Annotated in this window: 51 protein-coding genes, 1 tRNA gene and 2 pseudogenes (1 of these 54 only partly in view); 34 read left to right on the top strand and 20 right to left on the bottom strand. The window is 57.5% G+C overall.

Features of this window, described 5'->3' with window-relative positions; translation table 11 throughout:
* On the bottom strand, positions 1-992 hold the 5' portion of the coding sequence (gene ccmI, locus KMP13_RS16470; RefSeq protein WP_215267074.1) for a c-type cytochrome biogenesis protein CcmI. It extends 238 nt beyond the left edge of the window; only the first 992 of its 1230 coding nucleotides appear in the window; it begins with the start codon at positions 990-992; its stop codon lies beyond the left edge, outside the window.
* Between the two features lie 185 nt (positions 993-1177).
* Between ccmI and KMP13_RS16465 the strand changes: the two genes are divergently transcribed.
* The 7 genes from KMP13_RS16465 (at position 1178) to KMP13_RS16435 (ending at position 8696) form a co-directional block, all read left to right on the top strand.
* Positions 1178-2422: a sarcosine oxidase subunit beta family protein gene (locus KMP13_RS16465; RefSeq protein WP_215267073.1), complete on the top strand. Its 1245-nt coding sequence runs from the start codon at positions 1178-1180 to the stop codon at positions 2420-2422.
* 40 nt (positions 2423-2462) lie between these two features.
* Positions 2463-2831 carry a sarcosine oxidase subunit delta gene (locus KMP13_RS16460; RefSeq protein WP_215267072.1) on the top strand — a complete coding sequence of 123 codons (369 nt, stop codon included), beginning with the start codon at positions 2463-2465 and terminating at the stop codon, positions 2829-2831.
* A 69-nt stretch (positions 2832-2900) separates the two neighbouring features.
* Positions 2901-5921 carry a sarcosine oxidase subunit alpha family protein gene (locus KMP13_RS16455; RefSeq protein ID WP_215267071.1) on the top strand — a complete coding sequence of 1007 codons (3021 nt, stop codon included), beginning with the start codon at positions 2901-2903 and terminating at the stop codon, positions 5919-5921.
* Entirely contained in the window at positions 5914-6480 is a 567-nt protein-coding gene (locus tag KMP13_RS16450; protein WP_215267070.1) for a sarcosine oxidase subunit gamma, read from the top strand. Before KMP13_RS16455 ends, KMP13_RS16450 begins: the two co-directional genes overlap by 8 nt.
* Before the next feature lie 222 nt (positions 6481-6702).
* Positions 6703-6999: a hypothetical protein gene (locus KMP13_RS16445; RefSeq protein ID WP_215267069.1), complete on the top strand. Its 297-nt coding sequence runs from the start codon at positions 6703-6705 to the stop codon at positions 6997-6999.
* A gap of 190 nt (positions 7000-7189) precedes the next feature.
* Positions 7190-7789 (top strand): superoxide dismutase, encoded by a 600-nt coding sequence (locus tag KMP13_RS16440; RefSeq protein ID WP_215267068.1) that lies wholly within the window; start codon positions 7190-7192, stop codon positions 7787-7789.
* A 13-nt stretch (positions 7790-7802) separates the two neighbouring features.
* Positions 7803-8696, top strand: coding sequence for a metallophosphoesterase (locus KMP13_RS16435; protein WP_215267067.1), 894 nt, complete (start codon positions 7803-7805; stop codon positions 8694-8696).
* A 14-nt stretch (positions 8697-8710) separates the two neighbouring features.
* Here KMP13_RS16435 and KMP13_RS16430 read toward each other — a convergent pair whose 3' ends face one another.
* Complete coding sequence (locus KMP13_RS16430) at positions 8711-9250, bottom strand: TIGR00730 family Rossman fold protein (protein WP_215267066.1); 540 nt, start codon at positions 9248-9250, stop codon at positions 8711-8713.
* Positions 9251-9370: 120 nt separating this feature from the next.
* Between KMP13_RS16430 and KMP13_RS16425 the strand changes: the two genes are divergently transcribed.
* The 3 genes from KMP13_RS16425 to KMP13_RS16415 all read left to right on the top strand — a co-directional run bounded on the left by KMP13_RS16425 (position 9371) and on the right by KMP13_RS16415 (position 13658).
* Complete coding sequence (locus KMP13_RS16425; protein WP_215267065.1) at positions 9371-11224, top strand: LysM peptidoglycan-binding domain-containing protein; 1854 nt, start codon at positions 9371-9373, stop codon at positions 11222-11224.
* Between the two features lie 120 nt (positions 11225-11344).
* Positions 11345-13153: an ABCB family ABC transporter ATP-binding protein/permease gene (locus KMP13_RS16420; RefSeq protein ID WP_435370367.1), complete on the top strand. Its 1809-nt coding sequence runs from the start codon at positions 11345-11347 to the stop codon at positions 13151-13153.
* A 256-nt stretch (positions 13154-13409) separates the two neighbouring features.
* Positions 13410-13658: an EF-hand domain-containing protein gene (locus tag KMP13_RS16415; protein WP_215267063.1), complete on the top strand. Its 249-nt coding sequence runs from the start codon at positions 13410-13412 to the stop codon at positions 13656-13658.
* Positions 13659-13779: 121 nt separating this feature from the next.
* Here the strand turns inward: KMP13_RS16415 and KMP13_RS16410 are convergent, their stop codons facing one another.
* Positions 13780-14529, bottom strand: coding sequence for a Stf0 family sulfotransferase (locus KMP13_RS16410; protein WP_215267062.1), 750 nt, complete (start codon positions 14527-14529; stop codon positions 13780-13782).
* 449 nt (positions 14530-14978) lie between these two features.
* On the opposite strand from KMP13_RS16410, the gene thiC reads away from it, so the two are divergent.
* Together thiC and KMP13_RS16400 are read left to right on the top strand one after the other, a co-directional pair.
* Positions 14979-16778, top strand: coding sequence for a phosphomethylpyrimidine synthase ThiC (gene thiC, locus KMP13_RS16405; RefSeq protein WP_215267061.1), 1800 nt, complete (start codon positions 14979-14981; stop codon positions 16776-16778).
* A 67-nt stretch (positions 16779-16845) separates the two neighbouring features.
* Positions 16846-17460, top strand: coding sequence for a LysE family translocator (locus KMP13_RS16400; RefSeq protein ID WP_215267060.1), 615 nt, complete (start codon positions 16846-16848; stop codon positions 17458-17460).
* Between the two features lie 75 nt (positions 17461-17535).
* On the opposite strand, the gene KMP13_RS16395 is transcribed toward KMP13_RS16400, so the two are convergent.
* Positions 17536-21306 (bottom strand): efflux RND transporter permease subunit, encoded by a 3771-nt coding sequence (locus tag KMP13_RS16395; protein ID WP_215267059.1) that lies wholly within the window; start codon positions 21304-21306, stop codon positions 17536-17538.
* 2 nt (positions 21307-21308) lie between these two features.
* Positions 21309-22553 carry an efflux RND transporter periplasmic adaptor subunit gene (locus tag KMP13_RS16390; protein WP_215267058.1) on the bottom strand — a complete coding sequence of 415 codons (1245 nt, stop codon included), beginning with the start codon at positions 22551-22553 and terminating at the stop codon, positions 21309-21311.
* A 272-nt stretch (positions 22554-22825) separates the two neighbouring features.
* Between KMP13_RS16390 and KMP13_RS16385 the strand changes: the two genes are divergently transcribed.
* The 5 genes from KMP13_RS16385 to KMP13_RS16365 all read left to right on the top strand — a co-directional run bounded on the left by KMP13_RS16385 (position 22826) and on the right by KMP13_RS16365 (position 28179).
* Positions 22826-23497: a hypothetical protein gene (locus KMP13_RS16385; protein ID WP_215267057.1), complete on the top strand. Its 672-nt coding sequence runs from the start codon at positions 22826-22828 to the stop codon at positions 23495-23497.
* A 57-nt stretch (positions 23498-23554) separates the two neighbouring features.
* A complete protein-coding gene (locus tag KMP13_RS16380) occupies positions 23555-24877 on the top strand; it encodes a PQQ-like beta-propeller repeat protein (RefSeq protein WP_251363907.1) in 1323 nt (440 codons plus the stop codon).
* Between the two features lie 49 nt (positions 24878-24926).
* Positions 24927-26396 carry a ribosome biogenesis GTPase Der gene (gene der / locus KMP13_RS16375; RefSeq protein WP_215267056.1) on the top strand — a complete coding sequence of 490 codons (1470 nt, stop codon included), beginning with the start codon at positions 24927-24929 and terminating at the stop codon, positions 26394-26396.
* 204 nt (positions 26397-26600) lie between these two features.
* The gene (locus tag KMP13_RS16370; RefSeq protein ID WP_215267055.1) at positions 26601-27560 is read left to right on the top strand and encodes a fatty acid desaturase; all 960 of its coding nucleotides are present in this window, start codon (positions 26601-26603) and stop codon (positions 27558-27560) included.
* A 58-nt stretch (positions 27561-27618) separates the two neighbouring features.
* Positions 27619-28179, top strand: coding sequence for a helix-hairpin-helix domain-containing protein (locus KMP13_RS16365; RefSeq protein WP_215267054.1), 561 nt, complete (start codon positions 27619-27621; stop codon positions 28177-28179).
* 57 nt (positions 28180-28236) lie between these two features.
* Here the strand turns inward: KMP13_RS16365 and serS are convergent, their stop codons facing one another.
* The gene (serS, locus tag KMP13_RS16360; RefSeq protein WP_215267053.1) at positions 28237-29529 is read right to left on the bottom strand and encodes a serine--tRNA ligase; all 1293 of its coding nucleotides are present in this window, start codon (positions 29527-29529) and stop codon (positions 28237-28239) included.
* 231 nt (positions 29530-29760) lie between these two features.
* Here serS and yajC point away from each other — a divergent pair, with 231 nt between their 5' ends.
* From yajC to KMP13_RS16315, 9 genes are all read left to right on the top strand, one after another.
* Positions 29761-30039 carry a preprotein translocase subunit YajC gene (gene yajC, locus KMP13_RS16355; protein WP_215267052.1) on the top strand — a complete coding sequence of 93 codons (279 nt, stop codon included), beginning with the start codon at positions 29761-29763 and terminating at the stop codon, positions 30037-30039.
* A gap of 33 nt (positions 30040-30072) precedes the next feature.
* Positions 30073-31734: a protein translocase subunit SecD gene (gene secD / locus KMP13_RS16350; RefSeq protein ID WP_215267051.1), complete on the top strand. Its 1662-nt coding sequence runs from the start codon at positions 30073-30075 to the stop codon at positions 31732-31734.
* Between the two features lie 2 nt (positions 31735-31736).
* Complete coding sequence (gene secF, locus KMP13_RS16345; RefSeq protein ID WP_215267081.1) at positions 31737-32705, top strand: protein translocase subunit SecF; 969 nt, start codon at positions 31737-31739, stop codon at positions 32703-32705.
* A 201-nt stretch (positions 32706-32906) separates the two neighbouring features.
* On the top strand, positions 32907-33260 hold the full coding sequence (locus KMP13_RS16340; RefSeq protein ID WP_215267050.1) for an Mth938-like domain-containing protein: 354 nt from the start codon (positions 32907-32909) through the stop codon (positions 33258-33260).
* A gap of 70 nt (positions 33261-33330) precedes the next feature.
* Positions 33331-33945 carry a heme ABC exporter ATP-binding protein CcmA gene (ccmA, locus tag KMP13_RS16335; protein ID WP_215267049.1) on the top strand — a complete coding sequence of 205 codons (615 nt, stop codon included), beginning with the start codon at positions 33331-33333 and terminating at the stop codon, positions 33943-33945.
* Positions 33942-34598: a heme exporter protein CcmB gene (ccmB, locus tag KMP13_RS16330; protein WP_215267048.1), complete on the top strand. Its 657-nt coding sequence runs from the start codon at positions 33942-33944 to the stop codon at positions 34596-34598. Before ccmA ends, ccmB begins: the two co-directional genes overlap by 4 nt.
* 38 nt (positions 34599-34636) lie before the next feature.
* Positions 34637-35392 carry a heme ABC transporter permease CcmC gene (gene ccmC, locus KMP13_RS16325; protein WP_215267047.1) on the top strand — a complete coding sequence of 252 codons (756 nt, stop codon included), beginning with the start codon at positions 34637-34639 and terminating at the stop codon, positions 35390-35392.
* Complete coding sequence (ccmD, locus tag KMP13_RS16320; protein WP_215267046.1) at positions 35392-35547, top strand: heme exporter protein CcmD; 156 nt, start codon at positions 35392-35394, stop codon at positions 35545-35547. The genes ccmC and ccmD overlap by 1 nt, the downstream gene beginning before the upstream one ends.
* Complete coding sequence (locus tag KMP13_RS16315) at positions 35540-36073, top strand: DsbE family thiol:disulfide interchange protein (RefSeq protein WP_215267045.1); 534 nt, start codon at positions 35540-35542, stop codon at positions 36071-36073. Before ccmD ends, KMP13_RS16315 begins: the two co-directional genes overlap by 8 nt.
* A gap of 54 nt (positions 36074-36127) precedes the next feature.
* On the opposite strand, the gene KMP13_RS16310 is transcribed toward KMP13_RS16315, so the two are convergent.
* Positions 36128-36412, bottom strand: coding sequence for a putative quinol monooxygenase (locus KMP13_RS16310; protein ID WP_215267044.1), 285 nt, complete (start codon positions 36410-36412; stop codon positions 36128-36130).
* Between the two features lie 384 nt (positions 36413-36796).
* Here KMP13_RS16310 and KMP13_RS16305 point away from each other — a divergent pair, with 384 nt between their 5' ends.
* Positions 36797-37486 (top strand): DUF1223 domain-containing protein, encoded by a 690-nt coding sequence (locus KMP13_RS16305; protein ID WP_251363906.1) that lies wholly within the window; start codon positions 36797-36799, stop codon positions 37484-37486.
* A 9-nt stretch (positions 37487-37495) separates the two neighbouring features.
* On the opposite strand, the gene KMP13_RS16300 is transcribed toward KMP13_RS16305, so the two are convergent.
* From KMP13_RS16300 to KMP13_RS16280, 5 genes are all read right to left on the bottom strand, one after another.
* Positions 37496-38410 carry a lysophospholipid acyltransferase family protein gene (locus tag KMP13_RS16300; protein WP_215267042.1) on the bottom strand — a complete coding sequence of 305 codons (915 nt, stop codon included), beginning with the start codon at positions 38408-38410 and terminating at the stop codon, positions 37496-37498.
* A gap of 120 nt (positions 38411-38530) precedes the next feature.
* The gene (locus tag KMP13_RS16295; RefSeq protein ID WP_215267041.1) at positions 38531-39688 is read right to left on the bottom strand and encodes a flagellar motor switch protein FliG; all 1158 of its coding nucleotides are present in this window, start codon (positions 39686-39688) and stop codon (positions 38531-38533) included.
* 78 nt (positions 39689-39766) lie between these two features.
* On the bottom strand, positions 39767-40300 hold the full coding sequence (locus tag KMP13_RS16290) for a tetratricopeptide repeat protein (RefSeq protein WP_215267040.1): 534 nt from the start codon (positions 40298-40300) through the stop codon (positions 39767-39769).
* A 267-nt stretch (positions 40301-40567) separates the two neighbouring features.
* On the bottom strand, positions 40568-41872 hold the full coding sequence (purB, locus tag KMP13_RS16285) for an adenylosuccinate lyase (RefSeq protein WP_215267039.1): 1305 nt from the start codon (positions 41870-41872) through the stop codon (positions 40568-40570).
* 146 nt (positions 41873-42018) lie between these two features.
* A complete protein-coding gene (locus KMP13_RS16280) occupies positions 42019-43233 on the bottom strand; it encodes a bifunctional alpha/beta hydrolase/OsmC family protein (RefSeq protein ID WP_215267038.1) in 1215 nt (404 codons plus the stop codon).
* Between the two features lie 96 nt (positions 43234-43329).
* Here KMP13_RS16280 and KMP13_RS16275 point away from each other — a divergent pair, with 96 nt between their 5' ends.
* Together KMP13_RS16275 and KMP13_RS16270 are read left to right on the top strand one after the other, a co-directional pair.
* Positions 43330-43878: an NUDIX hydrolase gene (locus KMP13_RS16275; RefSeq protein ID WP_215267037.1), complete on the top strand. Its 549-nt coding sequence runs from the start codon at positions 43330-43332 to the stop codon at positions 43876-43878.
* A 79-nt stretch (positions 43879-43957) separates the two neighbouring features.
* The gene (locus KMP13_RS16270; protein ID WP_251363905.1) at positions 43958-44731 is read left to right on the top strand and encodes a heme-dependent oxidative N-demethylase family protein; all 774 of its coding nucleotides are present in this window, start codon (positions 43958-43960) and stop codon (positions 44729-44731) included.
* Here the strand turns inward: KMP13_RS16270 and KMP13_RS16265 are convergent.
* The 4 genes from KMP13_RS16265 to KMP13_RS16250 all read right to left on the bottom strand — a co-directional run bounded on the left by KMP13_RS16265 (position 44715) and on the right by KMP13_RS16250 (position 48875).
* Positions 44715-45704, bottom strand: a complete 990-nt coding sequence (locus tag KMP13_RS16265; protein WP_215267036.1) for a hypothetical protein — start codon at positions 45702-45704, stop codon at positions 44715-44717. The two genes, KMP13_RS16270 and KMP13_RS16265, sit on opposite strands and share 17 nt — an antisense overlap.
* 268 nt (positions 45705-45972) lie before the next feature.
* A complete protein-coding gene (locus KMP13_RS16260) occupies positions 45973-46776 on the bottom strand; it encodes a lytic murein transglycosylase (RefSeq protein WP_215267035.1) in 804 nt (267 codons plus the stop codon).
* Positions 46777-46859: 83 nt separating this feature from the next.
* Positions 46860-48101, bottom strand: a complete 1242-nt coding sequence (locus KMP13_RS16255) for an Hsp70 family protein (protein ID WP_215267034.1) — start codon at positions 48099-48101, stop codon at positions 46860-46862.
* Positions 48102-48455: 354 nt separating this feature from the next.
* On the bottom strand, positions 48456-48875 hold the full coding sequence (locus tag KMP13_RS16250; protein WP_215267033.1) for a winged helix-turn-helix transcriptional regulator: 420 nt from the start codon (positions 48873-48875) through the stop codon (positions 48456-48458).
* Positions 48876-48965: 90 nt separating this feature from the next.
* Between KMP13_RS16250 and KMP13_RS16245 the strand changes: the two genes are divergently transcribed.
* The gene (locus KMP13_RS16245; RefSeq protein WP_215267032.1) at positions 48966-49709 is read left to right on the top strand and encodes a YdhR family protein; all 744 of its coding nucleotides are present in this window, start codon (positions 48966-48968) and stop codon (positions 49707-49709) included.
* Between the two features lie 223 nt (positions 49710-49932).
* Here the strand turns inward: KMP13_RS16245 and glnA are convergent, their stop codons facing one another.
* Together glnA and KMP13_RS16235 are read right to left on the bottom strand one after the other, a co-directional pair.
* Entirely contained in the window at positions 49933-51339 is a 1407-nt protein-coding gene (gene glnA, locus KMP13_RS16240; protein WP_215267031.1) for a type I glutamate--ammonia ligase, read from the bottom strand.
* 37 nt (positions 51340-51376) lie between these two features.
* The gene (locus KMP13_RS16235; protein WP_215267030.1) at positions 51377-51715 is read right to left on the bottom strand and encodes a P-II family nitrogen regulator; all 339 of its coding nucleotides are present in this window, start codon (positions 51713-51715) and stop codon (positions 51377-51379) included.
* A 172-nt stretch (positions 51716-51887) separates the two neighbouring features.
* Here KMP13_RS16235 and KMP13_RS16230 point away from each other — a divergent pair, with 172 nt between their 5' ends.
* From KMP13_RS16230 to KMP13_RS16220, 3 genes are all read left to right on the top strand, one after another.
* Positions 51888-53579, top strand: a complete 1692-nt coding sequence (locus tag KMP13_RS16230; RefSeq protein WP_215267029.1) for an NAD(P)H-hydrate dehydratase — start codon at positions 51888-51890, stop codon at positions 53577-53579.
* Positions 53580-53742: 163 nt separating this feature from the next.
* Complete coding sequence (locus KMP13_RS16225) at positions 53743-54654, top strand: hypothetical protein (protein ID WP_215267028.1); 912 nt, start codon at positions 53743-53745, stop codon at positions 54652-54654.
* Between the two features lie 133 nt (positions 54655-54787).
* Positions 54788-54871: transfer RNA gene (locus tag KMP13_RS16220), tRNA-Leu, on the top strand.
* Here KMP13_RS16220 and KMP13_RS16215 read toward each other — a convergent pair.
* A complete protein-coding gene (locus KMP13_RS16215; protein ID WP_251363904.1) occupies positions 54835-55827 on the bottom strand; it encodes a recombinase zinc beta ribbon domain-containing protein in 993 nt (330 codons plus the stop codon). The genes KMP13_RS16220 and KMP13_RS16215 overlap by 37 nt on opposite strands.
* Positions 55793-56431, bottom strand: a pseudogene (gene istA, locus KMP13_RS16210) (IS21 family transposase); the annotation flags it as partial. The gene KMP13_RS16215 and the pseudogene istA, both read right to left, overlap by 35 nt.
* A gap of 117 nt (positions 56432-56548) precedes the next feature.
* Between istA and KMP13_RS16205 the strand changes: the two are divergent.
* Positions 56549-56808, top strand: a pseudogene (locus KMP13_RS16205) (IS3 family transposase); the annotation flags it as partial.

The raw sequence follows: 56808 nt of genomic DNA, 5'->3' as shown, positions 1-56808 counted from the left end.
GACATTTCACTTGCGGCCTGCATCTGTTCGGCGGTGGGGCCGGGTTGGTTGGTCTGCAACAACGCCGGATCAATCTCTTGCCCCGCGCGGAATGCCATATCTGCTATCTGGGCCCGGATCGCCTCGATCCACGGCGCGCCTTCCGGACCGTTGATCAGAGTTTCACGCCAGATCCCAAAGGCAATGTCGGGACGACCGGTTTGCCCCATCATCAGACCCCAGTAATAACGCGCGGTGCCATTGCCCGGGTTCAGCGTCAGCGCTTGTTTCAACGCGTCTTCCGCTTCGGGTGAGACCAGTCCACCAGCGGCCAGGATCATCAGTTCGGCCTGTTCGGCGTGGTCCTCGGGGTTCACGTCACCGTTGGACAATTCAATGAACTTGGCCTTGGCCATATAGGCTTGGACAAAATTGCCAAGGCGCGCTTCGTGTTGTGCCAGCAAGGCCTGCCCGCGCGGATCCGTGGGTCGGCTTTGCGCGGCTTGGCGCAGACGGTCAACCAATTCCACATAGTTCGGCTGCGGGGTGGGCATTTCAAAAGGTTCTGCAGTCGCCTCCATCTCCGTCTGGGAGGGACGGTTTGCGGCCTGATCTGCGGCCAGCGCCAACCGGTAGTCCAACGCTAGATCGCCATAACCCGGCGCACCAAGGTTGACGTACAAGATAAAAGCACCCCCAACCAGCCCCGCAGCCGTGACACCTGCCGCAATCAGCGAGGGCACTTTGGGTTGCACGTCACCATCTTGATGCTTCTTTATCGCGGCATCGGCGGCCAGAATACGGCGCGAGACCTCGGTGCGGATCCGTTCGGCGTCGCTGTCCTGGATCACACCACGGGCCAGATCGCGGTCCACTTCCTTCAGCTGCTGACGGTACAGGCGCAGGTCATAGGCCGCCGCAGGTTCACCCGAACTGCGCGCCCGCAGGATGACCAGAAAAAACAAAACGCCGACAGACAGCGAGATAAAGGCGGTCACGATCCAAAAAGTCATAAGCTCTCCGATATTTGTGCACTGTCTACAGGGGCGCGGGCGCAGAAAAAACCCCTATGACCTGCGGCGCGCTGTCCTGCGCCGATCCGAATGTCGCAAAGGTGCATAAATAGGACGAATAACGGCACAACTTTCGTCCAAAGCAACGTCATACAAAGTTCAGACACGAACCACTGGATTCGCTTATGAAACGCTATTCTGCTTTCGCAGTGGCGCGGGAGGCCCTGCGCTATCACTCTGGTTGGGAACGCGCCTGGGCGTCTCCTGAACCAAAACGTCACTACGATGTGATTATTGTGGGCGCCGGCGGGCACGGCCTGGCAACTGCCTATTATCTAGGCAAAAACTTTGGCATCACCAATGTTGCGGTGATCGAAAAGGGCTGGCTGGGCGGTGGTAACACCGGTCGCAACACGACGATCATCCGCTCAAACTACCTGCAGGACCCGTCTGCGGCGATCTACGAGAAAGCACGCTCCCTCTATGAGGATATAAGCCAGGACCTGAACTACAACGTCATGTTCAGCCCGCGCGGCGTGATTATGCTGGCGCAAACCGAGCATGAGGTGCGCGGCTACAAACGCACCGCCCACGCCAATATGTTGCAAGGCGTGACCACCGAATGGATCAATCCGCAACGCGTCAAAGAGCTGGTGCCGATCATCAACCTCGAAGGGCCGCGTTATCCGGTTCTGGGCGGTCTTTGGCAGGCCCGCGGCGGCACCGCGCGCCACGATGCTGTGGCCTGGGGCTATGCACGGGCCTGTTCTGCGATGGGCATGGACATCATCCAGAAATGCGAAGTCACCGGCGTGCGCACCGAGGCGGGTCGCGTTGTGGGCGTCGACACCACCAAAGGCGCGATTGACTGTGACAAGCTGGGCATGGTGGTCGCGGGCAATTGTTCGGACCTGTCAAATATGGCCGGCTTCCGTCTGCCGGTCGAAAGCGTCGCCCTGCAAGCCCTGGTGTCCGAGCCGATCAAACCCTGCATGGATGTGGTTGTGATGGCCAACACAGTGCACGGCTACATGTCGCAATCCGACAAAGGCGAGATGGTGATTGGAGGCGGCACCGACGGGTTCAACAATTACACGCAGCGCGGATCCTTCCACCATATCGAGGAAACCGTGCGCGCCCTGAATGAAACCTTCCCGATGGTGTCCCGCCTCAAGATGTTGCGCCAATGGGGCGGCATCGTCGATGTCACCGGCGACCGCTCACCCATCATCTCGTCCACACCGGTCAAAAACTGCTTTGTGAACTGCGGCTGGGGCACCGGCGGGTTCAAGGCCATTCCGGGCTCTGGCTGGGCGATGGCGCAGCTGATGGCGACGGGACATTCCTACCTCGCGGAAGAGTTCACCATGACCCGCTTCAAAGAAGGCAAATTCATCGACGAATCCGTCGCTGCCGGGGTGGCGCACTGATGATGATCTTCGCAAATTATACGACGACGGAGCAGAGCCAATGCTGATCCTTGAATGCCCATATTGCGGTGTCCACGCCGAAGAAACCGAACTTCAGGCGGGTGGCGAAGCGCATCTGAAACGCTTTGGCCCCGGCTCATCCGATGAAGACTTCCACGACTATCTCTTCATGCGCGAAAACCCAAAAGGCGTGCATTTTGAACGCTGGCGCCACGTCAATGGCTGCGGCAAGTGGTTTCACGCCGCTCGCTGCACCGTCACGCTTGAGGTATTCGGCACATACACAGCGCAAACTGGGACCCCGCCACAGGCACTCTTGGACGAAATCTCCACGAAACGTCCCGGCTGGACATGGCGCGAATTCACCGATGCTTCCGCACCGCACGCCGGGGCCGAGGACGCCAGCTGATGGTTCATCTTTTCAAAAATACTTCCGCCGGAGGCTCCCGTGCTTTCGGTCTGCGAAAGGTCCGCTGATATGAGCACTCGCCTCGCAAAACAGGGTCGCCTGATCGACCGCACCAAACAGATCGTCTTTACCTTCAACGGGCGCAGTATGCTGGGCTATCCCGGTGATACGCTGGCCTCGGCTCTTCTGGCCAATGACCAGATGCTGGTGGGCCGGTCGTTCAAATACCACCGCCCGCGCGGTCTCGTGGCCTCAGGCTCCGAGGAACCAAACGCGCTGGTGGGTTTGGGCGCAGGAGAGCGGTTCGAGCCGAACCAGCGCGCCACCACCACCGAATTGTTCGAAGGTCTTGCAGCCCAGTCACAAAACCACTGGCCCAGCCTGGAGTTTGACGTCGGCATCTTGAACAGCAAACTGTTCTCCCGCGTGCTGACGGCCGGCTTTTATTACAAGATGTTCATCCATCCAAAGCCGTTCTGGAAACACGTCTACGAGCCTTTCATTCGCCAATCCGCGGGTCTCGGCAAAGCGCCGGATAAAGAGCTGAAAGACGCGGACACCTACGAACATTTCTACTTCTTCGCTGATGTTGTGATTGTCGGCGGCGGTGTGGCGGGTCTGCAGGCGGCAAAAACTGCGGCTGCTTCCGGTGCCAAAGTTCTGCTGATGGAACAAAACGCCCATTGGGGTGGGCGCGCGCCAGTGGACGGCGGCACCATCGACGGGATGGAGGCCGAGGCTTGGGTCACCAAAACCCTGGATGAGTTGCGCGCGATGGAGAATGTCACCCTGCGCGATCGGATGATGGGGGCAGGGGTCTATGACCACGGCTATTTGCTGGGCTATGAGCGCCTGACGGATCATGACCCGTCCAAAGGCGGCCCACGCCACCGTTTGTGGCGTATTCGCACCAAACAGATCATCACCGCCTGTGGCGCCATCGAGCGCCCCTTGTCCTTTGCGGGCAATGATGTGCCCGGCGTGATGCTGGCATCGGCCATGCGTGACTATGTGGTGAACTGGGGCGTGACCCCCGGCAAACGTGTCGTGGTTGCCACCAACAATGACGACGCCTATCGCACCGCCTTGATTCTGCAAAAGGCGGGCGTCGAAATCGCCTGCATTCTGGACGCTCGTCGTCTGGGGGGCGGAGCCCTCGCGGCAGAAGCACGTGCGGCGGGTATCCGTGTCGAGGACGGCCGCGCCATTGCCAAAGTCGCCGACGGTAAACGTGTCACCAAGGTCGCGATCTGTCTGCAGGACGGTGATGGCCAATCCATTGAGGAGATCGCAGCCGATGCGGTTGCCATGTCCGGCGGCTGGTCGCCCGTGGTGCACCTGTGGTCCCACTGTGGCGGCAAGCTGACTTGGGACGACACACAGGCCCATTTCCGCCCTGACCCAACCCGTGCTCCGATCTCTCACGACGGCAAAGCCTTTGTGGTCACGGCTGGCACGTCTTCGGGTCCATTGGAGCTGAGCGCGGTTCTGACGGATGCGGCCCAGGCCGGTGCCACAGCCGCACAAGGCGCGGGCTTCCCGGCCCAAACCGCAGATCCAGCATCGGCGGAGACCATGCCCGAGACCCCGATGGAGCCGGTCTGGCTGATGCCTGCAAATGCCGACATCCAGCATCGGATGAAATCCTGGCTGGACTATCAAAACGACGTCAAAGTATCCGACGTGCAACTGGCGGCGCGCGAAGGGTTCGAAAGCGTCGAACACACCAAACGCTACACCACCCTTGGCATGGCAACCGATCAGGGTAAGCTGAGCAATATCAACGGCCTTGCGATCCTTGCGGATACGTTGGGATCTGAGATCCCACAGGTCGGCACCACAACGTTCCGCCCGCCCTATCACCCGATTTCCATGGGCGCGATTGGTGGTGAGGCACGCGGTGACGTCTTCCAACCGCTGCGCAAGACCCCGATGTATGACTGGCACGACACCAACGGAGCCGATTGGGAACCCGTGGGCCACTGGCGTCGCCCCTTCACCTTTCTGCGGGACGGCGAAACCGTGCAAGAGGCCGTGAACCGCGAGGTCAAGAACACCCGCGAAAACCTTGGCCTGTTAGATGCGTCCACCCTGGGCAAGCTGGTGGTCAAAGGGCCGGATGCAGGCAAGTTCCTCGACATGATGTACACCAACATGATGTCGAACCTGAAGATCGGCAAATGCCGCTATGGGTTGATGTGTTCCGAGAACGGCTTCCTGATGGATGACGGCGTTGTTGCCCGCGTGGATGACGACACCTGGCTGTGCCACACCACCACCGGCGGGGCGGATCGGATCCATGCCCATATGGAGGAATGGCTGCAGACCGAATGGTGGGACATGCAGGTTTATGTCGCCAATGTGACCGAGCAATTTGCCCAAATCGCCGTGGTCGGCCCCAACGCCCGCAAGGTTCTGGAAAAGCTAGGTGGCATGGATGTCTCCAAAGAAGCGCTGCCGTTTATGGAATGGCGAGACGGGGACATCGGTGGTTTCAAGGCGCGCGCCTATCGGATCTCATTCTCGGGTGAGCTGTCCTATGAAATCGCGGTTGCGGCCTCTGAAGGGCAGGCGTTTTGGGATGCGCTGATGGAAGCGGGTAAAGAGTTCGGCGTCATGCCCTATGGCACCGAAGGTCTGCACATTCTGCGCGCCGAGAAGGGCTTTATCATGATCGGGGATGAGACGGACGGCACCGTCATTCCGCAGGATTTGGGCCTGAACTGGGCCTTGTCCAAGAAAAAGGACGACTATCTCGGCAAACGCGCTCATTTGCGCTCTCACATGGCCGATCCGGACCGGTGGAAACTGGTCGGGCTTGAGACGGTCGATGGATCGGTTCTGCCGGACGGCGCCTATGCGGTGGGCAATGGGGTAAACGGCAATGGCCAGAAGAACACCATTGGCCGCGTCACCTCGACCTATTTCTCATCAAACCTCAACCGTGGGATCGCGATGGGTCTGGTCAAACAAGGCCCCAAACGCATGGGAGAGGTGATCTCTTTCCCCGGCACTGATGGGAAGATTTACGAGGCCAAGATCGTTGATCCGGTTTTCTACGACAAAGACGGGGAGAAGCAGAATGTCTAACGCAGTGAGTGTTTTGAACGGAGCCTCCTTCACTGGTCTGGCTGAGGTCAAGGACGCAGGTCTGGTCGGCATGATCACCCTGCGCGGGGATCTGGCGTCGAAATCCCTGGCCAAAGCGGTCAAGGAGTGCACTGGCTGTGCCATCCCTGGCATCCGCAAAGTCACGCAGGCCGACGGGACAACTGTCGTATGGATGTCTCCGGACGAGCTGTTGATCGTCACCGCCTATCAAGACGTCGACGCCAAGGTGGACGCATTGTCGACGGCGCTGACGGGCGCGCATGCACTGGTGGTCAACGTCTCTGACGCGCGTGCGATGTTTACGGTGTCTGGTTCCGGTGCACGTGAGGTGCTGGCCAAGGTCGCGCCCGTGGATTTTGCCGCCGATCAGTTTGTCCCTGGTGGTTTCCGCCGCACACGACTGGCGCAGGTCGCAGGTGCCTTTTGGCTGGACACAGACGCATGTTTCAACATCGTATGCTTCCGGTCGGTTGGTCAGTATGTCTTTGACCTGCTCACGACCTCGGCCGATGCCAATGCGGAAGTTGGTGTCTATTAACCACACTTCAAAAATGTTCCGGAGTACTTTCGCTTCTGCAAACGCGCCCTCTTTTGGGGCGCGTTTTTCTCTGGATATCAGCTTTGGGTTGAATTTCGGAGTTTTACGGTGACCTATTTAGTCAAAACAGTTTCCGCAGCTATCCTTGTTCTGTCGTCCACAGCCCTTTCTGCACAGGCTGAAACCTATCTTTGTAAATTCAAAGATCACGGCAGGAATAACGTGATCCCAAAACAAGTGCTGGTGAACGTCCAATCGGCAGGCACGGCCGAGATCATTGATCCCTTTCTGATCCATATGAAGCAGCCACCGAAAAAGGCCGACTTTGTCAGCGATACATCCAAACTGTTGCGCGCCCGCTGGACCATTGACCGGATGGAGTTTTCTGGCGGCTCGCGTCTGGATTTGAAGATTTCCCTGGTCCACCGAAAGGCGCGCAACAAAGCCTTTGTTACTATTCAGGTGGTGGGTGCAGACAACACCGATCAAGGGACCGGTTCCTGCGGGTTACAGAGTTAGAGCCAATTTGTGCAGACCAATGGCGCTTGTCGCGAGACAAGAGTCGCAAAGGGGGCGTGACAGATTTGCCGGTTTGCCGATGCCAAGAGCGCTGAAAGCTGCAATTCGTGTCACCACGGACTTGACCTGAGAGCGGGCTGCGATCATCTATCGTCCCAGAAACGCAACTTTTTCGACAGGGGGCCTCACTATGGCATTCGAACTTCCCGATCTTCCTTACGCACACGACGCGCTGGCTGACAAAGGCATGTCCGCAGAGACATTGGAATTCCACCACGATCTGCACCACAAAGCTTATGTGGACAACGGCAACAAGCTGATCGCGGGTACTGAGTGGGATGGCAAAACCCTCGAAGAGATCATCGTCGGCACCTACGACAAATCCGCTGTTGCGCAAAACGGCATCTTCAACAACATCTCCCAGCTGTGGAACCACAACCAGTTCTGGGAAATGATGGGTCCAAACGGCGCGGCAATGCCGGGTGAGCTGGAAAAAGCAATCGTTGAAAGCTTTGGCTCGGTTGACGAATTCAAGTCTCAGTTCTCTGCTGCGGGCGCTGGTCAGTTCGGCTCTGGCTGGGCCTGGCTGGTCAAAGACACCGATGGTGGCCTGAAAGTGACCAAGACCGAAAACGGTGTGAACCCGCTGTGCTTTGGTCAGACCGCGCTGCTGGGCTGTGATGTTTGGGAACACTCCTACTACATCGACTTCCGCAACAAGCGTCCGGTTTACCTGTCCAACTTCCTGGACAACCTGGTGAACTGGGAAAACGTGGCATCGCGCCTGTAATCGGAGCGCACGCGTGATTTCGCGACGCACTGTTCTAAAAGGCCTGCTGGGAACCATCCTGGCAGGCTTTTTTGCGGCGACTTATGGCTTCTTTATCGAACCTGCGCTGCGCTTGCGGGTCAAACGCTGGCGGGTCGCGCGCCAAGACTGGACCCGCAAACCTCTCAAGATCGCGATCATCACCGATATCCACCTCGGCGAGCCTTATGTGGGCCTGCGCCGATTGAAACAGATCGTGCGCCGCACCAATGCGGTGAATGCGGATCTGGTTGTGCTGCTGGGGGATTTTGCGCCCGGTCATAAATATATATCCAAACCGGTTGAGATCGAAGACGCAGCCCCAATCCTTGCCGAGCTTCAGGCGCCGCAGGGGGTGTATTCCGTGCTGGGCAATCACGACTGGTGGGACGACCGCGCCGCCCAACGCCGTGGTGGTGGGCCAAGCCGATACGGCGGCGCGCTTGAGGCGGTTGGCATTCCAGTGCTCTCCAACCAAGCACTCAAGAAAGACGGCTATTGGCTGGCGGGGCTTGAGGATCAGATCGCATTGCGGCGACGCACCGCCAATGGTCGACGGTTTCAGGGATTGGATGATTTGCCCGCAACCATGGCGCAGGTCGACGATGACGGCGCGCCTTGTATCCTGCTGGCCCATGAACCCTATGTTGTTCAGCGCGTGCCAGAGCGTGTGTCGCTGACACTATCGGGTCATACACATGGCGGGCAGGTGCAGATCTTTGGCTGGGCCCCGGCCGTGTCGCGCCGCTTTGGCAGCCGCTACCGCTATGGTCATATCCAGGAAAACGGGCGTGATCTGATCGTCTCAGGCGGCATCGGCTGTTCGATCCTGCCGATCCGACTTGGCGTGGTGCCGGAAATCACCGTGGTGGAAATCGCAGGCGTCTAACGCCTGTGGATGCGCTAGGCCAGCTTGGCCAGAACCTCATCAACCGTGTCAACCCAGGTGAGCGTGTCATCCACATCCGCCCCGGCAAAGCCCTGATCGATCACATGGTCGATCAGGCTGCGCAACGGCTCCCAATAGCCATCGATATTCAAGATAAAGATCGGCTTGTCGTGAAGCCCCAATTGACGCCAGGTGATGGCCTCAAACAGCTCATCCAATGACCCCATGCCGCCGGGCAGGACCACGACGGCGTCGGCGTTATACAGCATGACTTTCTTGCGCTCATGCATGGTTTCGGTCACGACAAAGGTCGTCAGATCGGATTTGCCAACTTCGCGTTTGACCAGATGTTCCGGAATGATGCCAAAGACTTCGCCGCCAGCTCCCATCGCGGCCCGCGCAACGGTGCCCATCAGCCCCACATCGCCCGCCCCATAGACCAAGCGCATTCTTTGAGCGGCCAGACCACGGCCCAAAGCCGCTGCGGCTGATTCGAAGCTTTTGCTTGCCCCAAAACGGGAGCCACAATACACACATACGGAACTAATTGTCATTCGGCGGATCTTTGCTGTTGCTGCGTAATGAAATACGGCTGGCTTAGATCACTGATAACGAGTCCCGGTCTGCGGCTCAACAAGAAGCGGGGTGACAGCCCGTGTGAAGGAAGGAATACCATGGCGGAAACATCCGGCTCAGGAGGCGTGGGGGCGCTTTCGATCGCGGGGATCGCAACTGTTGTTGTGATCGTTGGAGGCGTTGTGCTGACGCAATTCGGCGTCTTTGACGGCTCAGAGGACGTGGCAGAAACACCTGTGGTCGCGGAACAACCCAGCGCAGAGGTGCCGGTTGAGCCAGCGCCAACTGTGACGCCACCCGTCGCGCCACCCGAAGCTGTACCATCGGAACCTGTACAGGTTGAGCCGGAAACAACCGCAGTGGAACTGCCGGTTGCGCCAGCGCCCGCACCAACTGTTGAGACAGTCGACAATGCCGAGGCAGAGGAAACCGAAACCACCGCCGTCGAGGCCACACCGGCTGAACCCGACACTGAACTCGAGCAAACCACAACTGAGGTGAGCCCAGTTACACCAACGGTTACAGCGCCTGAAGTGACCGCGGAACCCGCACCCGAAGTAACAGCCGAAGCAGATACGGTCGGTCCTGACGACGTCGCGGATGAAATCGCAACGCCGGCTGCGCCCCCCGCTGGCGAACCCGCTGCTGAGCCCACCGCCGCACTACAAGCGCCCGAGATTGATGTGATCCGCTTTGACCCAGATGGCGCAGGTCTGATCGCTGGGCGCGCGCTGGCAGGATCACGCGTTATGATCCTGTTGGATGGCACAGTGATCGAAGAGGTTGCGGCATCTGGCAGCGGCGAATTCGTGGCGTTCCCGGTTGTGGAACCCGCCACCCAGCCGCGTGTGGTGACCATCGCCGCAGGAGCGGGGGAAGAGATTGCCAACTCGGACGTCAGCTTCATTCTGGCCCCTGTGACACCGGTTGCCGTGGCCGAGGCCGACGTGACGCCAGCCCCCGTCGAAACACCCGCGGAGCCTGCACCGGTTGCGGACCAACCCGCCGAGGTCGCTGCGCCCGAGGTTGCGCAGGCTGAAGCCGAGCCAGAGCAAGTCGCAGAGGCCGCAGAGGCCGAGCCAGCCACCGCGCCGCAAGTCGAACCGATCGTGGCAGATGAGCCCCAGCACGTCGCCGAGGTTGAACCGCCCGTTCAACCCGTGGTGCCCGTTGCGCCGGAGATCGGTAATGAAGCGGTGACAGAACTGGCCCCGGCAAACGTTCCGACCCAAACTGAGACAACAGCGGAAGAGCAGGCCGGTGACAGCCCACAAACCCTGGCGCTGTTGCAAACCCAAAACACCACAGAGACACCTGCAGCTCCGAAACCGACGACACAGAGCGCAAATCAACCGATTGCCGCGCAGGAACAGGAAGCGCCCAAACCGCAATCCGCCGCGATTGCCGTCCTGCGCACCGGCCCCGAAGGGGTGGAGGTTGTGCAGCCCGTGGCTCCGTCGACGCCGGAGCTGGCGGATAAAGTGGCGCTGGATGCGATCAGCTATACGCCGACCGGTGATGTGTTGCTGACGGGGCGTGCACGTCCTGCCGCCTTGGTCCGTGTCTATATCGACAACGTTCCTGTGGTGGATGTGCGCACGAATGTCAGCGGTCGCTGGCGAACCGGGCTCGATGGTGTTGCACCCGGCATCTACACCCTGCGTCTGGATGAGATTGACCCTCTCGAAGGCAAGGTGCTGAGCCGCCTTGAGACGCCCTTCAAACGCGAAGCGCCCGAGGTCCTGGTGCAGCCAGCCCCAGAACCCGGCGCGCCCGCAGTTGGGACCACCGTGCGGGCCGTCACAGTGCAAAAAGGGGACACACTCTGGGCGATTTCGCAGGCGCGTTATGGCGACGGATTCCTGTTTGTACGGGTGTTTGAAGCAAACAAAGAGGCGATCCGGAACCCGGATCTGATCTATCCTGGTCAGATCTTTAACTTGCCTGAATAACACAAATGCTTAGATAGAACTGTGGCGCGCCCTTTGGGGCGCGTTTTACTTGTTCCATCCGCAGCCAAGACCTAAGCCTGACAGGCCATTTGGGTCCAGTCAGGATAATGTATGCGTAGCATGAGCTCGAAACAGCCGCCCTCGTCGTATGAAATGCGACAATCCGGGTGGCGTACCATCCGGCGCGTAACGCCCTATATCTGGCCCAAAGATCCCAAATGGGTGCGGATCCGTGTCTGTCTGGCGATGGCGGCTCTGGTCCTGTCCAAGATCATCGCGGTCTATACGCCGGTTCTGTACAAAGGCGCGGTGGATCATCTAGCAGGCGAAGGCGTGTCGACACTGGCGCTTGGTGCGATTGGCCTCACGGTTGCCTATGGGCTCGCACGGGTGGCGACCATTGGCATGCAGCAACTGCGCGATGCGATCTTTGCGCCGGTTGCGCAACGGGCGCTGCGGCAACTGGCACTCGAGACATTTACCCATATCCACCGCCTCTCCATGCGCTATCACATCACCCGTAAAACCGGTGGTCTGTCGCGGATCATTGAACGCGGCGTCAAAGGGGTCGAGTTCCTGTTGCGGTTCTTGATCTTCTCGATCGGGCCGTTGTTTCTTGAGCTGTTTATGGTGGCGGTCATCCTCGCCGTGCTGTTCGACGTTTCGTATCTGGTCGTGGTGGTGGGCACGATTGCGGCCTATGTGCTGTTTACCTTCACCGTCACGGAATGGCGCGTAAAACTGCGCCGCAAGATGAATGAACAGGACACAGACGCAAATCAGAAGGCCATCGACAGCCTGCTGAACTATGAAACAGTCAAGTATTTCGTCGCCGAAGACCGTGAGGCCGCACGTTACGACGTGGCGATGAAGGGCTATGCGCAAGCTGCGCTCAAAACAGCGTATTCCCTGGCGTTCCTGAACTTTGGCCAAAGCCTGATCATCACGTCGGGCCTGGTGGGGGTGATGGTGCTGGCTGCGATTGGCGTGCAGAACGGTGCCCTGACCGTCGGCGATTTTGTCATGGTCAACGCCTATATGATCCAGATCACCGTGCCGTTGAACTTCCTCGGTTCGGTCTACCGCGAGATCCGCCAAAGCCTGGTCGACATGGGTGAGATGTTTGACCTCTTGGAACAGCCAGCAGATGTCACTGACAAAGCGGATGCAAAGGACCTGAAAGTGTCCGAAGGCGCTATCTCGCTTGAGAACCTGCGGTTTTCCTATGAACCTGCGCGTGAGATTTTGAAAGGCGTGTCGATGGACGTGCCCGGTGGCCAGACGGTGGCCATTGTTGGCTCAACCGGGTCGGGGAAATCGACCATCGGGCGTTTGTTGTTCCGCTTTTATGATGTCACCGGTGGTGCGTTGAAAATCGACGGACAGGACCTGCGCGACGTCACCCAAAAAAGCCTGCACCACGCTATCGGTGTGGTGCCGCAGGACACTGTGCTGTTCAATGACACCATCCGCTACAACATCGCCTATGGCCGCGATGGGGCGACGCAGGAACAGGTGGAACAGGCGGCGCGTGATGCGCAGATCCATGACTTCATCGTGGGACTGCCTGATGGTTATGACACGCAGGTGGGCGAACGCGGGCTCAAGCTGTCGGGAGGCGAGAAACAGCGCGTCGGCATTGCCCGCACCCTGTTGAAGAACCCACCGATCCTGCTGCTGGATGAGGCGACATCAGCGCTGGATACCGACACCGAGCAGGAGATCAAAGAAGCGCTGTCGCGCGCCGGGCAGGGGCGCACCGTGATCACCATTGCGCACCGCCTGTCGACGGTGGCTGAAGCGGACAAGATCGTGGTGCTGGAACAGGGTGAGATCGCCGAAGTTGGCACCCATTACGCGCTTTTGGAACAGAACGGTCGCTATGCGCATCTGTGGCACCGTCAGCAATCCGAACAGGACGCCGCCTAACGACAACAGGCGGCGATTGGGCCATTCTTGGCTGAAATCGCACAGAACGGTCGGCAAGTGTCAGCGCGTCGTCCGGGCCAAGGTTTGGACCTGCGTTTTGCCGCCGATCTGACACCGCCTTTCACGCGTGCACACGCCGGAAATCGCCGTCGCGCCGAGCAAGGGTAGTGGCGGTAAACTGGCGTGGCCTAAGGTCTCCACAGCTTCGAGGGCAATGCCTCGGAGCAGACAAACTCTCAATCTTGTGGAGAACCCCATGACACGCAATTTTTCATACGCTCTTCTGGCCAGCACTTTGATCGCAGCCCCTGCGTTTGCGGACAGCATCCCCGTTGAAATGGATGTCGATGGCAATGGGTCGCTGTCCTTGGAAGAGATGCAGGTCGCCTTTCCGACCATCACGCCCGAGACCTTTGGGCTGATCGACGTGAATGGCGACGGGGAGGCCGACGAGTCTGAAGTCACCGCCGCGGTGGACGCAGGCTATCTGGTGTTCAGCGGATAAAACCCTTGTGGCGCGTAGTCTCCTCCCCACCTGCGCCCACTGTCATGATCAGACTCCCCCCAAGGTCTTTTTGTCATGACCCAGGCCCTGCAGCAGTGCAGGGCCATTGGCGGTTGGACGGTCAGCAGCGTGTGAAACGTGCGATCCAGTCCTGGTTCACGTCATCCGCCAGACGCGCGACAGGGGGCTGCACGGTTTGGGCGGCACGCGGGTCCAGACCCAGCTTGTCCAATAGATCCCCCAGCGCGTCCTGCGGAGCGACCGACAGATCGTCGTATTGGATGGCATGGGGCGAAATCTCTTCCGCGCGAAACCAGGCCAACCAGTCACGATCGTAACTTTCCATCGTGTCGATCTGGCGGGCAATTGCGGTGCGGTCAAAGCGAGGTTGCGCAGGCGGTGCCAGACGTTCCAGTTCACGCCCATCCGCATGGCGATGCCACAATCCCGTTTGCTCGGCTTTGATGTAGGACACGCTTTGCGCCAGCTTGTCGCGCCGGGTCAGATGTACAAAAAGCGTCCGACCAAACAGGTGTTGGATCCGTTCAGCGGTGGTCCGGTGCTCAGGACAACACAGCGCCAACTGATCTATGAAATAGTTGAAACTATGCCGCTGCAGACGAAATCCTGCGATCGATATGCCGTTTTTCGCGCGCTCTCGGGCCGTGGCGAACAGTCGTGTCAACTGTTCTTGGTCAGACACTTCCGGTGTTTCGGGAAGGTTCAAATACTGCGCCCATGCGCTGCGAGACGGGCGGTGGAAATAAGATTTTGGATGACCGGCAATCCCTGTCTCACTCAGCATTTTACACAGCAACGTGCTGCCGCTGCGAGGGGCGGTGCAGATGAAATAGCTTTGATACCGGGGCATCGCGTCCCTCTTTTGCCCGAGATTTTGCGCGGCTTTGATTGCCTTATGGTATGTTAACTTAGCGCTATAAGGTAATGAATTTGCGACAAATGCTGCCGTGCCAAAGCGGTTAATTCCAACAGGTGTGCCCCCCAAATTCCCGCTGGCACTCATTATTGCGGTTGACCACCAAAGGTTTTGCTTGCTACCCAAAGCACACGCAGGGGAGTCCCGCCGAGGGGACTGAGAGGCAGACAGATGGGGCGACCCACCGGTGACGCGACCCTTTGAACCTGACCCAGTTGAGACTGGCGTAGGAAGCAAAAAGGGATCGCTGGAGAGGATTGTACAGCCTCTCTATGTGCATTCTTTGACACCTTGGGACCCGTACATCCCAAGCTGCCTCCCACCCAAAATCGCTGGTGACCTTTATGAGCCGTATTGCGCGGCCCTGCCTTAAGGAGCACCACATGAACGTCCCCAATCCGAAAATCACCACGGGCGGACTACCTGCCTCGCGCAAGATCTATGTCGCGGGCGAATTGCACCCCGACATCCGCGTCCCGATGCGTGAAATCGCCACCCACCCCACCGCCGCAGAGCCGCCGTTGCCGGTCTATGACAGCTCCGGTCCTTACACGGATCCGGAGGTACAGACTGATATTCGCGACGGGCTGAAACCCCTGCGCGCTGACTGGATCTGGGCACGCGCTGATGTTGAGAGCTACCAGGGCCGCGCCGTAAAACCTGCGGACAACGGCTTTGTTGAAGGGGACCGGCTGGTGGCGGAGTTTCCGACAGTGGCCGACCCGCTGCGCGCCACCAACGGGCTGGCGCCAACACAGCTCGCCTATGCTCGCGCCGGGATCATCACGCCCGAGATGGAGTTCGTGGCGATCCGCGAAAATCAACTGCGCGAGACCTCGCCCTGTCACCGTGATGGCAATGACTTTGGTGCCAATATCCCCGACTATGTTACGCCCGAATTTGTCCGATCCGAGATTGCTGCGGGCCGCGCGATCATCCCTGCCAATATCAACCACCCCGAGTTGGAACCGATGATCATCGGGCGCAATTTCCTGGTGAAGATCAATGCCAATATGGGCACGTCCGCCGTGACATCGTCGATGGAGGAAGAGGTCGACAAACTGGTCTGGGCGATCCGCTGGGGCGCGGACACGGTGATGGATCTGTCGACCGGTCGCAACATCCACAACACGCGCGAATGGATCATTCGCAATAGCCCGGTGCCCATCGGAACGGTGCCGATCTATCAGGCCCTGGAAAAGGTGAATGGCATCGCCGAGGACCTGACGTGGGAGGTCTTTCGCGACACGCTGATCGAACAGGCAGAGCAGGGGGTGGACTATTTCACCATCCACGCCGGCGTGCGCCTGCACATGGTCCCGATGACGGCTGAGCGAGTGACAGGTATCGTCTCGCGCGGCGGCTCGATCATGGCCAAATGGTGCCTGCACCACCACAAGGAGTCGTTCCTATACGAGCATTTCGAAGAGATCTGCGACATCTGCCGCCAATATGATGTGAGCTTTTCGCTTGGTGACGGTCTGCGCCCCGGCTCCATCGCGGATGCAAATGACCAAGCCCAGTTTGCCGAGCTGGAGACCCTGGGTGAGTTAACCAAAATCGCCTGGGCCAAGGACTGTCAGGTGATGATCGAAGGGCCGGGCCATGTGGCCATGCACAAGATCAAAGAGAATATGGACAAGCAATTGGAGTGCTGCCACGAAGCACCGTTCTACACGCTTGGGCCTCTCACCACGGATATCGCACCGGGCTATGATCACATCACGTCTGGCATTGGTGCGGCGATGATCGGCTGGTTTGGCTGTGCGATGCTGTGTTACGTGACGCCCAAGGAACACTTGGGTTTGCCGGACCGTGATGATGTGAAAACCGGGGTGATCACCTATAAAATCGCGGCCCATGCGGCGGATCTGGCAAAAGGGTTGCCGGGCGCACAACGCCGCGATGACGCGCTGTCGCGTGCGCGTTTTGAGTTCCGGTGGGAGGACCAGTTCAACCTCTCCCTAGACCCGGATACGGCGCGGGAATTTCATGATCAGACCTTGCCCAAGGAGGCCCATAAGGTGGCGCATTTCTGCTCCATGTGTGGGCCCAAGTTCTGCTCCATGCGGATCAGCCACGACATCCGCGCCGAGGCCCAGAAAGAGGGGATGGAGGCGATGGCTGCAAAATTCCGCGAAGGCGGTGCGCTTTATGTTCCGCTCGACCCCAAAGAGACCTAGGGTCATCTGAACCCCTGACCCGGACGTACAAATCACGTCCGGGCACATTTGCTAAGAAAGGACGCGCATGTCGTTTGACGTATGGCTGGCCTATGTGGTGGCAACGGCCGTGATCTCCCTTTTACCGGGGCCCAGCGTGATGATGGTTGTCGGGCAATCCCTGGCCAAGGGACGCAAAGCCGCGCTGTTATGTGTGGCAGGCGATGTCTTTGGCGGTGTCTTTGTGATGACCGCGTCTTATGTGGGGTTAGGGGCGATCCTGGCGACCTCGGCGATGGGTTTTGCCCTCGTGAAATGGGCAGGCGTCGCCTATATGGCCTACCTCGGCCTGCAACAATTACGCGCGGCGAGGCGGGTGGAGGAAACCGCTTTGGCCCCCAAACAATCCGGAGCCGCCAGTTGGCGCGCCGGTTTCTTTACCGGTATTTTGAACCCCAAGGCGATCATGTTCTATATGGCGTTCCTGGCCCAGTTCATCAATCCAAACGTCGCCGCCTTGCCGCAATTCCTGATCCTCATGGTCACGTCCAGTGTGGTTGTGGCGGTCATTCTGGGCGGATACGGGCTGGCAGCCTCCTGGGTCAGCACGCGACTGCAGTCCAAACGCGCCCAACGGCGCATGCATGTGGGCGGCGGTCTGACGTTGCTTGGCGGCAGCGCGGTCATGGCCATACAACGCTGAGCCCCATTACTGGACAAAGAAAAAGCCCCGCCGGATCGCTCTGGCGGGGCTTTTTAGATCAGGGCGTTGGTATCCTTATTCGGCTGCACGCAACGAGCCGGAAGGGGCGTCGTCTTTTGTAGCTTTCTTTTCGGGTTTTGCCGGCGTTTCTTCCCACTGGATCTCGGTCGAAGTCAGCGCGCCCGCGTCACGTGTAAGACGGCGGTCTTGGGCTGCAGCGCTGTCAGAGCCGCCAGAGACCCGTGCCAACAGACGACCAAGTGCCGCCGCATAGGTGGTCACCCAGACCCGGATCGCCAACAGCGACGGGGTCACAACCAAGGTCAGAACGGTGGCAATCCCCAGGCCAAAGACCACGGCGGTCGCCAGCTGTTTCCACCACAGGGCGGTTGGGCTGTCGATCGTATAGCCGCCACCGATGAAATCGAGGCTGAGGCCAAACATCATCGGCGCCAGACCTGCCATCGTGGTGATGGTGGTCAACAAAACCGGGCGTATCCGTTGTTGGGCGGTGCGGATGATCGCCTCGATCCGGGGCATTTGCTGGCTGTATTCCTGATAGGTATCGATCAGAACAATGTTGTTGTTCACCACAATCCCCGCCAAGGCCACGATGCCTGTCCCGGTCATAATGATCGAGAACGGCTGCTGCATCACCATCATCCCGATCAAAACCCCGGTGGTGGACAAGATCACCGCCAACAGAACCAGAACCGAGTTATAGAAACTGTTGAACTGCGCCAGAAGGATCACGAACATCAGTGCCAGAGCGCCGGCAAAGGCCTTGGACAGGAAAGCACCAGACTCTTCCTGCTCTTCCTGATCGCCGGTCCATTCCCAGGCGATGGATTTGTCAAAGGGCTCGGTCTCTAGCCACGCGGTCAGCGCGGCAATGCGTTCGTTTGCATTGACCTGAACCAGACGTCCGTCACCGGCCAGCGCCTCTTCGACCTCTTGGGCGTCTGCCGCACCGGTCAGCGCCGAGATAGCGAAGCGGTTGCCATTGGGCGCTGTCAAACCCGCGTCCTGGCCATCATCGACCGATTTCAACAAGGCAAGCTCAATGGCTTCTTCGCCTTCGCCGATCATCAGCGCGCTTAGGCCGGGTTCGAAATCGGCCTTCACATCATAGAAACGCTGTTGGTCGACCCGGTCGATTTGGGCCAGTTTGGGGACCGGGTGGCGGGTGGTAAAGTTCGCCAAAGGAACCGGGCCGCCTGCGGTAGGCACTTTGATCGTGTCCAACGTCGACAGCACCCGGTCTTTTTCCGGCAGGCGCACGCGGATTTCGCTTTCCTCATCGGAATTGTTGATCCGCATTTCACCCAAAAGGATGCCGCGTGTGACCAGCTGCACCATGGCGCCCACGGTTGCCACATCGGCGCCATAACGGCCCGCGCGCGCCACATCCACGTCGATTTCCCAATCGATGCCGGGCAGGGGCAGGCTGTCTTCTTGCTGGATCAGGCCGGGCATCTCGTCAAACTTTGCGCGCGCCAGATTGGTTGCTTCACGCAAGGGGCCCCAGTCATCGCCGCGGATCCGCAGGTGCACCGGTTTGCCCGCTGCTGGACCATCCGCCAGGGCGCGCAGTTCGACCACGAACCCGGGAATGTCGGCGACCATCCGGTTCAGCTCATCCATGACGAAATCGCCATCAAATTCCGGCGCGGTCACTTCGCGGGTGAACCAGCCGTCGAACAGCTCTTCTTTCTTCTTGGGACGGTCGTCCCATGGGATGATCTCAAACTGGACCTGTCCTACGGTGTCCGGCGGAAGCGACGCGCCCGAGCTGTCGGTGTTCAACCCACCGTCACCGGCGAACGAGAATACGTTGATGACCGCCGGGTGTTCGCTGATCACCTCTTCGGCGATGCGGACCATGTCGTCTTTTTCATTCAGCGACAGGTTACCCCGTGCCCGCACATACGCCGTGGCCTGTTCGGGCTCTGTGGCGACAAAGAATTCAACGCCATAGTTGTTTTCGCCGAACGTTTTGAAGACGGTCGAAATGCCAATCCCGACAACCACGAGCGTCACAATCGGCATCACCGGATTGCCCGCGATCAGCTTGATACACCAGCCAAAGGCGTTCAGGCGGAAGCCAGTTTGCGGTTCCTGTTCCGGTGCCTGACGTTCAACCGCAGACAGGGTGACAGAGGCCGCAAAAGCCGTCAGCGCGAAGAGGATTCCACCCACCAACAGGGCGACAGCGCCGGGCGCGCCTTCGGGCATGATGTAGACCGGGTTCAGCATCTGCATGGCGCCGGTGAACATGCCCCACATCGACAGGGGCACCAGAGCCGCACGGACAACCCACGGCAGGCGCGCGCGCAGGATATCGGCCAGAACGCCAAAACTACGGCTCATCCGGCCCGAGACACCGCCCATCACAGGCAGGTAAATCAGCGCCACAATCAGCGACGCGGACAGAACAAATATCAACGTTACCGGCAACATGCCCATGAACTCACCCGGAACGCCGGGCCAGAACAACATTGGCAAGAAGGCACAGAGCGTCGTCGCGGTCGAAGACACAATGGGCCAGAACATCCGCTGGGCCGCTTCCACATAGGCATGCATCGGGCCGACGCCCGCTTTGATGCGCTTGTCGGCGTATTCCACCACCACAATCGCGCCATCAACCAACATGCCCACGGCCAGGATCAGACCAAACATCACGATGTTTGAGATGCTGATGCCCATTACCGCCAGGAAGGCAAAACACAAAAGGAAGGACGTTGGGATCGCAAACCCAACCAGCAATGCCGCACGGCTGCCCAGAGCGGACAGAACCACGATCATGACCAGCGCAATCGCCGTCAGGACCGACCCCTCCAGCTGGCTCACCATGGAGCCGACTTTGTAGCTTTGGTCGTTCGACGTGCCGACGGTGATCGCGGTCTGCAACTCATCCGGCCAGCGCGATTGGGAGACGGCGATGGTCTCTTTCACCAAGGCGACGGTGTCGATCAGGTTGAAGCCCTTCCGTTTAACAACCTGCAAGGCAATCGTGTTCTCGCCATCAAAACGGGCGGTGCCTTCGCGGTCTTCAAAGGTAAAGTTGATCTCGGCCAGCTCTCCCAATGTCACCACACGGTCGCCATTGGTCTTGATCGGCAGCTCATAGATGTCTTGCACCTCGTCAAAGGTCGACGGGATTTTTACCGCAAAGGACCCTTGCTCGCTGTCGACTTCACCGGCTGCAATCAGCTGGTTATTGTTCTGCACAACTTCGATCAGTTCAAGCGCTGTGACGTTATAGGCTTCCAGACGCAGGGGATCGATGATCACCTCGACCATCTCTTCGCGTTTGCCTGCGATACCCGCTTCAAGCACCGCATCCAGCGATTCCAGATCGTCCTGCAGATTGTTGGCAACCCGCGTCATGGTCCGTTCCGGCACGTCTCCAGTCAGGTTGACGATCACAATCGGGAACTCAGAGAAGTTGATCTCGGTGATCGAATATTTCTCAGACCCTTCGGGGAACTCTGCCTCGGCCGTGTCCATCGCGTCGCGAATGTCGGCAATGATGGCCGTCTTGTCCCAGCCGAAATCAAATTCCAGCGCGACACCGGCATAACCTTCGGAGGCGGTGGCGGTCATCTTGTCGAGACCATCCAGATCCGACAGTTCCGTCTCCATCACTTTGACCAGCAAAGTTTCGGCGTCTTCGGCTGAAATGCCGGGGAAGGGGACAGAGATAAAGATCGCCGGGATTTCAATATCCGGCTCACCCTCTTTGGGCAGGGCGGAATAGGCAAATCCTCCCACCAAGAGCGAGATCACGATAAAGGCGATCACCATGCGGGCGCGGCTGGCGGCCCAGTCTACAATGCCGGTCATCTTCAGAACGCCTCTTTATATGTGGCAGCCACTGGGACGCCGTGGGTCACGAAATCCTGGCCAACAATAATCACATCCGCCTGATCGGGCAGGCCGGTCAGCCAGACACCATCGACCGTGTCCCGCAACAGGGTGATCGGGACAAACTCGACTTTGCTTTCAGCGCCGACAATGCGAACGCCCAAACGGCCTTCTTTGTTCAAGGTCAGTGAGGATTGCGGCAGTTTATGTGCCTGGGCGCCATCTGCGGAAATCACGATATCAGCGGTTTGCCCGTCGCGGATTTTCAGGTCTGCGTTGGGCACAACGATATCGATCTCGAACGTGCGGGTTTCCGGATCAGCGGAGCGGCTGACAAATGTCACCCGCCCCTGAACATCAGCGCCGGTTGCCAGCTTGGCATTGGCAAGCGCGCCGATTTCTACGCGGTCTACTTCGGCCTCGGGCACAAAACCTACCAGTTTGATCTCATCCAGTTGGATCACCGTGGCACACAGCGATCCCGCCTGCATCAAGGAACCCAGCTCCGCCGTGTCGCTTTCCAGCAGACCATCAAAGGGCGCGAGGATCGTCAGGCGCTCCATCTCTTTCTCGGCCTCACCCACGGTTGCGGCGGCGGCTTCGATATCGGCGCTGGTGGATTCCAGACCCGCTTCGGCGCTGGCGATGGCGGCAATGGCTGTGCGTTCTGACGCCTCGGCGCCGGCCAATGTGGTTTCAGAGGCAAAGCCCCCTTTTGACAGTTTCTGCGAGGCGGTCAGGTTGATCTGCGCTTCTTTCAGCAAGGCATGCGCCTCTTCCAGACGCGCCTGAGCTTCGGGTTGTTTCGCTTTGGCTTCAGCTAGACGTGCGCGTGCCTGCGCCAGCTGCGCGGGGCGGGTGCCTGGGTCCAACTCACACAGCGCTTCGCCGGCCTGAACCTGGATCCCCTTGCGCAGCGGCGCGTTGATCACGGTGGCGGTTGTCTCGGCGCGCACTTCAACTTGGCGTTTGGCTTGGGTACGGCCCCGCAAAATTACGGCGCTGTCGATCACACGTGCAGAACTGCGCAGGGCGACAACGCGGACCTTGCTGTTATCCGTATCCTCGCTGGGTTCGGCTGTGGCGTCCAACTCAGCGGTTGCGGTGTCCTGCGGGGTGTCTTCTTCGGCCCCGCGCGCAAACGCCAAAAGCGAATCTCGCTCGATCACCAGCATGTAAAGGAACGCGGTGACGATGATTGCGGTCAAAATAGGTATCAGACGCATAGTAGTGAGCCCTGCAAATGGTGGATAACGCAACTGGGTAAGAAGCGGGCGATCCAAAAGGAAGTTTGGCGCGAAGCAAAGATTCGGCATACCACATATACGCGTAGCCTCATCTAAACTAAGTGGTTTAGATCACATTTGTAGGCCAATGATGCATTTTTCTTTGTATGGAATACACATTGGGCCACTTGGCTTGTAGATACGGGCAGGGTAAGACGGGCCAAAGCTTGCAGACCTGCCGCAATAGGCCTGCGATCCGAAGGGGGTTTCATATGAGCGATACCGACAGTTTCATTGACGAGGTGACCGAAGAGGTCCGCCGCGACCGGCTGTTCAAAGTGCTGCGCCGTTATGGCTGGATTGGGGCAGTTGCCGTTGTGCTTGTCGTGGGTGGGACCGCCCTTCGCGAATATAATCGCGCCAATGAAGAAGCCGCAGCGCAGACCTTGGGTGATGCGCTGATCAGCGCTGTGGAGCCCAGCGAAGCTGCCGATCGTGCGCAGAACCTCGCCTCGGTTCAGACAGGTGGCGCCGATGCCGCGATGCTGGTTGATATGGCTCGCGCCGGTGCATTGGTCGAAGCGGGTGAGATTGACACAGCGGTGCCGCTCTATCAATCCATTGCCTCCAACGGTGAAATCCCGGTGATCTATCGTCACATCGCCTCGTTCAAAGCGCTGGCTCTGCAAAGCGATACGCTCAGCATTGATGAGCGCCGCCTGCAGCTGAACGCCCTGGCCGCGCCCGGCGCGCCGCTGGCGCATCTGGCGGCCGAACAACTGGCGCTGCTGGAAATCGAATCTGGCAATACCGCCGGCGCGCTGGCGCTTCTTCAATCTCTCGTGGATGACGCGACGGTATCTGTTGACGTTCAGGACCGTGCAAATCAGTTGATTGTGGCACTTGGTGGGCTTCCAGAGGGCGCATCTGCACAGGATGGTTGATTAACCGCCTCACTTTGTGTGAAAAAACCGCTGACGTTCGAAGACAAAGGGCCAGTAATGAAACAGGCGTTCTCGATTTCTCGTATGGGCCGCATCATGTGCGGCACTGCATTTGCGCTGATCATTGTGGCTTGCACCGAAAAAGAGCCGGTCCTACAAGGCATCCGTGAACCGATCCGCCCGGAAGAGGCGACAAAGGTCGAAAACCAAAGCCGCGCTATCAGCCTGGCCAAACAGACCAACAACAAATCCTGGCCGCAGTCCCATGGCACGTCGCAGTTCCGCACTGCGCATCCGGCCCTGTCTGCGGCTCCCAGCGAAGCCTGGTCGATCTCCATCGGAACCGGAGATGAGCGCCGTCAGCGGATTACTGCGCAACCCGTTGTGGGCGACGGCCGTGTCTATACACTGGACAGTGGCGGCAAAGTCTCCGCTGTCTCGCCCGCAGGTCAACTGCTGTGGCAAAGCGATATCGTCCCGGCCAATGACGACGAAGGTCAGGCCACCGGCGGCGGCGTCGCGTTTGACAATGGCGTGGTCTACGTCTCGTCCGGTTTTGGTGTCCTGACCGCGCTGCAGGCCAGCTCCGGCGACGAACTATGGCAACAAGAGCTTGACGCAACAGGATCTGGCCAGCCGCTGGTGCGCGATGGTCTGGTCTATCTGGTGGCCGGCGATGATACCGGCTGGGCGGTGCGCGCCAAAGACGGCCGTATCGCATGGCAGATCAAGGCAAGCCCCAGCCCAGCAAACGTTTTGGGCGCACCGGCACCGGTGATCGCCAATGATCTGGCGGTCTTTGCCTTTGGTTCTGGTGACTTGACCGCGACCTTCCGCAAAGGGGGCTTCCAACGCTGGGCGGCCTCGATTGGCGGTGAACGGGTTGGCAGCACCGTTGGCACGATTAATGACGTGACCGGTGGTCCGGTTGTGGATGGCCGTCGCATCTATGTGGGCAACCACGGTGGTCGCACCGCGGCCTTTGAATCCGACAGTGGCCTGCGGATCTGGACCGCACGCCAAGGTGCGCTGGGTCCGGTCTGGCCCGCCGGTGGCAGCCTGTTTCAGGTGAGCGACACCAATCGTCTGTTGCGACTGGACGCCGACACTGGTGAGGTGATCTGGACTGTGCGTCTGCCGGGCTTTGTCAAAGACAAGCCGCGCAAACGGGCGGAAATCGTCGCAAATTACGGTCCGATCCTTGCGGGCGGGCAGGTCATCGTGGCATCAAACGACGGCTACCTGCGCTTTTATGATCCGACCGATGGCAGCCTGACACGACAGGTCGAAATCGACGGCGGTGCCACAACAGCACCGGTTGTTGCAGGCCAAACCCTTTATGTTGTGTCGACCAAAGGCGAACTCCACGCTTTCCGTTGACGCAAAGATGCGCTATGGGGCGCGTCTGAACCGCTGAAAGTGTGAAACCATGTCTTTTACCCTGGCCATCGTGGGCCGCCCAAACGTGGGCAAATCGACCTTGTTCAATCGCCTTGTGGGCAAGAAACTGGCGTTGGTTGACGACCAGCCTGGGGTGACGCGTGATCTGCGCGAAGGTGAGGGCAAACTGGGCGATCTTCGGTTCACCGTGATCGACACCGCCGGTCTGGAAGATGCCACCGACAACAGCCTCGAAGGGCGGATGCGCCGCTTGACGGAACGTGCGGTTGATATGGCTGACATCTGCCTGTTCATGATCGACGCGCGTACCGGTGTGACCCCCACGGATGAGGTGTTTGCCGACATCCTGCGTCGCAAATCCGCGCATGTGATCCTTGCCGCCAACAAAGCCGAAGGCAACGCAGCCGAGGCCGGCGTGCTGGAAGCTTATGGTTTGGGACTGGGCGAACCGTTGCGCTTGTCCGGTGAACACGGCGAAGGGATGCCGGATCTCTATTCGATCCTGATGCCTCTGGCCGAAAAATTCGATGCCCAGGCAGTCGACAACAATCCGGTTGTGGATGTGGATCTGGACGACGAAGACGACTGGGACGAAGAAACCGAATACGAAGTTCCAATGCCCACGGTCGACAAACCGATGCAGGTTGCGGTGATCGGACGGCCCAATGCAGGTAAATCGACTCTGATCAACAAGATCCTGGGCGAGGAACGCCTGCTAACCGGCCCCGAGGCCGGGATCACTCGCGATGCGATTTCGCTGCGGATGGAATGGAACGACATTCCAATGCGGATCTTTGACACGGCCGGCATGCGTAAAAAGGCCAAGGTTCAGGAAAAGCTGGAAAAACTCTCCGTCTCGGACGGTCTGCGCGCGGTGAAATTTGCTGAAGTTGTGGTGGTCCTGCTCGACGCTGCAATCCCCTTTGAACAGCAAGACCTGCGCATTGCCGATCTGGCCGAACGCGAAGGGCGCGCGGTGGTGGTCGCGGTCAACAAGTGGGACATCGAAGACGAGAAACAAGACAAGCTCAAAGCGCTGAAAGAAAGCTTTGACCGGCTCTTGCCACAGTTGCGTGGTGCGCCGCTGATCACGGTCTCTGCCAAGACCGGTCGCGGGTTAGACCGTCTAAACGATGCGATCATCCGCGCCTATACGGTCTGGAACCGCCGGATCCCAACAGCTGCGTTGAACCGCTGGCTGACCGGCATGTTGGAGCAGCACCCGCCGCCAGCGCCACAGGGCAAGCGGATCAAGATGCGCTATATGACACAGGCCAAAACCCGCCCGCCGGGATTTGTAGTCATGTGTTCGCACCCCGACAAAGTTCCCGCAGCCTATTCCCGCTATTTGGTCAACGGGCTGCGCAAGGATTTCGACATGCCGGGCACGCCGATTCGCATCACGCTGCGCGGACAGGGGGACAAGAATCCCTATAAGGGACGCAAAAAAGCGCCACCGTCAAAACTTCGCAAACACCTTGAAGGGCGCAGGGATTAACGCCAGATTTTTATCACCTGTAACGTGCGGGCGCTCCTTTGGGGCGCCCGTTTTAGTTCGTTTGCGTTTGATATCAATTGTTTTTCAAAAATTTAAATGCTTGCCATGATCGGTTTTCATGATCAAAATTAAGGCAGAAGGTTAACGACAGGACGGATTGCCGTCCTGAATTTTGATGACTTTTTATCTTGAGTAGGTGCCACAATGGATTTGCGCGCACATACACGGAAGTTTTGCGCCAAGGACAACAGGCTGGCGGCGGCCACCTATTTCGGGACGTTTGCCGTCTATTTCCTGTCCCTATACGTCTCAATCACGCAGATCGATCGCTGGTACATCATAGTGCCGGCCGGTGTGATCTTTGCCTTTGCGGCGGTGCGTCTTTACGTGTTGCAACATGACACCGGCCATCATTCGCTGTTTGAAACCCGCTGGCAGAATGAGGTCGCAGGCCACGTGCTGTCGCCCTTCACCTTTGCCCCGTTTGAAGTGATGAAACAGAACCACAATCTGCATCACGCCAATATTGGCAATCTGGAACACCGCGAAACAGGTGAGATCCACACGATGACGGTCGCCGAATGGAACGCTGGTGATTGGCGCGATCGCCTGTCCTATCGTCTGTACCGAAACCCATTGGTGCTGGTCCCGGTGGGCGCAGCATTCACCTATTTCGTCCGGTATCGCTGGCCGAAAAACACCTGGAAGTTCGGCGTAACGGGAGTGGTGTTGCACAACCTCGTCATCATCGCCTTCCTCTACACGCTTTACCGTCTGTCCGGGACACCCGGCGTTCTAATCTGGCTGGCGTTTTCATTCCTGGGCGGGATGATCGGCGTGTTCCTCGTCTATCTTCAACATAATTTCGAGGACACCTATTGGGACAGACGCCCGGATCTGAACCCGGTGGAGGCCGCACTTGTGGGCTCTTCCTGTCTGGATTTCGGCTGGTTCTTTGACATGGCCGTAGCCAATATCACCCTGCATGACATCCACCATTTCAACGCCCGCATCCCGTCGTACCGATTGCGACGCTGCCATTACGCGCTGCCTGCCGAAATGGCGCCACGGCGGATAAAATTCAGCGAAGCCATACGCGCGATGAGCCTTAAACTATGGGATGAAGAGAAAAAACGCCTTGTACCCTTTCCAAATGGCGCGTGATTTGTGATATTATGACGTCATTGCGTCACGGTAAAAGTAAAACTGGAAGGAACGGGAAATGACAGCGCTTTTGAAGATCGCAGGTGTTGGGCCAGCCTTGGCCAAGGCCTTGATGGCGGGGAAACTCACATCGGCAGAGGCGATCGCGAACCTCAGCGTTGGGGAATTGGCCGAAATTTCAGGTATCGGTCTGCGCCGCGCGCCCAAGTTAAAAGCCGCCGCTGCTGCGATGGTAAAGGCCAACGGCGCCGCAACCCCTGTAAAACCCGCAGCCAAACGCACGGTCCGCAAAGTGGTGAAACCCGCGCCCAAATCAGTTGCGGCACCTGCGCCCAAAGCGCCCGCGCTGGACGATGCATTGGCCGCCGCCGAAGCCGCACGTATCGCCGCCGAAGTACGCGCTGAGAAGGCAGAGCTGAAAGCCCGCAAGGCCAAGAAGAAAGCCGCAGCCCTGGCCGCTGAATTTGCCGTTGCCAAGGAAAACGCCAAAAATAAAGCCAAAAAGACCAAAGGCAAAGCAAAGAAAGCGATTGCCAAGGAAAAGGCCAAGGGCAAATCGATCATGGCGGCCAAAAGCGGCGCTGGATCCTCAAAACCCAAAAAGACCAAAAAGGCATAAAAAAACCGGCCCCCATAAAGGAGCCGGTTTGAAATGTAACTGCTGGTTCGTCTGTCCTCAGACCAGCTGGCCGTCTGCGGTCAGGGTCAGTTTGCCACCCAGGTAAGGGGCGAGCACGTCTGGCAGTTTGATAGAGCCGTCCTCTTGCTGGCCGTTTTCCAGCACCGCAATCAAACACCGTCCCACGGCCAGACCGGAGCCGTTCAATGTGTGAACGAATTCAGGTTTGCCACCCTCAGCCGGTTTGAACCGTGCGTTCATCCGGCGGGCCTGGAATGCACCCGTGGTGGAGACAGACGAAATCTCACGATAGGCGTTTTGACCGGGCAACCAGGCCTCGATGTCAAAGGTGCGCCGCGCGCCGAATCCCATATCACCGGTGCACAGAACAACGGTGCGGAAGGGGACGCCCAGTTTTTCCAACAGACCTTCGGCGCAGCCCAGCATGCGCTTTTGTTCGTCGTCGGAGGTGTCGGGATGCACGATTGAGACCATCTCGACCTTTTCAAACTGGTGCTGACGGAGCATGCCGGATGTGTCGCGACCGGCACTGCCCGCTTCTGAACGGAAACACAGGGTATGCGCGGTATAGCGTTGCGGCAGGGCGCTTTCTTCCAGCATTTCATCGGCAACCGTATAGGTCAGCGGCACCTCGGAGGTGGGAACCAACCACCAGCCATTGGTGGTCTGATAGCTGTCTTCGCCGAACTTTGGCAGCTTGTCTGTGCCATACATCGCCTCGTCACGCACCAGAACCGGGGTGTTAACCTCGGTCAACTCGTTCTCATCCACATGGGTGTTGACCATGAACTGCGCCAAAGCACGGTGGATACGGGCAACGGCCCCTTTCAGAAGAACAAACCGCGCGCCAGAGATTTTGGCGGCGGTTTCGAAATCCATAGCAGCCGCAACGCCTGCGATTTCAAAATGCTCTTTAGGGGCAAAGGCAAACTCCGCCGGGGTGCCCCAGCGGTTGACCTCGACATTGTCATCTTCATCAGCGCCATCTGGCACATCATCCGCAGGGATGTTGGGAATGCGCGCCAGCATGTCGGTGAGTTTGGCATCCAGCTCTTTGGCCTCGGTCTGCATGGCCGCAACTTCGGCCTTCTTCTCAGACACGGCAGCACGCAGGCGCTGGAACTCTTCCTCATCACCCTTGGCCTTGGCGGCACCGATGGCTTTGGCGGCTTTGTTCTGCTCGGCCTGGGCCGCTTCGGCGGCTTGGATCTTGGAGCGGCGCTCTTCGTCGAGGGCCAGAATATCAGACGAGATCGACGCATCCCCACGCCGCGCCAAAGCGGCGTCAAAGGCGGTCGGATTTTCGCGGATTGCGCGAATGTCGTGCATGGTCTTACTCCTGGCTAATTTGAATCAGTGCCTCATCCTATGCCGCAGTGATGGACAAAGGAAAAGGGGCGAGCGGCGCAAACCAGTGCGTTGCTGCATTTGCGCCAAATCAGATGTTTCCAACTTAGCGCAAGTCTGACTGCATCTGCCTTGCAAAGCCACCGGTCAACGCATAGGTTCCCGTCAAAATAAAGAGCGCACCCGTTGCGTAAATTACAGAAGGAAAGCCCGATGGAAGCCATTGCGCAGTTTGTCCCCCTAATTCTGATCTTCGGCATCATGTACTTCCTGCTGATCCGTCCGCAGCAGAAGAAGATGAAAGATCATCAGAAAATGGTCGAAGCGCTTCGTCGTGGGGACCAAGTCGTAACCCAAGGTGGATTGATCGGCAAAGTCTCCAAAGTCAAAGAAGACGGCGAACTGGAAGTGGAACTGGCAGAAGGCGTCAAAGTACGCGTTGTGCAATCCACCATCGCGCAGGTTCTGAACAAAACCGAACCGGCAGCGTAAGCTTCCTGTCTAACAAACTGAAAAGGCAGAGCTATGCTGCAAATTGATCTTTGGAAAAGGGTCATGATCGCGCTGGTTTGCGCGGTGGGCCTTTTGCTGGCTCTGCCAAATGCGTTTTATACGCAGGTAGAACAGTCAAATGACGCAGAGGCGGCAATTGTTGCGGCCGACGAAACACCTGAACGGTTGGAAGTGGCAGGCCAGTGGCCGTCGTTCCTGCCGTCGGGTCTGGTAAATCTGGGGCTGGATCTGCGCGGTGGCGCGCATCTGTTGGCCGAGGTTCAGGTATCGGACGTCTACGAGGCGCGCATGACCGCCTTTTGGCCGGAAGTGCGCATCGCGCTGCGTGACGTACGCGGTGAAGTCGGAACCTTCCGTCGCCAGCCAAGTCCTGCGGATGAGATTCGCGTCAAACTGTCCAACCCCGATGGTCTGGACACCGCATTGCGGATTTTGCGCGCATTGGCGACACCCGTTGTGACGCTGACCGGTGCAGGCGCAAATGACATCGAAGTCTCGGGGCAGGGTGATATCGTTACCATCAACCTGTCGGATGCGGAAAAAGTCGCAAGCGATGACCGCACCGTCCGCCAGGCGCTGGAAATCGTGCGTCGCCGGATCGACGAGGTTGGCACCCGTGAACCGACGATCCAACGTCAGGGCGCAGACCGTATTCTGATCCAGGTCCCAGGCATCGGATCCGCATCAGAGCTGAAAGACATCATCGGCACCACCGCCCAGCTGACCTTCAGCCCGGTTGTCCGCCAGGGCACCGATGCAAATGCATCCCCCGGCGTCGGCAACAAACTGGTCCCGTCGTTGGACGAAGAAGGCCTTTATTACACTGTTGAGTCTGCGCCGGTTGTCACCGGTGAAGAGCTGGTCGATGCGCAGCCGTCCTTTGACCAGAACGGCCGCCCCGCGGTGAGCTTCCGGTTTAACCCGGCAGGTGCGCGCAAGTTTGGCGACTATACGGCCGAAAACATCGGCTCGCCCTTTGCGATTGTCTTGGATGATGAGGTCGTATCTGCCCCCGTGATCCAATCGCATATTCCAGGCGGCAGCGGCATCATCACGGGTAACTTCTCCATCGAGGAAAGCACCAATCTGGCCGTCTTGCTACGTGCCGGTGCTTTGCCAGCCGAGCTGACCTTCCTTGAAGAACGCACCATTGGCCCGGAACTGGGTCAGGATAGTATTGATGCGGGTAAGATCGCAACCATCGTGGCCTTTGTCGCGGTGCTGGTCTTTATGGCGCTCAGCTACGGTCTGTTTGGGATCTTTGCGAACATCGCGTTGCTGGTCAACGTCGGCATGATCTTTGGCGCGCTGAGCCTAATTGGTGGCACGCTGACGCTGCCGGGTATTGCAGGGATCGTTTTGACCGTTGGTATGGCGGTGGATGCCAATGTGCTGATCTTTGAACGTATCCGCGAAGAGCTGAAATCGGGCCGTGGACCTGCGCGCTCGATTGACGAGGGCTACTCCAAAGCGCTGTCGGCGATTGTGGATGCCAACGTCACAACATTCATCACCGCTGTGATCCTGTTTGTCATGGGCTCCGGCCCCGTACGTGGCTTTGCCATCACGCTGGGCCTTGGCATTCTTACGTCGGTCTTCACCGCGATCTTTGTGACCCGCCTGTTGGTGGTCATCTGGTTCGAGCGTCGCCGTCCCAAAACGATTGAGGTGTAATGATGCGACTAAGACTTGTACCGAAAGAGACATCCTTTGACTTCTTTGGCCGCGCTAAATTGTGGCTGGGTATTTCGGCGCTGTTGATCCTGGTGGGGCTTGTGTCCTTTGGTCTGCAAGGGCTGAACTTTGGCATCGATTTCCGGGGCGGGACAACCGTGCGGACCGACGCGACCGAGACCGTGGATGTGGGTGCCTACCGCGACGCAATCGCGCCTTTGGGCCTTGGTGATGTCTCCATCACCGAAGTGTTCGACCCGTCCTTTGCCGAGGACCAGCATGTGGCGATGATCCGCATTCAGGCTCAAGAGGGCGGTGAAGCGATTTCAGGTCCGCAGATCGAAGCCTTGAACGCGGCTCTGGACACGGTTGCTCCGGGGATCAAATTTGTCTCTGTCGAAAGCGTCGGCCCCAAGGTTTCGGGTGAGCTGATCTGGACCGCCGCATTGGCCGTGGGCCTCGCGATTGCCGCAGTTCTGGTCTACATCTGGCTGCGGTTTGAATGGCAGTTTGCGCTGGGTGCGGTTGCTGCATTGGTGCATGACGTGGTGCTGACCATCGGCGTGTTCTCGGAACTGCAGATTAAATTCGACCTTGCGATTATCGCGGCGCTGCTGACCATCGTCGGCTACTCGCTCAACGATACTGTGGTTGTGTTTGACCGGGTGCGTGAGAACCTGCGTCGGTACAAAAGCAAAGGTCTGGCTGAGGTTTTGAACATCTCGATCAACGAAACGCTAAGCCGGACGGTGATGACCTCGGTCACCACATTGATCGCGCTGATCTCGCTCTTTGTGCTGGGTGGCGATGTGATCCGTGGCTTTGTCTTTGCGATGATCTGGGGCGTTTTGGTCGGGACCTATTCCTCGATCTTTGTGGCCTCCACCATTCTGCTGCGCCTTGGGGTCAAGCGGGACTGGAACAAACCATCCGCGCCAAGCGGCAACCAGTTTGCCAATATCGACGCTTAACCGCGCCGTTGATTTTTAAAACAGCTTTGAAGCCGTGGGTACGCGCCTGCGGCTTCTTGCGTTCTGGGGCGGGCTTGCGTGCTTCCTGGGCACCGCTCATGCGGCAAAAGTTACCAATGGCGGCGATCGACAGGCTTCCTATTCCGTGCCCGCGCGGGCTGTGGTAACCAATCGGCAGGAATGCGACTGAAAGGAAGACCGATGCGCCTGAACGAGGTGAGCTACTCTGACGCTGAACCAATTGACGGTTATGGGCCTGGGTTCTTTCGCATTGGTGGCAAGGTGCATCACGGCGCGGTCATCACGTCGCCCAATGGCACCGTGGCCTGGGAGGGCTATGAGGACAGCGAGAAACTGTTGGCTCTGGCCGGAGAGATTGACGTGTTGTTTGTCGGAACCGGGGCCGAGATTGCCCATCTGCCAACCGCTTTGCGCAACGCGCTGGAAGGCGCGGGCGTGGGCGTTGAAACCATGAATTCCCCCGCCGCTTGTCGCACCTATAATGTCCTGTTGTCCGAAGGTCGCCGTATTGCGATGGCCGCTTTGCCAGTATGAATTGATCTGCCGCAAGGCATGTGCAGATCAGGTCTGCTTTGAGCGGGGACGAAGAAATTAAAGGCAGGGCATGACCTTAACCGTATCAGATCTCAGCGTTGCGCGTGGCGGTTTGCCTGTGCTCGAGGGGCTGTCATTTGACCTGCCCCCCGGCGTGGCGGTGATCCTGCGGGGCCCCAATGGGATTGGCAAAACGACGCTGCTGCGCACTATCGCAGGCCTGCAACCCCCGCTGAAGGGCACGGTGACAGGTGCCGAGGATCAGGTCGCCTATGCCGCCCACGCGGATGGGATCAAGCTGACATTGACCGTGGCAGAGAACCTTGCGTTTTGGACCCGCGTATTTGACCACACCGGGATTGACGACGCGATCGAAAGCTTCAATCTGACAGCGCTACGCGACCGTCCTGCGGGGGCATTGTCCGCCGGGCAAAAACGTCGTCTGGGTCTTGCGCGGATGCTGGTCACTGGGCGCCCGATCTGGATCCTGGATGAGCCGACCGTTAGCCTAGACTCCGATCATGTGCGCCAATTTTCCGATGTGGTGCGTCGCCATTTGGAAGGCGGCGGCAGCGCCTTGATCGCCACCCATATCGATCTCGGCCTTGAAGGCACTGTTTTGAACGTCGGTCCCTTTAAGGCCGCACCGCCACCGATTGATGACTTCGATGGAGGCTTCCTGTGATTGCGCTGTTGCTGCGAGACCTGAATCTGGCGATGCGCGCCGGTGGCGGCTTTGGCCTGGGGCTGTCGTTTTTTTTGATCGTCACCGTGATGGTGCCGTTTGCCGTTGGTCCCGAAACCGAATTGCTGTCTCGCATTGCGCCGGGTGTGTTGTGGATCGGTGCGCTCTTGGCCTGTCTGTTGTCACTGGATCGTATCCTGGCGCTGGACTGGGAGGACGGCTCGTTGGATCTGCTGGCCACCGCACCCTTGCCGCTGGAAGCCATTGTCACAATCAAATCGCTGGCCCATTGGATCACAACCGGCCTGCCGCTGGTGTTGATTGCGCCGGTGCTTGGGGTGTTGTTGCACCTGCCTGCCAACGCTTATCTGTGGATCTTTGTCTCGCTTCTTTTGGGCACGCCCGCGCTGTCGGTCATCGGCACATTTGGCGCGGCCCTGACCGTTGGTCTCAAACGTGGCGGGCTGTTGCTGTCCCTGCTGGTTCTGCCGCTCTACGTGCCCACGTTGATTTTCGGAGCCGAGATGGCGCGGCGCGGTGCCTCGGGTTTGAGCACCGAGACCCCGATGTTGTTGTTGGCAGGGATCTCTGCCGCCTCTGTGGCGCTGCTGCCCTTTGTCAGCGCCGCTGTTTTACGTATCAATCTGCGCTAAGCTCCGGGACACCAGGACTAGGAAAGGCGAATATACCGATGTCGATCTGGGAATATGCGAACCCAAAGAAATTTCTGGCCACATCTGAAAAGGTGATGCCCGCCCTCTGGGTGCTGTCCATCGCGCTCACGGTGGGTGGCCTGATCTGGGGCTTTTTCCTGACGCCGGATGACTATCGCCAAGGCTCCACGGTCAAGATCATCTTTATCCACGTGCCGGCAGCGCTGATGGCAATCAACGCCTGGTTCATGATGCTGGTGGCCTCGCTGATCTGGGTGATCCGACGCCACCATGTCAGCGCGCTTGCGGCCAAGGCTGCAGCACCGATCGGCGTGGTCATGACATTGATTGCCTTGATCACTGGCGCGCTTTGGGGGCAGCCGATGTGGGGTACCTGGTGGGCCTGGGATCCGCGGCTCACATCCTTTTTGGTGCTGTTTCTGTTCTACCTCGGCTACATTGCCCTGTGGGAAGCAATCGAAGACCCGGACACGGCTGCGGATCTGACCGCGATCCTGTGTCTGGTGGGTTCGGTCTTTGCGGTGCTCAGCCGTTATGCGGTTTTGTTCTGGAACCAGGGTTTGCATCAGGGCGCGTCTGTGATGCGGGCAGGGGCGGTGGCGGGCGACACCGAAGAGCGGGTCAGCAATGTTTTTGCCACACCTTTGTTTGTCTGCATGGGCGGTTTTGCCCTGCTGTTTCTAGTGCTGGTTCTCTATCGTACTGGCACCGAAATACGCGCCCGCCGGATCAAGGCCTTGTTGGCGCGTGAACGTTTGGAGGCTGAAGCTTGATGATTGATCTTGGAAGATATGCAGGCGCGGTTTTGTCGGCCTATGGCGTGTCGCTTGCCATGTTGGTCGCCTTGGTTCTCCTGTCACTGCGACGCGGTCGTAAAGTGCGCGCGGACATGGAAATGATCGAAGAGAGAGGACGCGCCAATGGTTAAAGTCTCTCCGTTGATGGCGGTGCCTGTGCTGGTGTTTGGCGCTTTTGCGACCCTCGCCTTTGTCGGCCTGCACCGCGAAGACCCCGATGGGTTGCCGTCCGTTTTTGTGGGCAAACCGGCGCCTGCGGTGACCTCCGCGCCGTTGTTGGACCACCCGGAATTCACCTCAGCCCAGCTTCAGGACAGCGGCATCAAACTGGTCAATTTCTGGGCCAGCTGGTGCGCCCCGTGTCGCGCCGAACATCCCAATTTGATGGAGCTGGCCAAGGAGTATCCGATCTATGGGATTAACCAGGACTATGGTCAAAAAGAAGCGCAGGGCTTTCTTGACGAGCTGGGGAACCCGTACTCTGGTCTCTTGTATGATGGCAAGAAGCGCCAATCGATCGATTGGGGCGTCTACGGTCTGCCTGAAACATTTGTGATTGATGGTGAGGGAAAGATCTTGTTACGGATCGCAGGCCCGCTGACGCAACGTGTGATCGAAGAGAGCCTGAAGCCAGTGCTACGAGATCCAAACAGCTGATACTTAGAACAACCCGCCAGACTTTGGCGGGTTTTTTTGTTTGACGCGCGCAGGCTATAGCGCGTGAAAAGGCTTGTGGATCGGTTCTTCGGCGACCAGATCCGCGATCTTGTCAAAAATACCTTGCTCCACCCGCCAGTTCAAATAGTCGTCATGGGCTTCGCTGTCTTGCCACATCTGAACCAGCACAATTTCGTTGTGGGGTTTGCTGTGACAGACATGTGCCATGCTGCAGCCGTCAAAGGCGCGGGTTTCTTCAAGAATCGATCCCAAAAGAGCCAACAGTTCGTCAAAACAGGCGACTTCCGGGACAAGCGTAACAATAATAGCTTCGGTCATGCGTGGCTCTTAATATTTGAAAACGTAAAATTTATGTCAATTAGTATACGGTAAAACTGGCTGGGGCTTTGTGCTTTTCCCTCACGATGATTTCACCTTTTTGTTATAGCATGGCAAAATTTTGGATTCCGTGAGGTCAATATGGGACGTTTTAGGTACAGTATAGGCTGTTAAGTTACCGTAACTTAACGTTAAACTCAACGGGGTAACGTTTGGCAACTTCGAAAAATATAAATTCAGGACCCGGTTTCGCGCTCGCTTAACCCTCAAGAATGATTGATTGGTCAGGTGATCAGCCAAAGGTTAACTGTTGCTTACGATTATTTGGGGTTTATCTTTATGCGAATACTGTCCGTCGCTGCCACATGTCTTGGACTAGTTTGCATGCCCATCTTGGCTAAGGCTCAGGATACGGGTGTCACACGAGAGGTGCATAACGCACCGGTGGTTGTTGAACTATTTACGTCTCAGGGCTGCTCGTCCTGCCCGCCGGCAGATGAATTGTTGATGCTTCTGGCACAACAAGACGACGTTCTGGCGCTGGCACTACACGTGGATTATTGGGACTACATCGGGTGGAAGGATCAATTCGCTTCGCCGGCCCATACCAAGCGCCAAAAAGGCTATGCGCATGAAGGTGCGCGTCGCATGATATATACGCCTCAGATGGTTATCATGGGGTATGAGGATGTGGTGGGGGCCAATGCCGCTGCCGTCTCCGAGGCCATCTCCAAATATCGCAAAACACCGCAACGAGTTGCGCTACGCGCGCGTCAGACCGGGACCGAGGTGACGCTGTCTGCCCTCGCGGTGCAGGATGTGCAGGGTTCAGAACCTTTGTTGGTTCATGTGGCGCGGTATGAACCGATGCAAACGGTTGAAATCACACGCGGAGAGTTGCGCGGCCACACATTGGATTATGCCAATGTGGTCGAACATCTGGAAGTGATTGGCCAATGGGACGGAACCGGCGAGTTTTCGGTGACCGTTCCTGTAGAGGGCGCAGAAAAGACAGCTTTCTTTATTCAACAAGGCAGCCACGGCCCGGTCCTGGGCGCACTCAGACTAGACTAATCTGATTGATCAACCCGCAGGTGGTGCGGGTTGGTCGTGATACGGCTTCCAGCGTCGATGGATCCAGAACCATTGACCCATATGCGTGCGTACGAGTTCTTCCAGATCTTTGGTCACCGCGGTCGTCATCGTCAGCGCATCAGTATGTGGTATGGGTTCTTTCATGATGATTTGGAAATCCAAACCGTTTTCCTGGCGAATGGCATAGACCGGGATCATCATAGCATTGTATTTCAAGGCCAGTTCGGCGGTGACAAGTGAAGTCTTCGCAGGCTTGCCGAAGAAATCGATTTCTGCACCGCCAATGGCATGCAGATCGGTGACTACCGCCAGCGTACCACCCTGCTTTAGATAGCGCACCATTTCGACCATACCGCGTTTGCCTTGTTCGAACATTGGCTTGCCGGTGGCCTGGATCGTTTCCACGTAGTGTTTATTGAAATAGGGGTTGGCCATGCGTCGATACAGCGACCCCATCGCAAAACCCATATCGATCAGCTTAACCCGTGCGGCCTCGTAATTTCCGAAATGTGCTGTCACTAGGATAACCGGGCGCCCTTCTGCTTTGGCTGTGGACAGAGCGTCCAAACCATGTCCCGAAATCTCTGCAGCTTGGGCACGTTTCCAGAACGGCTCCCCCGCGTAAAGCTCTGCCAGGGTGCGGCCGGCGTTATCCGCAACTTCGCCGCATGTCCGTGCAACGTCGCGGTCCGGCATCTCAGGGCTGATATACGAGAGGTTGCGTTTGATGCGTTTGGAAATCCCCAGCACAGGTGCCAATGTGCGCACCAGGCCGCCCATCATCCGCACGCGCATCCCATAGGGCAGCGTGCCCATCAAATTGATCACGCCACGCAGCACAAGGTTGCTTGCAAAATACTGCGCCTTTTGCACGCAGTTCAGTTCAGATAAGGGTTTGGGCATAGAATTTCTTGGGCTGCGGGGCTGCGGGGCTGGGACGGCTCGGATGAGCACGTTACATCTCAGCCGCCGCAGGTACAAGCAACCCGTGACAGAAGGGGACAGACGGGTGCCTGTTGGGTTCTATTCTCCTTCTTCATCTTCTTCTGTTGATTTCAGCTCAATCTCACCATTCACAATCATTTCGCGCAGAGCGCTAATGATGTTGGACATGGCAGCTTCACCTTGTTTGCGGTTGACTTTACTGCGCTCTGCAACTTCCTCGCGGATGTTGGTGGCCATACGTGTGGACATGTTGGCCAACAGGAATTCGCTGGATTCGGTGTCTTCGTCGTTTGAGGCAAAGGCAATCGCGGTGACCAGGTCTTGTTGTGGAACCACCCGTGTGATCTTTGGCACATCTGTGGGACTCAAACGCGTGCCGATCAGGGCGTAAGTATAGAGCGACTTACGGACATCGGTTGCGAATTCTTCGTCTTCCTCATCCAATGCGTCCATAACTTCTTCGCGTTTGGCTGCGGGCGATTCGGTCAGGATTGCGCCAACGCGTTCGCCTGGGCTATCTGCAAATGCCATTTCCGGACGTGCATCCACTTGAGCTGCGAGAGACAGGCCAATACGGTCAACAGTTTCCGGGCTAACGGAGCCAGTCTGACGCACAGCATATGTGATGCGACGTGCGAGCGGACCGGGCAAGCAGGCCAGCATCGCTGCTGCCTTGCCGGTGTCCAACATGGACAGCAATACAGCTGCGACCTCGATGCTTTCGGCTTCGGCCAGGGTGGCCAAGTCTTCGGCAGGCAGTTGTTTCAAACGGTCCCAGGGATTGCCGAATTGGCGCACGCCGGCCTCTTTGCGCAGGCGGCTATATGTGTGGCGGCTAATCTTGCCTTCCATCGCGGACAATGCGCCTGCAAGCCCATTTGGGAAGGACAGGCCGACGTTATCCAGCAAATCGGCGAACTCACCCGCGACTGCGTTCAACGTATTGCGATCTACCAGGCTCATTTTGCCCATTTGACGGGTCAGTTCGGTCTGGAGATCTTCGGGCAATTCCTCGATTGGAATGTCGGCGCCTTCGTTCAACAAAAGGCGCACGACAATTGCCGCTTTGGCCTTTCCGCTCAATTCGACCTTGGGGCCGGGAGTAGAAAGGGCAGGTGTGTCGGCCATCGGCGGGGGTGCGGGGGCCATGCCGCCCATTGGTGCGAGGGCTGGAAAGTCACCAAATTCGTCCCCCATTCCCATTGCGGGGAGCGCCAGTGCTGTGTCTTGTTCCATTCTTGAGCCTCAACCAGAAAGATTCTTCTTCTGCTACAGGCTCAAGATATAGGGAGAACGGTAAAAAAAGCCTTAGCCTCAATAACTAAAGCTGCGCCCATCCTCCAAAGAAGCCCGCAACGATACTTCGGCCCAAGTTTCAGCGCCGCCGCGTGTCCGGATTTCCTTCCACTGGGCAAAAGCCTCACCAAGGCGCCCTTCTTGTACCAGACCCTGACCGTAGTAGGAGCGGGCCAAAAGGTTATCGGGATCTGTCTTTAGTGCAGCTTGGTAAAATTGCGTCGCAAGATCAAAATCGCCCTGCTTGCGGTGGGTAAAGCCCCAATAGGTCAACACCCGGCTTTCGTTCTGATCCGACATCGCGGCAAGTGCAGCCTGCGCAGCGTCCAGGCGACCAGCATAGGCCAGCGCGCGCACATCATCATAGAGCTGTTCGTCGTTGAGCGAGGATTCCTCGGGCTTCACACAGCGCCCTTTGTCGGCGTCATACACGCGCTTGCCCCAACATTCTTTGACAGTGTCGGTCGGTTTGGGCGGTGTAGAGTTGTCTTCGCCAGCCGCATAAACGCTGACGGGTAGAACCAGAAGGGTGGCAAGAACTGAAAGGCGCATTTGAGTGTCTCCAAATAACTGTGCGGTAAAACGCGACGATTTAACTGTACTATAAAATAGAGGTTAGCGTGCGTCGGCTCGCAGTTATGTGAAGAAACTCTCACTCAGTGAGATAAATTAAGCGGCTTCACGCGAACGTTTTGGCGGAGGTACGCACGCTTTTCGCGTTGCGCAGAGCACGACAGGCGATACTCAACCTTAGATCAACAAAAAAAGCCCCGCCCGGAGTGCGGGCAGGGCTTCGTTCATGGGGTAAGGGTTTGGGCCTTACTCACCAAAGACACGTTTGAAAATCGTGTCGACGTGTTTGGTGTGGTATTCCATGTTGAATTTTTCGTTGATGCCGTCTGTGGTCAGGGCTGCAACGACATCCGCATCGGCCAAGAGCTCTTCACGGAAGTCGGTGCGGAATTCCCAGACTTTCAACGCGTTGCGCTGCACCATGACATAGGCGTCCTCGCGGTTCACGCCGGCTTGGGTCAATGCCAGCAACACACGTTGCGACATCACGAGACCTGGGAATTTGTTCATGTTGTCCAGCATGTTTTCGGGGAAGATCAACATCTTGTCGATCACACCGGTCAGACGGGCCAGAGCAAAGTCCAGGGTCACACAGGCATCGGGGGCAATCGCGCGCTCAACAGACGAGTGCGAGATATCACGCTCGTGCCACAAGGCGACGTTTTCCATTGCCGGGATCACGGCGGCGCGCACCAGACGGGCCAGACCAGTCAGGTTCTCGGTCAGCACCGGGTTCTTTTTGTGCGGCATCGCAGAGGAGCCCTTTTGGCCCATCGAGAAGAACTCGGCGCCTTCGAGAACCTCGGTGCGCTGCATGTGGCGGATTTCAATCGCGACGTTTTCGATCGAGGAGGCGATCACACCCAGAACGGCAAAGAACATCGCGTGGCGGTCGCGCGGGATCACTTGGGTCGAGATCGGCTCGGGGATGAGACCAAGCTTGTCGCAGACATGTTGTTCAACCGCCGGGTCGATATTGGCAAATGTGCCAACCGCGCCGGAAATCGCACCGGTGGCAATTTCTTCACGTGCCAGTTTCAGACGCGCCAGGTTGCGGTCCATCTCGGCGTAGAAACGGGCAAATGTCAGACCCATGGTGGTGGGTTCGGCGTGGATCCCGTGCGAGCGGCCAACACGTACGGTGTCTTTATGCTCGATCGCGCGTTTCTTCAGCGCGGCCAGCAGACCTTCCATGTCTTTGATCAGAATATCAGCAGAGCGCACCAGCTGTACGTTCAGGCAGGTGTCCAAAACATCCGACGAGGTCATGCCCTGATGCACAAAACGTGCCTCTTCGGAACCAACATGTTCGGCAAGGTGGGTCAGGAAGGCGATGACGTCGTGTTTGGTCACGGCTTCGATTTCGTCGATGCGCGCCACGTCGAATTCCACGTCCTTGGCTCTCCACACGGCGTCGGCGTTTTCGCGCGGGATAACCCCCAGATCGGCCTGCGCGTCGCAAGCATGGGCTTCGATCTCGTACCAGATACGGAACTTGGTCTCGGGCGACCAGATGGACACCATTTCGGGGCGGGAATAGCGGGGGATCATGGGCGAAGGCACCTCTATCAGAATTCGGCAGCAGATGGGCGCGGTTTAGAGGAGGTAGCCCAAAACAGCAAGAGCAGCCACCACAGCGCAGCGGGCCGTGGTGACATTTGGTCCTGCGTATTTCGCCCGCGCGGGCAAGTGGGAAGTCACTCAGACAGGCGCGTGATCACTTTGGCGCTGTTTTCCAGCGTCCGGTGCACCGGGCATTTGTCGGCGATCTCCATCAGCTTGGCGCGTTGCTCGCCGTCCAGATCGCCGCTCAGATGGACGATGCGGGTGAATTGGTCGATCTTGGCCGCAGCACCGGGAAAGGCATCTTGCGCGTGGACCTTGTCGTGGCAGACCTCAACACTGACGCTGTCGAGCGGCCATTCCTTGCGGCGGGCATACATGCGGATCGTCATGGAGGTACAGGCACCAAGCCCGGCCGCCACAAACCCATAGGGCGACATGCCCCGGTTGGTGCCGCCATAGGCCTTGGGCTCATCGGCCAAGACGTGGTGATGGGGGCCAGATTGGATGTCTTGCAAGAAACCTTCGGGGTCTGCTTCGCTCACCCGCAGGACACCTTCGGGGGCACCGGGGGGTGGTGCAGGCGGGGACAGGTCCACATAGCGCCCGGCCCATGCGGCAATCACTTGGGCTGCATATTCCGCATCACGGGCGCGGGAAATCAGGTGGTCGGAATCATCAAGCGTGACAAAGCTTTTGGGATGTTTTGCGGCGCGAAAAATCTCAGCCGCGTTGTCGACACTGACGGTGCTGTCCGTGGGCGCATGCATCACCAAAAGTGCCGCGTCGAGCTCGGCAATCGCGACATCCATCTGGGCCTGGCGAATGTCGTCGACAAAGCGTTTGCCGATCACAAACGGCCGCCCGCCCAGCGAAACCTCGGCTGATCCGGTCTCTTCAATCTCGGGCAAGGCGTCCTGGAAATGGAGCGCCACATGCGCCGGATCAAAGGGCGCGCCAAGCGTAACCACACCTTTGACCGAGGGAATGCCGGCCCGCGCGCGCAACACGGCTGCACCGCCCAGCGAGTGGCCAATCAGCAGGTCGGGCGCCATATCGCGTTGGGTCAGATGCGCCGCCGCGGAAATCAGATCTTCGACGTTGGAGGAGAAATCCGTGTTCTCAAACTCGCCCTCGGAATGGCCAAGACCCGTGAAGTCGAACCGCAAAACGGCAATCCCCATGCCCGACAGCCGCGCCGCAATCCGACGGGCGGCGGGAATGTCCTTGGAACAGGTAAAGCAATGTGCAAAGAGCGCGGTCGCCAGAACCGGCCCTTCGGGCAGGTCCAAGCGCGCGGCAAGCGGCGTTCCGGCATGGCCGGAGAATGTGATCCGTTTGGTGGGCATGAAGTTTGGCTTTTCTGGCTGAGTCGCCCTAGGGTGGAGCGTTGCGTCAACAGGGGCAAGACGCGGCTGGGAGTTGTCACAAAGAGGTGAAAGAAGATGAGCCAAAAAACGCTCGACGGGGTTGGATGTTACACGCCTGTCTCAGACCGTGATCACGCTATGTGGGAGGAATTACGGAGCTTTTGCGCCCATGAGCCCAAGGCGTTTGGGCGCGACCCGGAAACGGGCCATGTGACAGGCTCGGCCTTTGTTCTTTCACCGGATCACAGTGAGGTTTTGCTGACCCATCACGCAAAGCTGGATCGTTGGTTGCAGCTGGGCGGGCATTGCGATGGCATCGCGGATGCGGGGTTTGTGGCCCAGAAGGAAGCCTATGAGGAAGGTGGGTTGCGTCGGATTGAGCGGGTTGAGCGGGAGGTCTTTGATGTGGATATTCACGAAATTCCGGCGCGAGGGGACGCGCCTGCGCATCTGCATTACGACGTGCGGTTCCTGTTTGTGGCTGTGGACAAGGATATCCGCGTCAGCGACGAGTCGCACGCATTGGCCTGGGTGCCGGTTGCGGATCTGGAAGACTATACTGACACGCTGTCGGTTTTGATCCTGCAGCACAAACTTGACCGGTTCTTAAGCGGAGGCGCCTGACGGCGCCACAGGTTTAGCCTGAAGGCCCCAGGACTGGGCCTTTCAGGCGATTTGGCTCTTTTGCGGCTGGGAAATTCATATGACGACGGACAGCATGATACTTCAAACCACTTTGCCTTATGATCCATTCGCCCCCAAGCCATTGCCGAGGATTGCGCCACTTGATCCCGCAGATTGGCTGATGCGCGATGAATGCGCGGCGGCGCAGATTGGATTGCGGCGTCAATTGATGGCAGAGCACGGCGACAAGGTCGTCAGATGTGCACCGAGTGCTGCGGAAGCTGCCGGGGAACTGCTGGAGGCGGTTCGTGAACGGCTTTATCCGGGACAGGGGGATGAGGTTGAGTTACCCGACGGGGAGCGGTTTTATGTGGATGCCGCAGACCCGATGCGCAGTCTGGGTGCCTTGGCACAGCAGGATTTTTGCGTTTTGCAAAAGCCGGAGGGCTCAGATGAGCATGTTCTGACGGCGGCGACCTTATGTTTTCCGGCCAGCTGGCATCTTTCAGAGAAGTTTATGCGCCCGTTGACGCAAATCCACGTGCCGGTGCCAGAATATGACGCAGCGGTTGCCAAGCGGGTGCAACGGTTGTTTGACGGGGTGAACGTGGGACGGCCCATGTGGCGGTTTAATGCGCTGTGGTATGACAACGCCGATCTCTACCACCCGGATCGCGACCCGGTCGCGCCGCATCTGGAGCGCAGTCAGGCTGGGAGTTATCTACGCAGTGAGCTGCAAAGTATAGTGCGGCTGCCCCGGACCGGTGCTGTGGTCTTTTCCATACACACGCGTGTTGTCGCCCGCGCGCAGGTCTTGGCGCAATTTGCGCCAGATCTTACTGCAGCAGGTTGATTGCCGCGCGGACCATGCCGGCGCTGTGCAGATAGAGGGCGACGGCTGTCAGCGCCAGGATCTGGAGACTATAGCGAAGCTCGCTTTTACGCAGGCATTTGAAGGCGTGCAGAGCCTTGGCAACCGGCTGTTTCGCAAGGGTCAAAATATTGCCCACTGAGAACAAGCCGCGGCGGTGTTCCGTGTCGGAGCTAAGCGGTGTGTGTGTAACACCAGCAGTGTCTCCATTATCATTATGGCTCGCCATCAGGATCTCATCACATTGGTGTTCAATCTCACGCACGGCCACATCAACCGGTTCAAAGACCGACCGACCACGGGGGCGCGTGGGCTGTGGTGTCGTCGCCTCAACCAATGTGCGGTCATAGGTAACAACGGCGGTTGTCTCGGGGGCGGTGGTTGGATCTGCCTTGGGGCGGTCCAACACAGTTGTCGCGGCTGAGGCGCCTCCATCCCAATAAGCGAAGTCATCGGAATCGGGTTCCGGCAGGGTGAACACGCCGGGCAACGCCTCTGGAACGCGGGCGTCGTCCGGGGTGTCAAAATCACTTGGATCGATGGTCTCAAACGCGCTCAGGAACTGGTTACAGGTCAACAGGAACGGCGCATCCAACCATTTGACGCTTTCGGCCTCCAGTTCAACCACAAGATTGTGCAACAGCGCCGCCAACAGCATTTCGGTCAGTTCACGGTCGCAGACCTCGGGAAACAGGGGCGCCAGACGTAGCTCCAGCATATCACCATCGCATTGCGGCGCTTTCCAACCCCGTTTCATACGCGGACGGTGGCGGACTTCCACTTCGAATTGGTCGAGATCCATGCTGACCGCCGCAGCGCTGCGCGACACAAATGTATGCACATCGTGACCGTGGTCTTCGAACGTGTCGATGATGATCGGGGTCGCACGGGAAAGCGCGTCTGCAAACTGACCACTGAAGCCCAGTTTCCCTTTGTATACGTCACTCTTTATCATCACCGGGGTTCTCCCATTGGCTGTACCGATGAGAGAAAGATAAAATTTGAAAGAGCAAAAATTTGGGCGGACAAACAGATTTTTTGACCGTAAATTGCGACCTGGATGGATGAAATGAGACAGCGCATAAACTGTTGCTAATCAGAGAGTTGCCCGTATTTTTACGCATGCGTTATCGTGAATGTGACGAAAGCTGGGCGCAAAATCTTCACATTTGTGCCTCAGGTTGATTAACGATGCGCACAGTTTACAGAATCTTTGACCGCTTTTATCCATCGATACGGCGACCCATCAGCGCCAAAGATTGTTGGTAGACGGTCGCCGCGTTCCATTCTTTCAAAACTTTGAAATTTGGCTCGCCTTCTTGATAGCCCTTGCCGGGACGCCAGCCTTTCTTGCGCAGGAAATGCGCGGTTGAGGCCAGCGCGTCCTGGAAGCTGTAGAAATCCACCCGCCCATTGCCGTCCCAGTCCACACCAAACCGCAGGGCATTGCCTGGCAGGAACTGTGTATGGCCCAGCTCACCGTGTTTGGCGCCCTTGGTAGATGGCGAAATCGCGCCCTGGTCGACCAGTTTCAGCGCACCAATGGCGTGGGGTTCGAAAAACTCGGACCGGCGACAATCATAAGTCAGGGTCACAATGGCGGAGACCACGTCGCTGTCGCCCATGTAATTGCCAAAGGCCGTCTCCATCCCGTGAATGGAAATCAGGATGCCAGCTGGCACGCCATAGGTCTGCTCCAACGCGGCATAAAAGGTGGCGTTGCGGGCTTTGTGACGACGTCCTTGCGCGACAATCGTATTGGCGCCGCGGATTGCCATGAATTTGTCGAGAGAGTAGCGAAAGCTTTTCTGATTGCGGTCCGCCGCGATGGTGCGATTGGCATAGCGCGCTTGGCCGAGGGCGGCGAGCCCTGCGCGTTTGACACCGGCGCGTTTGGCTGTGCGGGCGAAGTCCTGTTTCCAGATCTCAAACCCGGTCGCGGTATTGCCACAGCTTGCCGCAAGGGCCGCGCTGGAAAATCCAAATGTGGCCAAAGATAGTGCAGCCAATACATAACGCAGTTTCATCACATCATCCCTCCCGTGAAGGTCCGAAATTGCGAACCGTCACGGGTATTAGGCCAGACTTTTGCATGTGACGCAAACGCGCGTTAGGCAAAGGCATCCGCAGCGGCCAAAGCCAGCCCATCGGCGACGGCGGTCATTGCGCGCTCGTTCTCGATGGCGGCACCGGGGCAGAGGTCGCGCAACTCAGCCTCAACCGCGTTCAGCAGCGAGGAGCCACCCACCATCACCAGCCGTGTGACGTCTTCGGCCTTGGCACCGGCCATTGTCAGGGTCTCTTGGGCAGCGGTGCGAATGGTTGTCATGGCGTCAGACAGGGATTGGTCCATCTCTGCGGTCTCTAGCGGAGACGACAGACCCCGTTCAACCAGGCGCAGGTCGATCTTGGCGCTTCCGTCGGGGGTATTGGCGGCAATCTTGCCGGCCTCCACCGCAAAGGCGAGATCATGCCCGACCTCTTCTTCGATAACCGACACCAGACGTGCGAGTTTGTCCGGCTCCTGGGCATTGCGCTGCAGATCTTCTGCCATGCGCAATGTCTCACGCGTATAAAGGAACGGGATCATCTGCCAGGTCGCGAGATCGTTGAACAGACGCGACGGCGCGGTCAGGCTGCCACCGCCCATAGAGTTGCGGATCTGACTGCCACGTCCCAACAGGGGCATCACGTGATCAATGCTGATCTGGCGGTCAAAATCGGTGCCGCCCAGACGCACACCGTGGCTTGCCAGAATTCGCGTCGGCGCTACGTCTTCCTGAACAAAGGCGGTAAAGTCCGAGGTACCACCGCCAATGTCCACCACCAGCCCAAGACCCGGTGTCGGAGCCGCAGAGCGCAGCGCGGCTTCGGGTTCATACATAAAGGTCACGTCCTGAAAACCGGCCTCTTGGTAACACAGGCGCAGATCTTCTTCGGCCTTTGCATTGCGCGCGGCATCGGCACTGTGGAACCGCACGGGACGTCCCGACAGCGCATGGGTGAAGTCCATCCGGGTCTGATCTTCGGCACGTTTCTTCACCTCGGCCAGAAACCGCGCGATTATCGTGACAAAGGTCAGCCGTTCACCGCCCAGCCGTCGCTGTTCATGCAGCAACGGCGTGCCCAGCAGGCTTTTGAGGGCGCGCAGAAACCGACCCTCATCCCCGTTGATCAATCCGCGCGTGGCACTTCGACCAATCCGCATCCGGTTGGGGTTCACCTCAAAGAACACGGCGGTGGGCAATGTATTCTCCCCCGGTTCCAGCTCCACCAGCCACGGGTGCCCGTTCACCGAAATCCCCGCAGCCGAATTGGAGGTGCCAAAGTCAATTCCAAGGGTATGTGGCATGATGGGAGAGCTCCAGTGATCAGGGGAGGCTGTGACGAGGAGGGGGATGGCTAAACCCTGTCTCTTGATGACGCAAGCCCAAAGGGCACCATTTCATCAAAACATCACCCTTTGGCAAAAAACCAACTTGGGTGCCTGCCGTGCACAGGTGGTAAATGTGTCGAGAAACCGTTTTCGGATGGCTCCGGTCTGCGGGAGGGGGAGCTTTTTAGAGCGGGAAGATGTCCGTTGTGCGGGACCAACGGTTCGCTGAATTTCAAATCCTGAATGGCTGCTGCTAAGCCATAAGGTGCTGCAAAGCCAACAATGCGTTACTGTTTCTGGGTCGCGCGAAGATTGCGATTTTGAGTGTCTTTAATCGGTGGTGTTATCCGTCTGACGCAGCTCTCTTTCGAACCCGCCACGGTCAGATTGCACGATGTTGAAAGCTTCACTCTTCGGGGCATCGGCTTCATTGTAAGTGCCTCCCCATAGGATAATTTCTGACAGAAGCGGTGCAAGATCGCGCCCTTTTGGCGTCAATTCGTATAGGGAACTTCGCCAGTTGTCAGGATTTTTCCGCCTTTCAACGATACCATGTCCTTCCAAGTGCCTCATGCGTTGAGCAAGGATATTTGTTGATATCCCCTCCCACCCATCAAGCAACTCAGCGTAGGTTTTGACGCCTTTAATCGCGAGATCTCGGATGATCAGAAGCGACCAACGATCTCCGAACACACTGAGAGCGTAGTCGATTGGGCATCCTGAAAGAGGTCGTTTGTTTTTCGTGTTCATTCCGCTTTCTTAAATTATCAACTTGCATTGTGCAACATGATAAAGGATACAGCCATCAACTTGCATAACGCAAGTCGATAGGAGCGCTAAATGAATACATCCAATCTCACTCAGTCTGCAATGCTGAACCGCCGCGAAATGCTCATTGCTACCGCAAGCGCTGCCTTGGCGCCCTCGATCATTCATGCAAAGGAAACACCCATGTCCCCAAAAGCATTTGTCTACACCGAAGTGGCAATTTCGGTTCTGTTCGACCAAGCCCCCTGGGCAACCATCAATGACCAAATTAAAAAACAACCTGGTTTCTTGAACAAGACTTGGCTTCACGGTCACGGCACGGGGTCAATTGGTGGCTTTTACGCGTTCGACAGCCTTGAGAACGCCAAACACTTCGTCACAGGATACTTCCCAACTGAGCCGCGTAGCTTTGGTGTTGCCCACAACACGCGCGTATTCGATGCGCAGATTGTCAAGGCGGCAAGTGAAGACTTGGGATCCGTTCACTACGGAGCATCGCCGAGGCAAGCACCTGGCGCGTTTGTTTACACTGAATTGCAGTTCTCGCAGCCATTCGACGCCTTTGACTGGCAGACACGCAACATGACACTCAAACAGGTGCCCGGCATTCAGAGCAAAGTCTGGCTCAGCGGCGTTTCGACCAATACCCTTGGTGGCTTTGATGCGTTTGATACTGTTGAACAAGCGCTCGACTACGCCATCAACCAGTTCCCTGAGGTTGCAGAGAAATTGGGAGTGGCTTTCTACACAAGAGTCTTTGATGCGACAACGACAGAAGACGCAAGTCGTCAAATGCAATCCCCATTTTATAGCTGATCAAACCGCAAAAGCGCGCCTCGGCTGTAGCTGAGGCGCGTCTCAATTTCATGGCAATTTGTCGCTACCGGATATTCGTGCTCTGCGCAGCATCGGTCGAAGTGGACTCAATACTGACATTCACTCTTGGCGAAAGGCCCCTCAGTTAACCTCGTACCCCCATCCCAAACGCAAAACAGGCGCCCTGTGGGACGCCTGTTTTTTAACTTTTCCAAACTGCAGATTAGCAGCTGTAGTACATGCCGAACTCAACTGGGTGCGGTGTGTGCTCGAACAGTTCGACTTCTTCCATCTTAAGTTCGATGTAGCCTTCGATCTGGTCTTTGGTGAACACGTCGCCTTGCAGCAGGAAGTCGTGGTCGTCTGCCAGGCATTCCAGCGCTTCGCGCAGGGAGCCACAGACGGTTGGGATGCCAGCCAGCTCTTCTGCGGGCAGGTCATAGAGGTTTTTGTCCATGGCTTCGCCCGGATTGATCTTGTTCTTGATGCCGTCAAGGCCAGCCATCAAGAGAGCAGCAAACGCCAGATAGGGGTTCGCGGCAGGATCAGGGAAACGAGCTTCTACACGCTTGGCTTTGGGGCTTTCGGTCCATGGGATACGGACACAACCCGAGCGGTTACGTGCAGAATACGCACGCAGAACGGGGGCTTCGAAGCCCGGGATCAGACGCTTGTAGGAGTTGGTCGACGGGTTGGTGAAGGCGTTCAGCGTTTTCGCGTGCTTCAGGATACCACCGATGAAGAACAGAGCTTCGTCGGACAGATCCGCGTATTTGTCGCCAGCGAACAGAGGCTTGCCGTCTTTCCAGATCGACATGTTGACGTGCATACCGGTGCCGTTGTCGCCGTAGATCGGCTTGGGCATGAAGGTTGCAGATTTGCCGTAAGCATCGGCCACATTGTGGATGATGTACTTGTATTTCTGCAGCTCGTCGGCTTGCTTGGTCAGGCTGTCAAAGATCAGACCCAGCTCGTGCTGACAAGACGCCACTTCGTGGTGGTGCTTGTCAACTTTCATGCCGATGCGCTTCATCGTCGACAGCATTTCGGAACGCAGGTCTTGCGCTTCGTCGGTGGGGTTCACCGGGAAGTAGCCGCCTTTGACGCCGGGACGATGGCCTTTGTTGCCCATCTCGTATTCGGTGTCAGTGTTCCAGGATGCGTCGGTTGCATCAACTTCGTAGGATACTTTGTTGATCGAGTTCGAGAAACGAACGTCGTCAAACAAGAAGAATTCTGCTTCCGGACCCATGTAAGCTGCGTCGCCCATGCCTGAGGACTTCAGGTAGGCTTCGGCTTTCTGTGCGGTACCGCGGGGGTCACGCTCATAGGATTCACCTGTGTCGGGCTCAACGATGGAGCAGTGAATGCAGATGGTTTTTTCCGCATAGAACGGATCCACATATGTCGATTCCAGATCGGGGATCAGTTTCATGTCGGATGCTTCGATCGACTTCCAGCCAGCGATCGAGGAGCCGTCAAACATAAAGCCTTCCTCAAGGAAGTCTTCGTCAACCATGTCCACGTCTACAGTGACGTGCTGAAGCTTGCCGCGAATATCCGTGAAACGGATGTCCACATATGCGGCTTCTTCCTCCTTGATCAGCTTCAGAACTGCTTCTGCGCTCATTCCCTATTTCCCTTCCAATAGTGTGATTTGGATGTAGTTACAGCGCTTCCGAACCGGTCTCACCGGTGCGAATGCGGATGGCTTGTTCAACGCTGCTGACAAAAATCTTGCCATCACCGATCTTGTCGGTTTTTGCAGCTTCAACAATGGCGTCAATCGCCGCGTCGACTTGGTCGTCATCCAGCACGACTTCGACTTTTACTTTGGGCAGAAAATCTACCACATATTCGGCACCACGGTAGAGTTCGGTGTGGCCTTTTTGGCGTCCAAACCCTTTTACTTCAATGACCGAAAGCCCCTGAACACCCACGTCCTGAAGAGCCTCTTTGACTTCATCCAGCTTGAACGGTTTGATGATGGCTTCGATTTTTTTCATGGGTTGGCGCTCCTCTCAACCTTGTCGACACATCACAGATCATTTCTAAATGGTAGCCACAATGAATTGCGGGTGTCATAGATGCAATCCCGGGGCTAGGCCAAGTGTAAATGATTAAAAAATGACCTTAACGATTAAAAAATAATCAAAATGAAAACCGTGGGTGTAAACGATGACTGATTTGCTGACCGCAGCCCAGATGCGGGCGATTGAAAAAGCAGCAATTGACAGTGGTGAGGTCACCGGGCTGGAGCTGATGGAACGCGCGGGTCAGGGCGTGGTTGAGGCGATTTTTGAGGAATGGCCAGTGTTCTTGGAGCCGCCAGAGCGGGGGCCAGCCCCCGCACCCCCGAAGTATTTGGGAAAAGATGAAAGTGATACCGTGCCGGCGCGCCGGGCCGTGGTTTTATGTGGTCCGGGAAAAAATGGGGGCGACGGTTTTGTGGTGGCGCGGCTCTTGCATGCACGGGGCTGGGCGGTTGAGGTGTTTCTGTATGGGGATCCAGAAAAGCTGCCGCCTGATGCGCGGTTGAATTATGAGCGGTGGCTGGAGTTGGGGGCGGTTCAAGCGAGGTCGATCGATCCTCCGCCTCTCGTCGATGACACTTTGCCGCTCCCCACTTGTTTCGAACTCATTGTTGATGGCTTATTTGGAATAGGCCTCACACGGCCCTTCAAAGGTCTGTTTTCCTTTTTGGCGCACCAACCGGCCCGAGCTATAATTCAAGACCGAGGCGTGCGCGTAGTTGCTATCGACACGCCAAGCGGTTTGTGTTCCGACAGCGGACATGTGCTGGGGAAAGCGATTGAAGCGGGTCTCACAGTGACTTTTCACAGGCCGAAGCTTGGACATTTTCTTGGGGAGGGTCCTGGCACCTCTGGGACGTTGGTCACAAAAGACATCGGTCTCGCCGACGCCTATGAGATTGGTTATGCGAGCTGCGCCGCCATCGAGCAGATTTCTGGAACACAACGGATTGAACGTTGCGTTTGCCGCTTGGCGCAGCCGCCGCTGAACTCTGATTTATCCAAGGAAAGCGAAGAACATAAATACTCCCACGGCCACGCGCTGATCCTGTCGGGTCCCTCCGGAAAAACGGGTGCGGCGCGGCTGGCTGCGCGCGGGGCTTTGCGGATCGGGGCTGGGTTGGTGACGCTGGGTGTGCCTCAATCTGCGTGGTTTGAAGTTGCCAGTCAGATCACGGCTTTGATGATGGCTGAACTTGAAAGCGCGGAAGATCTTGCCGCAGCGCTTGAGGATGACCGAATAAACGCGCTGTGTCTTGGGCCGGGCTTGGGGCTGGAACGGGCATGGGCGCTTGTTCCTGTGGCCCTGAGCGATCCCACACGTCACGTCGTGTTGGATGCGGATGTGCTGTCGGCCTATGCGGATGATCCAACTGTACTCTTTGGGATGCTGCATGAAAACTGCGTGTTAACGCCTCACGCGGGGGAGTTTGCGCGTTTGTTCCCGGATATCGCAGACAAGCTTGTAGCGCCGGCCACAAAAGGCCCTGCCTATTCCAAAGTGGATGCGACGCGGGAGGCTGGCGAACGGGCCGGGTGTACGGTTCTGTTAAAGGGGCAGGACACGGTGATAGCGTCGCCTTCAGGGGTATGTGCGATCAACGCTGCCCTGTATGAGCGCAGTGCTCCCTGGCTTGCGACCGCGGGTTCCGGCGATGTCTTGGCTGGGTTCATCACCGGCCTTGTGGCGCGCGGGTTTTCACCGCAATCCGCGGCTGAGACCGCAGCCTGGCTGCATGTGGAATGTGCGCGATCCTTTGGGCCGGGACTTGTGGCCGAAGATCTTCCCGAAGAACTGCCAAAAGTGTTTAAAGAACTTGCGTTCCAAAAGCAATGAAAATGGCTACAACGAACTAATCTTACTTTTCCCTGTTTGAAGTTTGGGTTACCAAACTGGCATGAGCTTTTGTTTTATTTCCCCAGGCGGCTTTACAGGCGGGCCCTTAGCCCTTCACCAAGCCGCCGCTTCGATGCGAGAGATTGGGGCTGAGGCCTCTGTCATGTATATCAACGACTTAGAGCTCGCGCATGGAGAACATGCTTTTGCCTGCGTCGATGATCAAATCGTTATGCGTAAGCCCAAGATGCCCAAGCGTTGGAAGTTTTGGAAAGAGTTCCCTAAGGAAACCGAGATCGACGCCCGGCTTTCTCAGTTTCAAGTTCCGCGTGTTGAGGTGATAGCGAAAGAAACCCATTTCGTTGTCCCTGAAGTTTGGCCTGAATTGGCCTTTGCGCTGCTTCAACACGGGTGTCCAAATGTACACTTCTGGTGGCTGAGCGTTGACAATTTCCCTTTGACTTCGTTGAAACAACTCCTGCATCAAAAGCTTATCCGAAGCTGTAGTAATCTGTGCCAAAGCGAATACGCAGCTGATTTCGCGCGTAAAAACGGTGCGACTGACGTGACAATGTTGACTGACTTTATCGATTTGGATGAAATTGCTGCGCCAATCCCGACAGAAGACCGCACGTATGACATCTGTTATCTGCCCAACAAAGCGCGTGGAGCGGACGAGATCTGGTCTGAGCTGGAACAGGATTTTAATCTGGTCCCGTTGCAAAATATGAGCCGGGCCGAAATCGTTTCGACATTGGCCGATTGCAAGATTTTTCTCGATTGCGGTTTCCATCCAGGGAAAGACCGCGTGCCGCGTGAAGCTGCGCTATGCGGATGTTTGCCGCTGGTCCGGCGCGAAGGGGCTGCGCGTTTTGAAAACGATGTTCCGCTGCCAGATAGCTTGTTTGCGCCCACAGAGCTGTTTTTGGAGCCACAAAGATTGCGTTCGAAGATACATGATGTGCTGGAGAGTTCAGCCAAGTTTGACGGCGTATTGGAGCAATACCGCACCGTTATAAGAGGTGAGCGTGAGGTTTTTGAGGAAGAACTTCGCGCGTTGATCGCTAGAGTTTAGCCAACTGACGCTCATTTTTGCCCTACTGATTTGCCCGTTGCAAAACATAGTAGGTCAGTGCATTTTTCGCTCGCATCTCCTGTATCACTTTGCTAGAGAACGCCAGCAACAGGATTGGACCTGTTCCAGATGTGCGGGTGTGGCGGAATTGGTAGACGCACCAGATTTAGGTTCTGGCGCCTATGGCGTGGGGGTTCGAGTCCCTTCACCCGCACCATTACACTTTTCCCTATACTGAAGCACCCTTAATGCCTTGAATGGTATGGATAATTCTGGTGTTCTAGCTCCCTCAATCCGATGGTACGCAAAACGGTCCACAAAGGCCAATCTGAGCAGTGCTTTGCGCAGAGTGATGTTTCCGCTATCCCAAAGTTTCCAAGGGTTTGCGAGGAACTGAAGTGAGTGTTCTAGCATCTCTTCCAGTCTCCCCTGTTTGGGAGCGTGATGGATCATAGAATCCTGCAATCTGACCTTAGTTTTCTCTAGTCTGGCGATCTTTTCCTCATAGGCACCGATCACAGAGTCATTGGTTGCGTTGATGATCCGTGAGAGCAATGAGTCGATCTGCTTTTCAGCTTCAGTGATTTGCCGTTGGACGGACGCCTTCGCGTCTTTGATCTGTTCTGACCTGCCATCCCATGCTGCATGGAACATCGTTTTCGCCAGAGCGAACATTGTCGGGCTGGGTTCAAGAGTTTTGACGACTTCGCCAAAGGCATTTTCTAATTTGTCACGCGGGATGGATTTGCCGTAGCTGGCGCACCCCTTGGTCTGACACAGATAGTATGGATAGTGCTTGTTCTTTCCTTTGGACCATGAAGAGCGCAGCGGCACATTGCACTCACCGCAGGTCACGAATCCACGCAGTGCAAAATCTTCACCGATGTTTTTACGTGCAGGAGCCACCGCAGCGTTTTTCTGGCGCTTTTGTGCCTTATCGAAGGTTTCGAGCGAGATCAGCGGCTCATGCTGCCCTTTGAGCCAGTTCAGGCCATAGTTCTCACTACAGATATATCCTGCATAGAGAGGCTGGTTCAGAATATCGGTGACACGCTGCTGATTCACCTCACCATGCTTGTTCCGTGGAAAATCGGGATGGGATTCAAATAATCTCTTCACTTCAGCCTGTGTTTGAAAGCGCCCCGAACCGCTGAGTTCGCTGTCGTGTGCCATCTGGCAGGATTTTGGAGACCAGACATCTGTCGTTGTCATAAAGGATCGACTGAGGCACCACCCCAAAGAACGCGAAGGCATGAACATGCCCGTCCAACCAGGCCTCGGTGTTTGCGGCGGGATACGCGCGAACATAACAGGCATCGCTATGGGGCAGGTCCAGCGCAAAGAAATAGGCCTTCTGCTCAACACCACCGATCAAAACCAGTGCTTCGCCAAAATCAGCCTGCGCATGCCCGGGCGGATGGCGCAACGGCACAAACATCTCGCGCGAACTGCGCTTCTTTGTGCGCACGTAATCTTTGACGATCGTGCAACCGCCGTCGAACCCGCATTCATCACGAAGGCGCTCAAAAATGCGCTTGGCCGTATGTCGCTGTTTGCGAGGACGCGCCTTATCTTCCGCCAACCACTGATCAATCTGATCGACATAAGCATCCAGCTTTGGCCGTTTGATCTCCGCAGTCCGGCGATACCCCGGCGGTTGCGAATACGCCAACATCTTCGCAACGCTGTCTCGACTGATCCCAAAATCCCGAGCGATACGACGCCCACTCAACCCATCCTGAAAATGAGCGCGGCGCACCTTCAAATACAATTCCACGGTGAAAATCCTCACGCCCTCCCATCAAATGAAAGGGCAAAAGTGGCCGACTTTTAAGCCGCCCGCGACAGCACAACGCCGCCGCTACCGTGGCCGAGTATGGCTCCGCCGATTACATTTTATGGCGTTCGTCAAATGACGTGGCATCTTCGCAATGAAGACCATCTGGTGAACGAGAAGCGCATCCGCCGCCTTATGCGGTTGATGGGCCTTATGCCGATTTATCACAAACCCAACACCAGCAAGGCAGCGAAGGGTCACAAGATTTATCCATACCTGCTGCGTGGCCTGCGTGTGGGTCGGCCCAACCAAGTTTGGTGCGCCGACATCACGTACCTGCCGATGCGGCGTGGGTTTCTATATTTGGTCGCCATCAT

Source organism: Epibacterium ulvae (assembly GCF_018678075.1).
In the GTDB taxonomy this organism is placed as follows: Bacteria; Pseudomonadota; Alphaproteobacteria; order Rhodobacterales; family Rhodobacteraceae; genus Epibacterium; species Epibacterium ulvae_A.
This window is presented reverse-complemented; position numbering and strand designations above follow the sequence as displayed.

Excerpts from the sequence above, each read along its gene's own strand:
- secF (WP_215267081.1), top strand. The coding sequence starts at position 31,737 with ATGCGACTAAGACTTGTACCGAAAGAGACATCCTTTGACTTCTTTGGC.
- KMP13_RS16305 (WP_251363906.1), top strand. The coding sequence starts at position 36,797 with ATGCCCATCTTGGCTAAGGCTCAGGATACGGGTGTCACACGAGAGGTG.
- KMP13_RS16310 (WP_215267044.1), bottom strand. The coding sequence starts at position 36,412 with ATGACCGAAGCTATTATTGTTACGCTTGTCCCGGAAGTCGCCTGTTTT.
- KMP13_RS16225 (WP_215267028.1), top strand. The coding sequence starts at position 53,743 with ATGTATATCAACGACTTAGAGCTCGCGCATGGAGAACATGCTTTTGCC.
- thiC (WP_215267061.1), top strand. The coding sequence starts at position 14,979 with ATGAACGTCCCCAATCCGAAAATCACCACGGGCGGACTACCTGCCTCG.
- purB (WP_215267039.1), bottom strand. The coding sequence starts at position 41,872 with ATGATCCCCCGCTATTCCCGCCCCGAAATGGTGTCCATCTGGTCGCCC.
- KMP13_RS16230 (WP_215267029.1), top strand. The coding sequence starts at position 51,888 with ATGACTGATTTGCTGACCGCAGCCCAGATGCGGGCGATTGAAAAAGCA.
- KMP13_RS16270 (WP_251363905.1), top strand. The coding sequence starts at position 43,958 with ATGACGACGGACAGCATGATACTTCAAACCACTTTGCCTTATGATCCA.
- KMP13_RS16215 (WP_251363904.1), bottom strand. The coding sequence starts at position 55,827 with ATGGCACACGACAGCGAACTCAGCGGTTCGGGGCGCTTTCAAACACAG.
- KMP13_RS16400 (WP_215267060.1), top strand. The coding sequence starts at position 16,846 with ATGTCGTTTGACGTATGGCTGGCCTATGTGGTGGCAACGGCCGTGATC.
- ccmC (WP_215267047.1), top strand. The coding sequence starts at position 34,637 with ATGTCGATCTGGGAATATGCGAACCCAAAGAAATTTCTGGCCACATCT.
- KMP13_RS16250 (WP_215267033.1), bottom strand. The coding sequence starts at position 48,875 with ATGAACACGAAAAACAAACGACCTCTTTCAGGATGCCCAATCGACTAC.
- KMP13_RS16395 (WP_215267059.1), bottom strand. The coding sequence starts at position 21,306 with ATGACCGGCATTGTAGACTGGGCCGCCAGCCGCGCCCGCATGGTGATC.
- yajC (WP_215267052.1), top strand. The coding sequence starts at position 29,761 with ATGGAAGCCATTGCGCAGTTTGTCCCCCTAATTCTGATCTTCGGCATC.
- KMP13_RS16410 (WP_215267062.1), bottom strand. The coding sequence starts at position 14,529 with ATGCCCCGGTATCAAAGCTATTTCATCTGCACCGCCCCTCGCAGCGGC.
- KMP13_RS16265 (WP_215267036.1), bottom strand. The coding sequence starts at position 45,704 with ATGATAAAGAGTGACGTATACAAAGGGAAACTGGGCTTCAGTGGTCAG.
- KMP13_RS16260 (WP_215267035.1), bottom strand. The coding sequence starts at position 46,776 with ATGAAACTGCGTTATGTATTGGCTGCACTATCTTTGGCCACATTTGGA.
- ccmD (WP_215267046.1), top strand. The coding sequence starts at position 35,392 with ATGATTGATCTTGGAAGATATGCAGGCGCGGTTTTGTCGGCCTATGGC.
- KMP13_RS16460 (WP_215267072.1), top strand. The coding sequence starts at position 2,463 with ATGCTGATCCTTGAATGCCCATATTGCGGTGTCCACGCCGAAGAAACC.
- KMP13_RS16420 (WP_435370367.1), top strand. The coding sequence starts at position 11,345 with ATGAGCTCGAAACAGCCGCCCTCGTCGTATGAAATGCGACAATCCGGG.
- secD (WP_215267051.1), top strand. The coding sequence starts at position 30,073 with ATGCTGCAAATTGATCTTTGGAAAAGGGTCATGATCGCGCTGGTTTGC.
- KMP13_RS16365 (WP_215267054.1), top strand. The coding sequence starts at position 27,619 with ATGACAGCGCTTTTGAAGATCGCAGGTGTTGGGCCAGCCTTGGCCAAG.
- KMP13_RS16315 (WP_215267045.1), top strand. The coding sequence starts at position 35,540 with ATGGTTAAAGTCTCTCCGTTGATGGCGGTGCCTGTGCTGGTGTTTGGC.
- glnA (WP_215267031.1), bottom strand. The coding sequence starts at position 51,339 with ATGAGCGCAGAAGCAGTTCTGAAGCTGATCAAGGAGGAAGAAGCCGCA.
- serS (WP_215267053.1), bottom strand. The coding sequence starts at position 29,529 with ATGCACGACATTCGCGCAATCCGCGAAAATCCGACCGCCTTTGACGCC.
- KMP13_RS16290 (WP_215267040.1), bottom strand. The coding sequence starts at position 40,300 with ATGCGCCTTTCAGTTCTTGCCACCCTTCTGGTTCTACCCGTCAGCGTT.
- KMP13_RS16415 (WP_215267063.1), top strand. The coding sequence starts at position 13,410 with ATGACACGCAATTTTTCATACGCTCTTCTGGCCAGCACTTTGATCGCA.
- KMP13_RS16370 (WP_215267055.1), top strand. The coding sequence starts at position 26,601 with ATGGATTTGCGCGCACATACACGGAAGTTTTGCGCCAAGGACAACAGG.
- KMP13_RS16450 (WP_215267070.1), top strand. The coding sequence starts at position 5,914 with ATGTCTAACGCAGTGAGTGTTTTGAACGGAGCCTCCTTCACTGGTCTG.
- KMP13_RS16425 (WP_215267065.1), top strand. The coding sequence starts at position 9,371 with ATGGCGGAAACATCCGGCTCAGGAGGCGTGGGGGCGCTTTCGATCGCG.
- KMP13_RS16455 (WP_215267071.1), top strand. The coding sequence starts at position 2,901 with ATGAGCACTCGCCTCGCAAAACAGGGTCGCCTGATCGACCGCACCAAA.
- KMP13_RS16440 (WP_215267068.1), top strand. The coding sequence starts at position 7,190 with ATGGCATTCGAACTTCCCGATCTTCCTTACGCACACGACGCGCTGGCT.
- KMP13_RS16295 (WP_215267041.1), bottom strand. The coding sequence starts at position 39,688 with ATGGAACAAGACACAGCACTGGCGCTCCCCGCAATGGGAATGGGGGAC.
- KMP13_RS16300 (WP_215267042.1), bottom strand. The coding sequence starts at position 38,410 with ATGCCCAAACCCTTATCTGAACTGAACTGCGTGCAAAAGGCGCAGTAT.
- KMP13_RS16465 (WP_215267073.1), top strand. The coding sequence starts at position 1,178 with ATGAAACGCTATTCTGCTTTCGCAGTGGCGCGGGAGGCCCTGCGCTAT.
- KMP13_RS16280 (WP_215267038.1), bottom strand. The coding sequence starts at position 43,233 with ATGCCCACCAAACGGATCACATTCTCCGGCCATGCCGGAACGCCGCTT.
- KMP13_RS16390 (WP_215267058.1), bottom strand. The coding sequence starts at position 22,553 with ATGCGTCTGATACCTATTTTGACCGCAATCATCGTCACCGCGTTCCTT.
- KMP13_RS16385 (WP_215267057.1), top strand. The coding sequence starts at position 22,826 with ATGAGCGATACCGACAGTTTCATTGACGAGGTGACCGAAGAGGTCCGC.
- KMP13_RS16275 (WP_215267037.1), top strand. The coding sequence starts at position 43,330 with ATGAGCCAAAAAACGCTCGACGGGGTTGGATGTTACACGCCTGTCTCA.
- KMP13_RS16430 (WP_215267066.1), bottom strand. The coding sequence starts at position 9,250 with ATGACAATTAGTTCCGTATGTGTGTATTGTGGCTCCCGTTTTGGGGCA.
- KMP13_RS16340 (WP_215267050.1), top strand. The coding sequence starts at position 32,907 with ATGCGCCTGAACGAGGTGAGCTACTCTGACGCTGAACCAATTGACGGT.
- KMP13_RS16380 (WP_251363907.1), top strand. The coding sequence starts at position 23,555 with ATGAAACAGGCGTTCTCGATTTCTCGTATGGGCCGCATCATGTGCGGC.
- der (WP_215267056.1), top strand. The coding sequence starts at position 24,927 with ATGTCTTTTACCCTGGCCATCGTGGGCCGCCCAAACGTGGGCAAATCG.
- ccmA (WP_215267049.1), top strand. The coding sequence starts at position 33,331 with ATGACCTTAACCGTATCAGATCTCAGCGTTGCGCGTGGCGGTTTGCCT.
- KMP13_RS16235 (WP_215267030.1), bottom strand. The coding sequence starts at position 51,715 with ATGAAAAAAATCGAAGCCATCATCAAACCGTTCAAGCTGGATGAAGTC.
- KMP13_RS16245 (WP_215267032.1), top strand. The coding sequence starts at position 48,966 with ATGAATACATCCAATCTCACTCAGTCTGCAATGCTGAACCGCCGCGAA.
- KMP13_RS16255 (WP_215267034.1), bottom strand. The coding sequence starts at position 48,101 with ATGCCACATACCCTTGGAATTGACTTTGGCACCTCCAATTCGGCTGCG.